A 57,671-nucleotide genomic window follows, 5' to 3' on the forward strand; every position below is an offset into this window, starting at 1 on the left:
CGGAGGTCTTCGTCATCGTCCAGCAGGCACGCCGTCCCTAACGTCCGTGGTCAGTACAGCTAGGGGCGGCATGCTCCGATGAGCAGGGTCAGGTGCTTGCCCGCGACCAGCAACGGCGTCTCGGTCCTGAACACCTGGGCGGTGAGTTCGGCGCCTTCGAGGGTGTTGATGACCGTCATGGCCAACTCGCGCGCGTTGTCACCCAGGCGTCCGGTTTCGCTTGGCCCGGCGTCCACACCGTGAGACGGTGGTGAGGTGACGCTGCACACGGACATCCCGACGCGCGCACAGCTGGAGCGGCTGATCGCGGCGCGCGACGACGCCAGTGTCTCGGTCTACGTGCCGACGAGCCCGGTCACGCAGCAGGCTCAGGCGGGACGGATCGAGCTGAAGAACCTCGCGGGGGAGGCGATCCGGCAGCTGGAGGAGGCCGGCGCCGGCCGCGGCGCCGTCGCCGACGTCCGGGAGTCGCTGGACGATCTCGTCGAGGACGACGACTTCTGGGCCGGGCAGGCGCGCAGCCTGGCCGTGTTCGCGGCGCCGGGCGGCGTGACGGTGTTCCGGCTGCCGAACGAGCTGACCAGCGTCGTCGAGGTCAGCGATCGGTTCTATGTGAAGCCGCTGCTGCGTGCCGTCACGTTCCCGCAGGCCGGGTTCGTGCTCGCGCTCGCGGCCGGGTCGGTGCGGCTGGTCGAGGTCACCCGCGCCGGCCCGCCCTTCACCGTCGACGTGCCGGGGCTGCCCTCCGACGCCGCGTCGGCCGCCGGCAAGTCGTCGATCGCCGACCGCGCGCCGGTCGGGCGCATCCAGGGCTCGGAGGGGCAGAAGGTCCGGCTGCGCCAGTACGCGCGCAAGGTCGACCAAGCGCTGCGCGGTGTGCTCACCGGCCTCGAGCTGCCGCTGATCCTCGCGGCCACCGAGCCGCTCGACGCCATCTACCGCTCGGTGAACAGCTACCCGCACCTGGCCGGCGCCGGCATCGCGGGCAGCCCGGAGGGCAGCACCGACGCCGAGCTGGCCGACGGCGCGCGGACGGTGCTCGACGAGCTCTACGCGGGGCAGCTCGCGGAGCTGCGCGACCTCTTCGGCCGCCGCTTCGACCAGGGCCGCGCGTCGGGGGACGTCGCGACCGTCGCGCGCGCCGCGACCTACGGCGTCGTCGACACGCTGGTGGTCGACATCGACGAGAAGCTGCCCGGCTATGTCGACGACGAGACCGGCGCGGTGACGACGGCCGCCGACGACGCCGCCAGCTACGGCGTCGCCGACGAGATCGCCCGCCGGGTGCTGCTGGCCGGCGGCCGCGTCGTGGCCGTCCGCGCCGACGACGTGCCCGGCGGCGGGCCGGTCGCGGCGGTGTTCCGGTACGCGTTCTGACCGCTGTCGGTTCCGTCCAAGACGGCTGCGGCGCGCCGTCCTACCGTGGGTACCAGCAGTTCGTCCGATCGCGAGGAGACAGCATCATGCGTGACCTGGTCTACACCGGCTTCATGTCGCTCGACGGCGTCGTGGACTCGCCCGGCGGCGGGCCGGGGGAAGAACACCGCAGCATTGGCTGGGTGTTCAAGGACCTCGAGTTCGTCCCGGAGGCGTGGTCGCTCAAGGGCGAGGAGCTCGCCGAGACGTCGGCGCTGATGTTCGGCCGTCGCAGCTACGAGTCGTTCGCCACGGTCTGGCCGTCCTCGGAGGACCACGCCGCGTACAAGGAGCTGCCGAAGTACGTGGTGTCGTCGACGCTGCCCGACGACGCCGTCGTCGACGACTGGGGCCCGATCACGTTCCTGCGCTCGACCGAGGACGTCGCCGCGCTCAAGCAGGGCGACGGCGGCAAGATCTTCATCCACGGCAGCGCCGAGCTGGCCCGGCGGCTGGGCGACGCCGGCCTGATCGACCAGTACAACCTGCTGGTCTTCCCGGTGCTGCTCGGTGCCGGGAAGAGCATGTTCGGCCGGGCCGACCGCGACAAGCAGCTGCTGAGCCTGCGCGAGTCCGACACCTACTCGAACGGGATCATGAAGCTGGTCTACGACGTCAAGCGCTGACCAGGTCGAGCGCGATGGCCCCGCCGCCGCCCGCCCGCAACTGCCCGGCGGTGCGCCCGACGTACGCGCGCAGCGCCCGGGCCAGGTGCGGCTCGTCGAAGTAGTCGAGCTTCGCGACGACGTCGGCGGCGGGCTCGCCGTGGGCCAGCAGCTCGGCCGCCGTCCGGGCCCGCTCGATCTGCCGGACGGCGCCCCGGGTGAGACCGGTGGACGCGCGGAACCGGCGTTCGACGGTGCGTTCGGAGACCGCCGGGTCGCCGCCGCGCAGCACTTCGGCGACCAGCGGGTCACGGACGACGATGCCGGCCCGGACCAGCCGCCCGACCAGCGCCTCGGCGTCGTCCGGGCCCGGCGTCTCCCAGCGGCCGCCGTCGAGGCGGAACGTCCGGTGCGTGGCGTCGGGCAGCAGGATGCCGCCGTCGACGAGGTCGGCCGTGGGCACGGCCCGCAGTGAGGTGCCCACGGCGAACTCGATGCCGACGAAGGCCGCGCCCGCCGGCACCGGCGCGGTGCTCGTGCGGGTCTCGGGGCCGGTGACGCCCGCGTAGGCGCGGCCGTCCTGTTCCCAGAACAGCAGGCCCCAGCGCACGCCCGCGACGGAGGTCATCTGCGCGACCTGCCCGCTGGTGCACGTCCACACGGTGTCGACCCACGGCGAGCCGGACCCGCGGGTCTCGAACCGCAACTCCACGAACGAAGAATACGTCGCTGGTCAGCGCGCCGTCGTGGGCGCCGCCCGCAGCACGAGGGCGCGGGTGACGGCGCCGACGGCCGCCACCGACACCAGGCTGCGCACGAGGTTGGCGGCCACCCACGCGCCCTCCACCCGGTCGCGGACGTCGGCGAGTCCGGCGGCGCTGCCGAGTCCGGCGGCGTCGATCTCCTCGTTCAGGGGGAGGTTCACCGCCGCCGTCACCGCCAGGACGACGGCATAGAGGGCGAGCGTGACGAGGGCCCAGCGCCGGGCCGCCCGGTCGCCGCTGCGCCGGAGCACGATCGGCGCGAGGATCACCAGGATCAGCGCGACAGTGTAGCTCAGCGGGAACACCGGGTTGTCGTTGTACCGCTGCAGGGTCGTCACGAACGTGAGGTCGTCGGCGCCGGCCAGGTTCGGCATGACGGCCACGGCGAAGGTGACGTTCAGCCCGGTGACCAGCACCAGCGCCAGCAGCGTCGCGCCGAGGACCGTGACGTCCCAGCGGCCGCCGGTCCGGGTGCGTTCCCGCGTGATCTCGCTCATGGCACCACTGTGCGGCACGCAGTCTGGCGTCACAATGCCTACAAGTCGCGGTTTCATGCTCGATCGTCCAGCCACCTGATTTCGCCAGGCCGGGCACCGGGTCCGGCCTAGAGTGGCAACGCCGGGCGACACATAGGGGGAGACCATGGCCGACCTGAACGCGCTGCTCGTCACGGACGTCGTCGTGTTCGACAGCGCGGCCGGGCGGCTCACCGCGCCGATGGACGTCACGGTGCGCGACGGCGTCATCGCCCGGGTCGCGCCCGCCGGGGCGCCACGTGACGACCTCCCGGCGATCGACGGGTCCGGCCGCACGCTGCTGCCCGGCCTCATCGACGCGCACTGGCACGCGGCGTTCGCGACCATCCCGATGCAGGCCGCGCTGACCGCGGACCTCGGCTACCTGTACGCGCACGCCGTCGCCGCCGCCCGGCGGACCCTGATGCGCGGGTTCACGACGGTGCGCGACGTCGGCGGGCCCGCGTTCGGCCTCAAACGGGCCATCGACGAAGGCGTCGTGTCCGGGCCGCGCATCCTCCCGTCGGGCGCGTTCATCTCGCAGACCGCGGGGCACGGCGACTTCCGGCTGCCGTACGAGGTGCCGCGCGGCGTGGCGGGGCACCTCAGCCACGGCGAGCTCATGGGCGCGGGCGCGATCGCCGACGGCCCGGCCGAGGTGCTGCGCGCGGTGCGCGAGCAGCTGCGCCACGGCGCGACCCAGATCAAGCTCATGGCCGGCGGCGGCGTCACCTCCAGTTACGACCCGATCGACGTGGCGCAGTACACCGCGGCCGAGCTGCGCGCCGCGGTCGAGGCGGCCGGCGACTGGGGCACCTACGTCACCGTGCACGCGTACACGCCCAAGGCCGTGCGCACCGCCATCGAGGCCGGGGTGGCCTGCATCGAGCACGGGCAGCTGCTCGACGACGCCACCGTCGCGCTCATGGCCGAGCGCGGAGTCTGGTGGTGCCTGCAGCCGTTCCTCGACGACGCCGACCTCAACTCCGTCGCCCCGCCGAACCAGGCCAAGCTGGAGCGCGTCGTCGCCGGCACCGACACCGCCTTCGCGCTGGCGATCAGGCATGGCGTCAAGGTCGCCTTCGGCACCGACGTCCTGTTCGACCCGCGCCTCGCCGAGCGGCAGGGCGCGATGCTGGCCAAGCTCACCCGCTGGTACTCGCCCGCCGAGGTCCTGCAGCTGGCCACCATCCGCAACGCCGAGCTGCTGGCGCTGTCGGGGGAGCGCTACCCGTATCCCGGGCGGCTCGGCGTCGTCGCCGAAGGGGCGCTCGCCGACCTCGTGCTGGTCGACGGCGACCCGGTCGCCGACATCTCGCTGGTCGGCCGCCCCGACGACGCGTTCGTCGCGATCGTCAAGGACGGCCGGGTCGTCAAGGGCGCCGAGCTGGTCCGGACGGAGCCTGGCTGACGGCGCGGGCGGCTCCCACCGCGTCACCGTGCCCCAGCCGCGGCGAGGCACGGTCCACCGCGGAACCCACCGATGACCGTTCGGGCGTGTTGACACCAGGGTCACCTGTTGGCGTTCTCGTCACCCGCTCGGCCAGCGGCCACCAGCGGCCACCAGCGGCCGATGCCGCCGGTGAACACCTCGAACGCGACCGCCGGCGCGGCGGCGACCAGCACCTCGCGGTGCGGTGGCCAGCGCGTCGACCATTGCTATTCCGCCTCGATCAGCGCCGCCAGCCGCTCCCCGGCCATGACGGCGGTCGCGGCCGGCCCGCTGGTCGTGACGGCGGGGAAGATCGACGTGTCGGCGACGCGCAGGCCGGCGACGCCGTGGACGCGGCCGTGCTCGTCCACCACGCCGTCCGGGCCCATCGCGCAGCCGCCGCTCAGGTGCACCGCCGTCCAGACGTGGCCGAGCAGCCACCGGTCCAGCGCCGCGTCGTCGCCCAGCACGTCGTCCGGCGGGCCGCCGCGCGCCGCCACCAGTGGCCGGAACGCCGGCGCCGTCAGCAGTCGCACCGCCACCCGGACACCCTCGCGCAGCCGGGCGCGGTCCTCGGGCGTGGCCAGGTAGCCGTGGTCCAGTCGCGGCGGCACGGCCGGGTCCGCCGACGCCAATTCGACCGTCCCGCGGCTGGTCTCCTGCTGCAGCGCGACCCGCAGCGAGTGGTCGCCGCCGGCGCCGGGGACGACCGCGCCCAGCGGCCGGGTCCAGCAGAGGATCTCCAGGTCACCCGGGTACGACGACCCGGTCGCGGTGAACGCCAGCCGTCCCTGCAGCGGCAGTGCGTCCGACGGCGGCAGCGGCGCGGCGCGGTAGCCGACGGTGATCTCCGGGTGGTCGGACGTGCCGCGGCCGACGCCCGGCTGGTCGGCGACCACGGGCACGCCCAGCGACGTCAGCGCGGCCGCCGGACCGACGCCGGACACCATGAGCAGCTGCGGCGACAGCACCGCACCGGCCGACAGGATCACCTCGCCGGCCCGCACCCGCGTCAGCCGGCTGCCGAGCGAGACGACCACCCCGGTCGCCCGCGTCCCCTCGAACAGCACCTGCCGTACCACCGCGTCGCCCAGCACCGTGAGATTCGGCCGTCCGGCGGCCGGCGCCAGGTACGTCAGCGCCGTGCTCTGCCGCACTCCGCCGGCGACGGCGAGCGGGACCGGGCCGTGGCCGGGCGGCCCGCCGTCGTTCTGGTCCGGCTGCGCCGGGAACCCCAGCTCGGTACAGGCCGCGTAGAACGCCGAGGTCAGCGGGTGCGGCACCGGGTCGCGTCGCACCGGGACCGGCCCGCCGCGCCCGTGCCCCGGCCGGTCGCCGTAGTCGTGGTCCTCCTCGATGGCGGCGAAGAACGGCCGCACCCGCTCCCACGACCACGCCGGATTGCCCAGCGCCGCCCACCGGTCGAAGTCGGCCGGCGCGCCGCGGACGAAGTAGCCGCCGTTCACCGACGTCGACCCGCCGACGATGCGGCCGCGCGGCACCACGGCCGCCATCGACGAGGTCAGCCGGGTCTCGAACGCCCACGCCGCCGGGTGGCCGGGCGCGGCCGCCGGCATCGTGGCGGCGTCGAGCAGTTCCGCCGGCACCGAAGCGGGGCCGGCCTCGAGCAGCAGCACCCGCCGGGACGGGTTCTCGCTGAGCCGCGCGGCCAGCGGGGCGCCGGTCGCGCCCGCGCCGACCACCACGACGTCGTACGACGGCTCGCTCACACCGCGGCGATGGCGTCGAGGGCGTGGTCGACGACGCCCAGGATGCGCGCCGTCGCATGCTCGGGGTCGGGCTGCCCGCCGTCGAGCCAGGCCATGATCGACTCGATGAGGAGCGCCGTCGCGGTCCGCGCGGCCCAGTCCGTCCACGCGGCGTCGGTGGCGCCGTCCTCCAGGGAGGGCCGCACGTGCGCGGCCATCGACGTCTTCAGATCGGCGATCTCATCGCGGAAGTCGGGCTCGACGGCCGCGTAGCGGAACAGCAGGCGGAACCCGTCGGGGTCGGAGCGGGCCCAGTCGATGACCCGCGTGACGCTGTCGTCGTCCATCTCGCCGTCGACGACCGCCGCGGCGTACAGGCGCTCGGCGGCGCGGTCGATGACGGCGGCGTACAGCTCGTTCTTCGACTCGAAGTGCCGGTAGACGATCATCCGGGTGACCCCGGCCGCGGCCGCGACGTCGTCGAGGCCGGTGTGGGCGAACCCGCCGGCCCGGGCGAACGCCGAGGTGGCGGCGTCGAGGATCTGCTCGCGCCGCTCGGCCCGGCCGAGCCGCCGGGCCGGTGCACGGCTGGTGGCGTCCATCGTCGTATTCTCCCGTAGGCCAAGTATATTCTGAAGTATATACTTGCGAATCTACTAAGGAGGAGCGATGGAACCAGCGGTGGTCGCCGAAGGGCTGACCAAGAATTTCGGGAGCACCCGCGCGCTCGACGGGTTCGACCTGACGGTGCCCGCGGGGACGGTCTGCGGGCTGCTCGGACCCAACGGCGCCGGCAAGTCCACGGCCGTGCGCATCCTGTCCACGCTGTCGCGCCCGGACGGCGGCCGGGCGCGGGTGGCCGGGTTCGACGTCGTCCGCGATCCGGTCGAGGTGCGCTACCGCATCGGCCTGGTCGGCCAGCAACCGGCCGTCGACGAGATGCTGACCGGCCGCGAGAACCTGGAGATGTTCGCCCGGCTCTACCGGCTCGGCCCGGCGGAGGCGCGGCGCCGGGCGGCCGAGCTGCTGGAGATCTTCGACCTCGGCGACGCCGCCGACCGCCGGCCCAAGGGCTACTCCGGCGGCATGCGGCGCCGGCTCGACCTCGCGATCAGCTTCGTCATGGCGCCGCCGGTGCTGTTCCTGGACGAGCCGACCACCGGCATGGACCCCGGCCACCGGCTGGGGCTGTGGCACGGCGTCCGGACGCTGGTCGCGCAGGGCACGACGGTGCTGCTCACCACCCACTACCTCGACGAGGCCGACCAGCTGGCCGACGAGATCACCGTCATCGACCACGGCCGGGCGATCGCCCGCGGCACGCCGGACGAGCTGAAGTCGCGGCTGCGCGGCGACCGCATCGACGTGCTGGTCGGCGACGGCGTCGACGTCGGCGCGGTGGGCCGGGTGCTGGCCGGGGTCACCGGCGCCGCGCCCGAGCTGGACCAGCAGGCCGGGCGGGTCAGCGTCGCGGCGCCGGACCGGGTCGCGGCACTGGCCCGGGTGGCCCGCGCGCTGGACGACGAGGGTGTCGCCGTGCGCGACATCGCCCTGCGCCGGCCCACGCTCGACGAGGTGTTCGTCCAGTTCACCCAGGAGGAGGATGCGGCATGAGCACGGTCACCGTCCCACGGACCCGCCCGGAACGGCTGCGGGTCGCGCTCTCCGACGCCCTGACGATGACCCGGCGCAACCTGCGCTACTGGTGGCGCTCGCCGGAGGAGGTCGTCGGGGCGCTGGCGTTCCCGCTGATCTCGGTGCTGCTGTTCGGCTACGTGTTCGGCAGCGCGATGGTCGTGCCCGGCGGCGCGGACTACAAGGAGTACCTGCTGCCTGGGCTGTTCGGCATGACCATGGTGTTCGGGCTGGTCAATACCGTCGCGGCGGTGGTGACGGACCGCGCGCGCGGCGTCACCGACCGGTTCCTGACGATGCCGGTCGCGACGTCGTCGATCCTGGCCGGGCGCGCCGCCGCCGACGTGGTCCGGGCGATGGCCGACCTCGTCGTGCTGATCGGCTGCGGCTACCTCGTCGGCTGGCGCTGGCACGAGGGGATGGCGGGCGCGCTGGCCGCCGTCGGGCTGCTCCTGCTGCTGCGGTTCGCGCTGATCTGGGTCGGCATCTACGTGGGCCTGGTGCTGCGCTCGCCCGACGCCGCCTCGGTGCTGTATCCGCTGGTGCTGCCGTTCGCGATGGTCGCGAACACGTTCGTGCCGCCGGCGCTGATGCCGGGCTGGCTGGGCGCCGTCGCCGAGACGAACCCGATGTCGGCGACGGTGGCGGCGACGCGCGAGCTGTTCGGCAACCCGTCGGCGCCCGACGGGTCGTGGCTGACGGAGCACGCGGTGCCGCTGGCGATCGGCTGGCCCGTGCTGCTGCTCGTGGTGTTCGCGCCGCTGGCGGTCCGGCAGTACCGCCGGGCCCGGCGTTAACTGACGGGTGCGCCGCCGTAGCCGATCTCGTTGCCGTCGGGGTCGTGGTAGGTGAACTTGCGGACGCCGTTGCCGTACGTCTCGCGCACCGCCGGCTCGATGCCGCGCGCCGCGATGCCGTCGGCCAGCGCGTCGAGGTCGTCGACGAAGACGGTGACGTGGGTGTGGCCGGCGTGCTCGGGCGCCTGGTGCACCGCGAGATACCGGTGCTCGGCCAGCTCCCACACCACCTCGGTGTCGTGGGCGCGGAACGCGAACGGCGCGCCGAACAGCCTCTCGTACCAGTCGGTCGCCGCCGCGAAGTCGGTGACCGGGATGACGGGGAAGAGATCCAGAGCCATCCGGCGATGGTAACGATCCGGCCGGCCGTCCGGCGGCGCGTGCGCACACGCACCGCCGGACGGCCCGGAGTCAACCCCGGCCGCTGCTGGCGCGGGCCCGCCGGGCGATCGCGTCGATCGACACCGCGAGCAGCAGGACCGCCCCGGTGACGATGTAGCGGACCGACGAGTCGACGCCGATGCGGTTGAGGCCGCTGGTGATCGCCGTCAGCACCAGCACGCCGAGCAGCGCGGAGTAGGCCGAGCCGCGGCCGCCGAACAGGCTGGTGCCGCCGATGACCGCCGCCGCGATGGCGGTCAGGTTGACGTCGTTGCTGCCGCTGGCCTGCGACACCGACGTCAGCCGGGCGAGGAACATCAGGCCGCCGGTCGCGGCCAGCGCGCCGGTCAGCGAGAACGCCGAGATGTAGATCCAGTTGACGTTGATGCCGGAGCGGCGGGCCGCCTCGACGTTGCCGCCGACGGCGTACAGGTGCCGGCCCCACGTCGACTTGCGCAGCACGAGGTCCAGCAGCACGACCAGCCCGACGAAGAACACCACCGCGTAACCCCAGCCGCGGTCGATGTTCAGGTAGTAGGTCAGGAAGCCCAGCCCGCCGAGCATGATCGCCGACTTCACCAGCACCAGCGTCAGCGACTGTGCCGGCAGCCCGGCCGCTGTCCGGCGCCTGATCCCGATGATGCTGACCAGCGCGTACAGCGCCACGATCACCACCACGGCGACGTAGGAGACCGCCGGGCTGAGGAAGTCCTCGCGGGCGAACTGCGCCAGCGGCGACGTGCGCGGCAGGTTGATGGTGCCCTGGTCGCCCAGCACGAGGTACTGCACGCCGACGAAGCCGAGCAGGCCGGCCAGCGTGATGACGAAGCTCGGCACGCCGATCTTGGTGAAGATCAGCCCGTACGCGATGCCGATGACCGCACCCGTCCCGGCGCCGGCCAGGATGCCCAGCACCAGCGGCTGGTCGTTCTCGACGACCATCACCGCGGTGATCGACGCCGCCAGGCCGCTGACCGAGCCGACCGACAGGTCGATCTCGCCGAGCAGCAGCACCATCACGATGCCGACCGCGATGATGCCGTACGGCACCGCGTTCAGCGTGATGTTGACCAGGTTGCTCGACGACAGGTACGTGACGTCCTGCAGGTAGAAGACCAGGCCGATCACGAACAGCCCGATCACCACCGGCAGCAGCCCGAGGTCGCCGTCGCGGATCCGCCGCCGGAACGCGTCCGCGGCGCCGCGCAGCCCGGTGTCCTGGGCCAGCCGCTCGTCGATCAGGTCGGACCGGGCCGCGGTCTCGTCGGCCTGCGTCCTGCTCATTCCGGCCCTCCTGACGCCTCGCGGCGGGCGTTGCGTTCGGCCACGACGTTGTCCGACGCGCCGGTGATGGCGGCGACGAGCTGCTCGGTCGTGACGTCGACGGCGCGGAACTCGGCCTCGTTGCGGCCCAGCCGCAGCACGACGATGCGGTCGGCGACGGCCTGCACGTCGGCCATGTTGTGGCTGATCAGGACCACACCGAGGCGCTGCTCACGCAGTCGCTCGACGAGGTTGAGCACCTCCGCCGTCTGCGCGACGCCCAGCGCGGCGGTCGGCTCGTCCAGCATGACGACCTTCGGGTTGCCGACCAGGCTGCGGGCGATCGCGACGGTCTGCCGCTGGCCGCCGGAGAGGCTGGCCACCGGGATGCGCACCGTCGGGATCTTCGCGCCCAGCTCGCGCAGCAGCCGCCAGGACTCCTTCTCCATCACGACCTCGTCCATCCACGCCTTCGTCCCCAGCTCGCTGCCGAGGAACAGGTTCGCGACGACGTCGAGGTTGTCGCAGAGCGCGAGGTCCTGGAAGACCGTCGCGATGCCCAGCGACTGGGCGGCGCTCGGGCTGTGGACGTGCACCTCGCGGCCGTCGACCCGCATCGAGCCGGAGTCGGCCTGGTACACACCGGACATGATCTTGACGAGGGTCGACTTGCCCGCGCCGTTGTCGCCGACCAGGGCGACCACCTCGCCGGCGTGGACGTGGAAGTCGGCCCCGGCCAGCGCCTGCACGGCGCCGAAGTGCTTGCCGATCCCGATGAGCTCCAGGATCGGCCCGGTTGTGGCGGCGGACGCACCGCTCTCGTGTGTGGCGACGCTCATCGGCACCATCTCCTCATGTCAAGGGTGGCACCGACCGTGGTCGGTGCCACCCTCGTCGTCGCGACGGATCAGCTGAGACCGGCCGCTGTGCAGGCATCCGCGTAGTCGTCGGTGCAGATGTCGGCGACGGTCCAGAAGTCGTCGGCCACGACGGTGTCGGCGACGTTGTCGACGGTCACCACGATCGGGTCGAGGATCAGCGACGGCACGCCCTGGAAGTCGGTGGTGTCGGCGACGTCCTCGCCGTTGACGATCGAGATGGCCATCTCGGCCGCGCCCTCGGCCTCGCCCTTGATCGGCTTGTAGATCGTCATGTACTGCTCACCAGCGACGATGCGCTGGATGGCGGCCAGCTCGGCGTCCTGCCCGGTGACCGGCGGCAGCTGGTCGGCCGGCAGTCCGGCGCCGGTGAGCGCCGCGATGACGCCGCCGGCTTGGCCGTCGTTGGCGGCGTAGACACCGGCCAGCGACGTGGGATCGATGGTGTCCAGCTGGTCCGTCGTCCACGCCTGCGCGTTGTCCGGGCTCCAGTCCGGGTTGTCGTACTCGCCGAGGATGGCGAGGTCGCTGGCGTCGATGACGCTGTGCGCGCCGGCCTTGAACTGGGCCGCGTTCGGGTCGTCGGGCGAGCCGTTCAGCATGAGGACGTCGCCCGGGCCGCCGACCGCGTCGACCAGCGCCTGACCCTGCAGTTCGCCGACCTTCTCGTTGTCGAACGAGGTGTAGTAGTCGGCGCCCTCGATGAAGCGGTCGTAGGCGATGACCGGGATCTCGGCGGCCTGGGCGTCGGCGACCAGCGACGCCGCGGAGGCGCCGTTGACCGGGTCCAGCACCATGACGTCGACGTTCTGCGAGATGGCGGTGTCGACCTGCTCGGCCTGCTTGGTCTCGTCCTGGTCGGCGTTGAAGTAGTTGATCGTGCAGTCGGGACACAGGTCCGCGACCTTGGCCTCGAACAGTGGGCGGTCGAACGCCTCGTAGCGGGCGGTCGCCGACTCCGGCAGAAGCAGGGCGATGGTGGCGGCGCTGCCGCTACCGGTGCTGTCGCCGCTCGCGGTCCCCCCGCCGCCGTCGTCGCTGTTGTCTTCGTTGGCGCCGCAGGCGGCCAGTGCGCCGGCGGCCAGGGCGAGGACTGCGAAGACGGCAGCCCGTCGATTGGGCTGGTGCACAGTGAAACCCTCCTTTGGGTTCTGCCCCCGCCGACAGCTCGGCCGGGTGAGGTCGAGTGTGGAACGCCGGTAGGTTGCCGTCAAGGCTCAAATACATTACGCGTTTACATCTTGTTTATGCGTTCGTATTTCGATAGCAATGCGGTGTTATTCACCGGCGGAGAGGGACGCGACCAGCGCGCCCACCGCCTCCGTGCCCTCGCCGAGCGGCGAGATCGAGATGCGGGTCCGCTCCGCCACGCCGGGCAGCACCGCCCGCCGGAAGCCCTGGCGGACCGGGCCGAGCCAGGCGTCGCCGGCGGCGAGGAGGGGACCGCCGAGGGCGATGTCGGCGGGGTTGAGGATCATCGCGAGCCAGCCGAGGCCGCGACCGAGCAGCTCGCCGGCGTCCTCGAGCACGTGCACCGCCACCGGGTGACCGTCGCCGATGAGGCCGAGCACCTCCGGCAGGGCGAGATCGCGCCGCAACGCCGAGCTGAGCGCCGTCCGCACCGACTCCGCGGACCCCACGGTCTCGAGGCAGCCGCGCCGCCCGCAGCGGCACACCACCGACAGCGCGGGGTCGAGCGCGAGGTGGCCGATCTCGCCGGCCGCGCCGGAGTCGCCCCGCAGCAGCTCGCCGCCGACAGCGACGCCGGCGCCGATGCCGGAGCCGACCTTGACGAACACCACCGACCGGCCGGCACCCGCGCGGCGGGCCAGCGCGAGCGCGCCGAGGTTCGCGTCGTTCTCGACCACGACCGGCCGGCCGAGCAGCCGCGCCACCTCGTCACGCAGCGGGAACCCGACCAGGGCGGGCAGGATCGCGGTCTCGGTGACGACGCCGGTCGCGGTGTCGATGGGCGCGGGGACCCCGACGGCGACGCCGGCGATCTGGGCGGTGGTGAGCCCGGCCTCCTGGCGCACCGATGCCGCGAGGGCGCCGATCACCTCGAGCACGGTGTCCGGGCGCAGCCCGCCGTCGAGGACGACGGCCGACTCGGCCAGCACCTCGCCGGGCGCGGCGCCGGCGACCACCTTGACGTGCGTGCGCCCGAGGTCGACGCCGATGCCGTAGCGCTGCCGCACCGGTGCCCGCTCGACCAGGCGGCTGCGCCGGCCGTTCGCCACGCCCTGCCGCACGACCAGCTCGCCGTCGTCGACGAGCGTGCGGACCAGCCCGGAGATGGTGGCCGGGGCGAGGCCGGTCAGCCGCGCCAGCTCCGCCTGGCTGACCGCCTGCCCGGCCGGCAGCGCGCCCAGCAGCCGGCGCCGGTTGGCCAGCCGCAGCGACGACAGCGACCCGGGCCCGGTGGCGTCAGGCATGTCGGGCTCACCTCCGTCGGGGGTTACGGAAGCCTCTTGGCGTCACAGCGTGAACGCTACACCCCGGTGCAAGCTGCACTCGGGCACCTAGCGGCCGGGCCGCGAATGCTCGCGGAACGGGGTCACCGGTCCACGTCATGGCTCTGCGTCGCGTCCTGGTCTCCAGTTGCGCTTTTCGGCTGTTCCGGGGCCGGGAACGCGACTGGGAACCAGGACGCGACTGGGAACCAGGACGCGAACTAGCGGCCGGGCCGCGAATGCTCACGGAACGGGGTCACCTCGGCGCGGTGCGCCAGGGTGTCCAGTCCGACGGCGACGGCGAGGACGAGGCCGGTCGCGATCAGCCGGATCGGCGACGACGCGCCCATGAGGTCCAGCCCGTTGGCCAGCGACCCGACGACGAGCGCGCCCAGCAGCGCCGACCACACCGTCCCGCGGCCGCCGAACAGGCTGGTGCCGCCGATCGCCGCGGCCGCCACCGCGGTCAGCATGAGGTCGGTGCTGCCCGACGACTGGTTGACGGCGAGCAGCCGGGACGCCGCGAGGATGCCGCCGGTGACGGCCAGCACGGACGCCAGCATGAACACCGCCAGCCGGATGCGGTCCACGGCGATGCCCGCCCTCCGCGCCCCCGACGCGTTGCTCCCGGTCGCCATCGCGTGCCGGCCGAGCTTCGTGCGCCGGACCATGAGGTCGCCGCCGGCCAGCAGCAGGAGGAACACCACGACGGCGAGCGGCACGCCACGGTCGGCGTTGAACACGACGACCGCCACCGGTGCGCCGGCGCCCGCGACCACCCACGGCCAGACCCGTCGCGCCGGCCGGTCCCGTTCGCGGCGCAGCGACCCGACGATCGCCACGACCGAGCCCGCCGTCACCGCCGCGGCCAGCGCCCACCCGGCGGCCGGCGCGAGGAACGTCCCCGCGATGGCCACCAGTTGCGGGTCGTCGATGTTGACCGTCCCGGTGTCGCCGAGCACCAGCAGCAGCGCGCCCTGCCACGTCAGCAGCCCGGCCAGCGTCACCACGAACGACGGCACGCCGACCCGCGTCACCATGGCGGCGTGCGCCAGCCCGACCAGCGCGCCGGTCGCCAGCCCGGCGAGGATGGCGAGGACGGCCGGCCAGTCCTGCTTGACGCTGAGCACCGCGGTGACGGCCGCGCCGAAGCCGGACACCGCGCCGACGGAGAGGTCGATCTCGCCGATCAGCAGCACGAGCACGACGGCCACCGCGACGGCGCCGACGGCGACGATCTGCAGCATGAGGTTGGTGAGGTTCACCGCGGACAGGAATCGCGGGTTGCTCAGGCTCATCACCAGCCAGATGACGGCGAGCGCGGCCGGCGGCGCCCAGCGGCCGAGCCGGGCCGGCGACACCGAGCCGTTCACGGCGCGCCGTCCCCGGTCAGGCCGGCGGCGGCGCACTCGGCCGCCAGCCCTTCGCAGATCTCGTCCACCGTCCAGAACCCGTCGGCGACCACGGTGTCGGCGATGGTGTCGCGGGTGACGGCGACCGGCGTCAGCATGAGCGCCGGGACGCGGTCGTGCCCGTTGTCGACCCAGCTGGTGCGCAGTTCGTCCGGCGGCTCGCCGGTGCGGGCCAGTTCGACGGCGACGTCGGCGGCCGCCCGGGCCTGCGTGCGTACCGCCTTGTAGACGGTCATGTACTGCTCGCCGGTGAGGATGCGGCGCACGGCCGCCAGCTCGGCGTCCTGCCCGGTGACCGGCGGCAGCGGGTCGAGCCCGGCCGCCTTCATCGCGGCGATGGCGCCGCCGGCCATGCCGTCGTTGGCCGCGTAGACGCCGGCGACGCGGTCGCGGCCGAGCGTCGTCAGGGCCCGCTCCATCGCCTCCTGCGCCTGGTCGGGCGACCAGTCGGGCACGTCGACCTCGGTGCCGACGGCGACCCCGGCGGCGTCGAGGACGCTGTGCGCGCCGCGCCGGAACAGCGCTGAGTTGTCGTCGGTGGGTGAGCCGTTCAGCACCACCAGCTCGCCGTCGGTCGCGCGGACGGCGGCCAGCAGCACCTCGGCCTGCAACCGGCCGACCTGCTCGTTGTCGAACGTGACGTGGAAGTCGACTGGGGCGTCGAGCACCAGCCGGTCGTAGCTGACCACCGGGACGCCGGCCGCGTGTGCCTGGCGGACGATGACCGACGCCGACCGGGAGTCGACGGGGTCGAGGACCAGCACGTCGGCGCCGTTGGTGAGCGCCGCCTCGGCCTGCGCCTGCTGGTGCGCGGCATCCTGGTCGGCGTTGCTGACCAGCGTCTCGCACTCGGCGCAGATCTCGTGCACCCGGTCGACGAAGGCCGGGCGGTCGTGCGACTCGTACCGTGCGGTCTTGTTCTCCGGCAGCAGCAGCGCGATCTGCAGCTCGCCGTCGTCGCCGGCCCCGGACGTGCCGGCCGCGCCGCAGGCCGCGGCGCCCAGCGCCAGGGCGAGCACCGCGGGCAGGGCGGCGGCGAGCAGGCGTCGGCGGCCCATCAGCCGTCCGTCGTGAACCGGTAGCCGGCCCGCGGCTCGGTGACGATCAGCTCGGCGCCGCCGGGCCCCTCCAGCTTGGCCCGCAGCCGCCCGACGTACACGCGGGTGTATTCGGTCTGCGTCTCGTAACCCGGACCCCAGACCCGGCGCAGCAGCTCGGCGTGGGTCAGCAGCCGGCCGGGGTGCATCGCCAGCTCGCGCAGCAGCGCGTACTCGGTTCGGGTGAGGTGGACCCGCTTGCCGCCCTTCGTGACCAGCTGGGCGTCGAAGTCGATGCGGACGTCGCCGACCCGGACCTGCGGCGCCACCAGCCGCGGCTCGGCCGGGCGGGCCCGGCGCAGCATCGCGTTGACGCGGGCCAGCAGCTCCTCGATGCCGAACGGCTTGGTGAGGTAGTCGTCGGCGCCCAGGTTCAGCGCCCGCACCTTGTCGGTCTCGCCGCGCCGCGCCGACAGCACGATGATGCCGACGTCGGAGCGGTCGCGCACCGCCCAGCACAGGTCGAAGCCGTCGCGGCCGGGCAGCATGAGGTCGAGCAGGACGACGTCGGGCGCCGCCTGCTCGAGCAGCCGCAGCACGTCGGAGCCGTCCGTCGACACCACCACCCGGTAGCCGCGGGCGGTGAGGTTGGACCGCAGGACGTCGACGATGATGCGGTCGTCCTCGACGATGAGGACGCCGGGCGCGTCAGCCATCACTCTCCTCGCCCTCGGCCGGCTCGACCGGCAGCGTGACGCGGAAGCCGGACTCCGGCCCGGTGGCCAGCTCGACCCGCCCGCCGTGCGCCTCGGCGATGCCGCGGACGATGGCCAGCCCCAGGCCGGCGCCGGTGCTGCCCTCGCCGCGCACCCGCGGCTCGAAGATCCGCTCCGCGACGTCCGGCGCGATGCCCGGGCCGTCGTCGCTGACCAGCACCTCGACCGACGCGCCATCGTCGACGGCCGCGGCGACGACCCGGACGGCGCCGTCCGGGCCGCCGTGGCGGACCGCGTTCTCCAGCAGGTTGACGAACACCTGCTCCAGGCGGTCGTGGTCGGCCCAGATCGGCGGGAGGCCCGCCGCGACGCCGATCTTGACCCGGCCGGGGTGCGGCACGCAGCTGCGCGCCGCCTCGAGCACCAGCCGCACGTCCGTCCAGTCGGGACGCAGCCGGAGCAGCCCGGACTCGATGGCGGAGGAGTCGAGGAGGTCGCCGACCAGGCGCTCCATGCGGGCCGACTCGGTGGTGATGGCGGCGAGGAACCGCTCGATCGACTCGGGATCCCAGACGAGGTCGGGCTGCTGCAGCGTGGAGGCGTAGCCGTGGATCGCGGTCAGCGGCGTGCGCAGCTCGTGGCTGAGGTGCTGCAGCACCTCGCGCTGCAGCTGCTGCGACCGGCGGGCGGCGGCCGCCTCGCGGCGGGCCCGTTCGAGCATCTCCCGCTCCAGCGCCAGCGCGAGCGACCGGCGGGCGTCGTCGAGCAGCTCGACGGCGTCGCGGCCGGGCTCCGCGGGATCGTCCCAGCGGGCCAGCAGCAGCCCGGTGCCGCCGGGGATCGGCAGCCCCGCGAGCGCCAGGCCGTCGCCGATGCGCCGCGGCCGGTCGGTGCCGGCGGGCGCGGCCTCGGCCAGCTCTCGTAGCCCGGCGTCGGCTGAACCGTCGATGTCGATGTGCACCCAGCGCGGCTCGCCCCCGGTGAGCTCGGTGACGTCGGTGAGCAGCATGCCCGCCGCCCGGGCGCCGAGGCCGCGGCAGAGCGCGAGCAGCGCGGCGGACAGGCCGCCGTCGACGCGGTCGGGCCCGGCCAGCGTCTCGAGCATGGCCCGTAGCGACTCGAGGATCTCGTTGCGGCGGCTCACCTCCTCGATCAGCCGCTCGCGCTCGATGGCGCTGGCGGCATGGCCGGCGTACAGCGAGACCAGCTCGCGGCGGTCGGCGTCGAGGCGGCCGGCGGACGTGCTGAAGCCGGTGATGGTGCCGAGGACGCCGGCCGAGCCGACGATCGGAGCGGACCACGCGCTGCGCACGCCCGCCGCGGCGGCCCGCTCCAGGTACCCCGTCCAGGTCGTGTCGTCGCTGGCGTCGTCGACGACCACCAGCTGCCCGAGCGCCGCGGCCGTGCCGACCAGCCCGCCGGCCGAGCCGACCGGGACCAGCGCGGCGTCGTCGGCCAGCGCCGGCGGCAGCCCGATGGCGGCGGTGCGGCGCAGCAGCGGCCCGCGCGGCGCGTGGTCGAGCAGGTGCACGCAGAGCATGTCCTGGTCGAGAGCGGCGGCCGTGGCCGAGACGACGAGCGGCAGCGACGCGGCGGGGTCGGCGGCGGAGAGCTGCTCGACCAGGCTCTTGAGCCGGTTCAGCTGCCGCCGCGCCGCCGACTCGGTCTCGATGCCCGACATCAGCGCCGCGACGTCGTCGGAGTGCACCTCGGCCGGTGACACCCCGGCGACGATGCGGCCGTGGCGCAGCACGACGATGCGGTCGGCCAGCGCGAACACCTCGTCGAGGTCGTGGCTGACCAGCACGATCGCCCGGCCGTCGTCGCGCAGGTCGCTCAGCACGCGCATGATCTCGGCGCGCCGCAGCACGCTCAGCGAGGCGGTCGGCTCGTCCAGCACCAGCAGGTCGGCGCCGGTGGACAGCGCCCGGGCCAGCGCGACCTCCTGCCGCTGCCCGCGCGAGAGGGTATCGACCCGGGCCCGGACGTCGGTGAGCTGCGAGCCGAACCGCTCCAGCGCCCGCCGGGCGTCGGCGGCCATGCGGCCCTCGGACAGCAGCAGCCGGGAGTGCTCGCGGCCGAGGAAGACGTTCGCGACGACGTCGAGGTCGTCGCAGAGCCCGAGATCCTGCCAGACGACGGCGACCGGCGCCTTGGCGCCGTCGGCGGCCGCCACCGCCACCTGGCCCTCGTCGACGTCGGTGTCGCCGGCGATGCAGCGGACCAGTGTCGACTTGCCGGCGCCGTTCTCACCGACGACGGCGACGATCTCGCCGCCGCGCACGCTCAGCGTGACGCCGTCGAGCGCACGCAGCCGTCCGTAGCGCTTGGTGACGCCGCGCAGCTCGAGGATCGGCGCGGCGCTGCCGCGGTCGGTCATGCCCCCATCTTCGCTGACGACGGCTGCGCATGCCATCAGGCGGGCGGCGCCTCAGCCGTTGTCGTCCTCGTCGTCTTCGTCGTCCTCGGGTGGGACGCCCGGCGACTCCGAGCCGTACCCGGGTGCGGGCACCGGGTTGCCCGGCGACTCCGAACCGTGCTCCGGCGGTGGTACCGGATTGCCCGGCGATTCCGAGCCCTGTCCGGGTGTGGTCGTCGGATCGCCCGGCGACTCCGATCCTTCTCGGTGTGCCATGGGAGTCCCCCTTCTCGATCCCGCCGACTGACCGAGTACCCGGACGGCGCCGGCCGAAACACGCGACGTGCCCCGCCGCGCCGAGTGGGCGCGACGGGGCACGGGCGCTGCCGATCAGCGCAGCGACGGCTGACCCGGTTCGTCCTCCTCCTGGGCCGAGAGGTCGAGGACGGAGACGCCGGTGGCGGCGTTCGCGCCGCGGCCGATCGCCTCGTACACCTCCGGGCGGGTCGCCTTGAGGAACCGTGCCCAGAGGAGCCCGATGAGGGCCGCGACGAGGAACAGGCCGGGCAGGATCCACCGCTCCGGCGCGTCCGGCGCGGACCCGATGAGGATGTCGTAGTTCGCGATCGCCAGGATCACGACGATCGCCAGCAGGATCGTCGCCAGCACCGGCGCGACGACCCGCCGCCAGGGGTTCTCGCCGGACGGATGCCGGGCGAAGAAGGCGAGTACGGCCACCGAGGTGAGGGTCACCAGGGCCAGCACACCGAACCCGCCCGAGGTGCCGAGGTTGAAGAACAGCTGCACCAGCGGGTCGAGGTCGAACACCGCGTAGACCACGATGACGACCAGGCCGATGACGCTCTGCACGATCGACGCGGCCACCGGCGCGCCCGTCGACGCCGACGTGCGGCCGAGCCCGCTGGGCAGCACCCGCTCGCGGCCGAGCGCGAAGACGTACCGGGCGACGGTGTTGTGGAAGGAGATCATCGCGGCGAACACCGAGGTCACGAACAGCGTCTCGCCGATATCCACCCACGTGGCGCCGAGGAACTCGCCGGCTTGGACGAAGATCACGCCGTTCTGGAACTCCTGCGCGAACGGGACGATGTTGTCCGGCCCGGCGGCCACCGTCATCGCCCACGACGCCAGCACGTAGACCACGGCGACGACGGTGATCGAGATGTACGTGGCCAGCGCGATGGTGCGCTTCGGGTTGCGGGACTCCTCGGAGTACACGACCGACGCCTCGAAGCCGACGAAGCCGAGCACCGCCAGCACCAGGATCGCGCCGGCGCCGGACTCGAACAGGTTCCCGACCTGTAGCGCGTCGTACGTGACCTCGCCGTCGGCCGGGTTCCCGAGACTGGCCACCGCGTAGATGAGGATGATGGCCATCTCCGCGAGCAGCAGCACCGCGAGGATCGTGCCGTTGACGTCGATGCGCAGCACGCCGAGGATGCCGACGATCGCCCAGGCGATCAGCGCGACCACCCACCAGTCGACGGTGATGCCGAACCATTGGTCCAGCTGCGGCGCGGCGGCGACGCCGATGATGCCGTAGAGCCCGACCTGGAGCAGGTTGTACGCCAGCAGCGCCATGTACGCCGCGGAGACCCCGGCCGGTCGGCCCAGGCCGTGCGTGACGTAGGTGTAGAACGCGCCGGCGTTGGTGATGTGCCGCGACATCGCGACGTAGCCGACGCTGAACAGCGCCAGCAACGCCGCGATCGCGACGAACGCGATGGGCAGGCCGATGATGCCGGTGACCGCGAAACCGGTGGTCACGACGCCGGCGACGACGGTGAGCGGTGTCGCGGCGCTGAGGACGAAGAACACGACGGCGGGGACGCCGAGCCTGTTGCTGGCGAGCGTCCGCGACACGCGGTCGGCGCCCAGGCGGCTCGAATGGGACACGGGGGACTCTCCTTGATGGGTCTGCGGGATCTCCGTGGTGGGGGTCGGGTCGCCGGAGGTCGCGCTATCGGGGACTGAGGGTGGCGTCACCCACAGCTGCTTCGGTATGGGCCAGGACCTCGCGCATCGACATGGGCATCGATCCGACCGCGGCGGCGATGTGGCGCAACGTGACGGCGTCGCCGTCCCACCACACCCCCTTGGTGAAGCCGGTCACCGCGATCAGGCCGGCCAGCATGGCGTCGTGGAAGTCGAGTGGATCGCCGCGGTTGACCAGCCCGTACAGCCGGTCGCTGGGCCAGGCCGCGACCTTCGGGTCGACCGGCAGGTACCGGACCGAGCTCCCGAACAGCTTGCGGGACTTGATCGGTTCGATCTCGCCCTCGCGGGTCAGCCGGACCGCGACCCGCTCGAGCGCGCTCTGGGAGAGGAACGCCAGCCAGGTACGCAGCGACCGAGTCTGCTGGTCAGCCGTGAGCTGGCGGACGATCCGGTAGCCCAGGTCGTCGGCCGGCGGCTGGGCGCCAGTCAGTGACAGGGTTCCCGACGCGACGTGCAGGTTGTTGTTGAGGATCAGCTCACCGAGCAGCGCACCGGCCAGCCCGAGCCCTGCGGCCCGGGCGTTCAGCCGGAGCTTGCCGCTGCCGACATCGTGAACGATGTGGAAGAAATCATTGGCCAGCAGCACTCCGCCTGCACCTCCACCCCGGATGCGAGGACCGGGATGAGACGGGACGGCCGGGGCCATACGGGACAGGGACAGGCGCGCTCCCACCCTTGAAGCGCGCGTTTCGAACCGACAGCGGTGCTCGCGGTGCCGCGTTCCGATTCACGCCCGGTAGTTTGTCGGCCTTTGTCCGCTGAGACAAGAGGCAATTTCAGCGGTAATGCGCCGGACGCCCGTGACGCCTTACATAGTCGCTTTGCGACCGCTATGTCTTGACGACATCGGTGCCGGGCCGCGAGTCTATGGCGTTGTGACGGTCACGCCCGTGCGCACGCACCCGCTCCAGCGTCTGTCCGCGGACGAGATCCGCGCGGCTCGCGCCCTCCTCGACGACAACGGCCTGCTCACGCCGGCGACCAGGTTCGCGCTGCTCGGCCTGGAAGAACCGGACAAACTGACGGTGCTCGGCCACCGCGACGGCGACCAGGTCGACCGTCGCGTCCGCGCCGTGCTGCTCGACCTCGAGACCGGCGCCGCGCGCACCGTCATCGCGTCGCTCAGCCGCGGCGCCGTCGACTCCGTCGAGGTGATCGACCCGGTCACGGACGGCCAGCCGCCGATCCTGCTCGAGGAACTGATGACCGTCGACGAGATCGTCAAGGCCGACGCCGGCTGGCGCGCGGCCATGGAGCGCCGCGGCATCACCGACCTCGACCTCGTGCGCCCGTGCCCGCTGGCGGCCGGCAACTTCGGCATCCCCGCCGAGAGCGGCCGCCGGGTGCTGCACGTGCTCTCGTTCCTGCAGCACCGGCCCGACGATCACGCCTGGGCGCACCCCATCGACGGCGTCGTCGCCTACGTCGACCTGATCGAGAAGACGGTCATCGAGCTCATCGACGACGCCGTCCTGCCGATCCCGGACGAGGAGGCCAACCACGACGACCCGGCCTACACCGGCCCGCCGCGCACGACGTTGAAGCCGATCGAGATCACCCAGCCCGAGGGGCCGAGTTTCACCGTCGAGGACGACGTCGTCACGTGGGAGAACTGGAGCTTCCGGGTCGGCTTCGACCCGCGCGAGGGCCTGGTGCTGCACCAGCTCGGCTGGCGCGAGGGCGACCGCGTCCGGCCCGTCGTCTACCGCGCCTCCGTGGCGGAGATGGTGGTCCCGTACGCCGACCCCAGCCCGGTGCGGTTCTGGCAGAGCTACTTCGACGTCGGCGAGTACCTGCTCGGTGACCAGGTCAACTCGCTCGAGCTGGGCTGCGACTGCCTCGGCGAGATCCACTACTTCGACGCCGTCCTCGCCGACGGCGACGGCCGGCCGCGCGAGGTCCGCAACGCCGTCTGCCTGCACGAAGAGGACTACGGCGTGCTGTGGAAGCACACCGACATCTTCACCGAGTCGGCCGAGACGCGGCGGCAGCGGCGGCTGGTGATCTCGTTCTTCGTCACCGTCGGCAACTACGACTACGGCTTCTACTGGTACCTCTACCTCGACGGGACGATCCAGCTGGAGGTCAAGGCCACCGGCGTCGTGGCGACGTCGTCGTACCGGCCCGACAGCGCCTACGCCTCGGAGGTGGCTCCGGGTCTCGGCGCGCCGTACCACCAGCACCTCTACTGCGCCCGCCTCGACATGATGGTCGACGGCCTCGACAACTCCGTCGACGAGCTGGAGGTGCAGCAGCTGCCGATCGGCCCGGCCAACCCGAACGGCAACGCGTTCACCCGGCGCGGCACCCGGCTGCGCACCGAGGCGCAGGGTGCGCGGGCGGCCGACCCGCTGGCCGCGCGCACATGGCGGATCTCCAGCTCCGACTCCACCAACCGGCTCGGCCGGCCGGTGGCGTACGAGCTGCGCCCCGAGGGCCGGCCGATGCTGCTGGCCGACCCCGCGTCGGCGACTGCGAACCGGGCGGGGTTCGCGACGAGGTCGCTGTGGGTCACCCGCTACGACCCGGACGAGCGCTACCCCGCGGGCGATCTCATCAACCAGCACCCCGGCGGCGCCGGCCTCCCGGCGTACGCCGCGGCCGACCGCGCCATCGAGGACCAGGACATCGTGCTCTGGCACACCTTCGGCGCCGTGCACTTCCCGCGCCCGGAGGACTGGCCGGTCATGCCGGTGGAGTACAGCGGGTTCACGCTGCGGCCGGTCGGCTTCTTCGACCGCAACCCGACGCTGGACGTGCCGGTGACGCCGTCCCGCCACTGCGGCCACCACGGCGGCGAGCACCACCACGGGTGACACGGCGGGAGGCCATGTCGCCGACCAACGCCGACGCTGACCATCGGCTTCGACGTTGGACGGAGGGTCGGCGCTGAGCTTCCGTCATCTGTCGGGTGCCATGTCACCGTGCGCCCGGTACCGTCGCTGAGCACCATTCTCATCACGGACCGGACCGGCTCCGGCCCGCGATGAGGCACGCGCACGGTGAGACGGAGACCGTATGAAGAAGATCGTCGCCGCGCTCGCGCCGGCGGCACTGTCGGCAGGCCTCCTGACGGTGCCCATGGCGGGCGTCCCGTCGGCCAACGAGGCCCTGCCGCAGTGGCCGGAGGTGGGCAGCGCGCGGGTCGTCCCGCTCCAGGAGACGGGCTCGCCGAACGAGCGCCTCAACCTGATCGTCATCTGCGACGGCTACCAGGCCGACGAGCTGGAGCGATGCGAGCAGGACGTCGACCGCAACCAGGCCATCCAGTGGGGCGTGGAGCCGTTCCGCAGCTACCGCGACTACATCAACGTCTACCTGCTGCAGATCGTGTCGCCGGACTCCGGCGTGCGGCGCGACCCGGAGGAGGACGCGTCCAACGAGGTCAGGGACCGCAAGAACACGCCGATGCGGCTCTGGTACTCCGACGGGCTGACGAACCCGCTGGCCCGCGGCATCACGTACGGCGGTGCGCTGGACCCGGGCGGTTGCCCCGGCCACCCGTCGGGCAACGCGAACCCCACCTACCCGCTGGCGCCCGGCATCCTCGGCGACACCCGGTGCAGCGGCAACCAGCAGCGGGCGATGTACCTGAACTCGTACGTCGCGCCGGTGCTGGGGCTGGAACCGGGCGTGTTCCGGCCCTCCGGCGGCTCGAACTCCGGGCCGCAGAACGTGCAGACGCTGGCCATCTCGAACACCTTCACCTACGGCGGCATCGGCGGCCGTGACGCGACGGCGTCCGGTGGCAGCCCGCAGTCGCCGCTGATCTCGCTGCACGAGCTGGGCCACTCGCTGGGCACACTGGCCGACGAGTACCCGTACTCGGACCGGCCGACCCCCGGCCCGCCGCACGGGCCGAACGAGCCGAGCTCGTTCCACCACACCCGGCAGACGTCGGAGCAGCTGACCGCCAACCAGTCGAAGTGGTACCGCTGGCTGGGCGAGGAGAGCCTGTCCGGCGGCCCGATCCGCGCCGCCGACGAGGACGGCTACGAGAGCGGCACCTACAACGGCTCGAACGTGTGGCGGCCCAGCTCGCACTCGATGATGCGCTGGATCGGCTTCTACTTCGACCAGGTCGGCCTCGAGCACATGGTGGCCCGGATCACCGGCCAGCGCGACAAGGGCCGGCTGAGCCTGCTGCACACGCCGGCCGGCACCGTCGCCCGCGACGACGTGCTCTGGCTGCAGACCACCCACCCGCGCTTCCACGACCTGCAGGTGACGTGGCGCAGCGGCGGCCCGGACGGCCCGGTGCTGGCCACCGGCACCCGCAACCTCGACCTCGGTGAGCTGGGCCTCGCGCCCGGCACGACGGTGCACGTCGAGGTCCGCGACCCGGTCGGCCCGGACGGCATCGACTGGGTGCGCAACCCGTCGACGAACAACACCGCGACCGACTCCGGCTACAACGGCCCGCGGTTCGTGCAGACCCGCACCTGGACGGTGGGCGACACGACGGCCGCGGCGGACACCGTCGCGCCGGAGATCACCGGCTCGACGCCCACGACCCGCCCGGTCGCCGGCGACGAGGTCGTCTTCGTCGAGACCACCCGCCCGTCGGGCCGCGTCCTGGACGTCGCGTGGACGCTGAACGGCGCGGCGGTGGCCGCGACCGGTGACGGCCGGGCGCTCGACCTCGGCGCGCTGGAGCTCCCCGCCGGCACGCACGAACTGACGGCGACGGTGACCGACCCGGCCGCGCCGGGCGGCTCCGACACCGCCACCTGGACCGTCGACAACGCCCTGCCGACGGCGCCGCGCACGCTGTCCGAGCCGCTCACCACGATGACGTCGGACGACGGCCACGGCATCTACTTCGACGGCTGGGACATGTGGCTGGAGCCGCAGGACGACCGCGCCGGCTACGAGGGCGAGCCGTACGTCGTCGGCGAACTGCGGCTCAACGGCGACGGCTGGTTCAACTACTTCGGGTTCCCGGAGCAGCCGATGCCGGAGTCGCCGTTCGAGTTCCGCCACTCCGGCCAGGTCGTCAAGGCGCTGACCTACGGCAACCTGGGCACCGGCGGGCTGTCGAAGGCCGCGTTCGAGCAGAACTACGGCCCGGACGACCCGAACGGCCCGTTCGTGCCCGGCTACGGCACGCACACCGTCGAGCACCGGGCCGTCGACCCGGCCGGCAACATCGGCGCGGCGGAGTCGTACACCGCGACGGTGCTGCCCGGCGCCGAGCTGGAGTGCACCCAGACCATCAAGGGCCCGCGGGCCGGCTCGCTGCTGGTCACCAGCGGTGTGACCTGCCTCGACGGAGCGACGGTGGCCGGCACGGTGACCGTCCGCTCCGGCGCCTCGCTGGTCGTGCGGAACAGCACCGTCAGCGGCAGCCTGCTTGCCGACGGCGCCACCGAGGTCCAGCTGCTCGGCTCGACGCTGGCCGGCCAGGTCCGCGTCACCGGCACCGTGAACGGCGTCACCGCTGCCGGGTCGACGTTCCGTGGCTCGGTCGCGCTGGCGGGCAACGGGCGGGTTCCGGGCAACGCCTCGGAGCAGCGGTTCACGCAGTACGGCGAGGTGTACGGGCCGATCCTGGCGGGCAACTCGTTCGCCGGCCGGCTCAGCTGCTCCGGCAGCAGCGCGCCCGTGCGCGACTTCGGCGCGGCGAACGAGCTGCGCGGCGTCGCTTCAGGGGAGTGCTCGGCGCTCTGACCGACGCCCAGGCGGGGCCGCCGGCCGGCGGCCCCGCCTCACCCTAGTTCCGCTTGGTCTCCGAAACTCCGACACGTGAGCCGAGTTTGTGCAGGGGTAGCGTGCCTAGTGCCCGCTCCACCTTGCAGACGGAATGTCTGACCAGCCACGTTGGGTGGCCCGGCCCGTTTCGGCGACGGGACATCGGCGCGGCCGGTGGCGGCGCCTTGCCGCCCCGGCGCAACGGTGCGGGATCGCTGCGTGATCGATGTGAGAACACTGTCGTGTCCGCGACAGTGATGCCGCGTCGTTTCAGCAGCGATCTCACACAGCGGGGTGGGGATCGTGCAGAGGGGACGCGCTGGTCACGGTTCCGCCCGTCTGCGTACCTCACTCCACCGGTTCGGTGGTCCGAGGCCAGCCTCGCTGGATGAGTGAGTCCGATTGCGGCGGCTTCCTACCGTGAGAACCATGGTCATGGCGCTATTTGTGTTGCCAGAGCAGCATCAGCAGCGCCATGATCATGGTTCTCACCGGCCGGGGCGCGCACCTCATCCAGCCCGACCGCAAGGACGAGCCGATCAGAGTGGGCCAACTGGCCCGGGGTCACCGGACCACCGACGCGCCCGTCAAACGCTCCCCGACCGCCTACGACCACTGACCACAGTGAGGAATCACTCCTAAGCTGCCCGGGTGGGGTTCACGCGGGCGGAGCTGGAGGCGTTCCGCGACGGCACGCTGCCCGACCTGCTCGGGCCGGATCTCAGGCTGCTGTTCGTGGGCATCAACCCGGGCCTCATGACGGTGGCCGTGCAGACGCACTTCGGCCGGCCGGGCAACCGGTTCTATCCGGCGCTGCTGCGGGCCGGCATCATCGACAGCCCGGACGACCTGACCCGCCGCGGCGTCGGCATCACCAACCTGGTCGCGCGGGCGACGGCGCGGGCGGACGAGCTGAGCGCCGCGGAACTGCGCGCCGGCGCCGTCGTCCTGGCGGCCAAGGTGGCCCGGCTGGCCCCGGCGGTGGTGGCGGTGCTCGGCATCACCGCGTACCGGACGGCGTTCGCGCGGCCGCGGGCGGTGGCCGGCCCGCAGCCGGACGGCCTCGGCGGCGCGCAGCTGTGGGTGCTGCCGAATCCGAGCGGCCTGAACGCGCACGAGACGCCGGACAGCCTGGCGGCCGCCTACCGCGCGGCTGCCGTCGCGGCCGGTCTCGACCTCGTCGCGGTCAGCTGACCGCGACGAACGTGCCGAGCCCGATCATCAGCGCCCCGCTGCCGGCCCGCTGGCGCACCTGCCAGCGCTCGCTCCGCTCGAGCCGGCCGTGCAACCGGCCGGCGGCGAGCGCCACCGTCACGTCGGCGGCCAGCACGATCACCACCACGATCAGCCCGAGCACCGCCAGGACCAGCGCCGGGTGCGCCCGCTCGGGGTGCACGAAGTGCGGCAGCAGCGCCATGAAGTACAGCGCCGTCTTCGGGTTCAGCGTCTCGACGACGACGCCCTGCGCCAGCGGGGACCGTGCGTACGGGTCGTCGCCGGCCACGATCCCGCCGCGTCGCCGCTGCCGGATCGCCTGCACGCCGAGCACCGCCAGGTAACCCGCGCCGACGTACTTCACCAGCGCGTACGTCGCGGGGCTGGCGGCCAGCAGCGCGGCCAGCCCGGCCGCCGCCGCGCACACGTGTACGACGGTGCCGATCGCATTGCCCAGCGCCGACTGCAGCCCCGGCCGCCGCCCGCCGTGCAGCGTCCGGGCGAGGACGTAGAGCATCGCCGGCCCCGGTGTCACCGCGAACACCACCGCGGTGCCCAGGAACACCATCCACTGATCCGCTGCCGGCACGATCGTCCTCCCGACGTCCCCCGTCGTGTCGGGTCCGATCCTGTGGTCACCCGGTTACGCCGCTCTTTCTCGCCACTTTCCTGCATCGCGAGATGGCGGCTGCTCAGCGGCAATGCAGTGCGATAAGGTCCCGGTCAATCGGAGGATGGGCGGTTCGTGCGTTTCGAGGTCTTGGGTCCACTGCGGGTGCGGTGCGAGTCCGGCCCCGTCGTCGTCTCCGGTCCGCTGCGCCAGGGCGTGCTGGCCCTGCTCCTCGCCCAGGCCGGCCGTCCGGTGCCCGCCGACGCTCTCGTCGACGCGCTCTGGGGCGACGAGGCCGGCGTCGGCGGCTCGAAGCTGCAACTGCACGTGCACAAGCTGCGCCGCCTGCTCGACACCCCGGACCGCCTGACCCACGACGCGGGGGCGTACCGGCTGCGGGTCGGGGCGGGGGAACTCGACGCCGAGTCGTTCGCGTCGACGGTGGCCGAGGCGGAGGCGGCCGGCCCGGACCGCGCGGCGGACCTGCTCGGCGAGGCTTTGGCCCTCTGGCGGGGCGACCCCTACCAGGGCCTCGACCTGCCCGCGCTGGCCGCGGAGGTCCAGCGGCTGACCGAACTGCGGCTGGTCGCGCAGGAGCGGCTGGCGGCGGCGGAGCTGGCCCGCGGCCGCAGCAGCGCCGCCGTCGCCCAGCTCACCGGCCTCGTCGGCGCACACCCGCTGCGCGAACGGGCGCACGCGCTGCTCATGACCGCTCTCTGGGCCGGCGGACGCCAGGCCGACGCGCTCGCCGTCTACCGTGACGTCCGCCGGGCCCTGGTCGACGAGCTCGGCCTGGAGCCCGGGACCGAGCTGCGCGACCTCGAGCGGCGGATCCTCGCCGGCGAGGCGTGCCCGGCGCCGTCGTCGAAGCGGTCCGAGGCGCGGGCGCCGGCCGAGCTGCCACCCGGCGCCGGCAGGTTCGTGGGCCGCGACGCCGAGTTCGCCGTGCTGTCCCGGCTCGCCGACCGCACGGACGGTGCGGCGCGAGTCGCGGCCATCACCGGCACCGCCGGGGTCGGCAAGACGGCGCTGGCGATCCGCTGGGGGCGGCTGGCCGCCGACCGGTTCCCCGACGGTCAGGTGTACGTCGACCTGCGCGGCTACGGGCCCGGCCCGCCGGTGGCGGTCGACGACGCGCTTGCGCGGCTGCTGCGCGCCCTGGGCGTCGACGGTCCGGGCATCGCGGCCGACCCGGACGAGCGGGCCGCGCAGTTCCGCACCCTCGTCGACGGCAAACGGCTGCTGCTGGTGCTCGACAACGCGCAGGCGGCCGAGCACGTCCGGCCCATCCTGCCCGGATCGGCCTCCTGCTTCGTGCTGGTCACCAGCCGCGACGCGCTCAGCGGGCTGGCCGCTCGGGACGACGCGCACCGCATCGACCTGAATCGCCTGACCGAGACCGAGGCCGCCCGGCTCATGGCCGAGCTGCTGGGCGAGCCGCCCGGCGACGACGTCGGCCGCATCGTCCAGCGCTGCGCCGGGCTGCCGCTGGCCCTGCGGATCGCGGCTGAGCGGATCCGCGAACGCAGGGGCGGTGACCTCGCCGACCTCGCCGCCGGGCTCGCCGACGAGCAGGACCGGCTGGACCTGCTGGAGGTCGGCGACGACCCGCAGGCCTCGGTGCGTTCGGTGTTCTCCTGGTCGTACCGCGCGCTGGCCCCGGACGTCGCCCGCACCTTCCGGCTGAGCGGGCTGCATCCAGGCAGCGACTTCGACGCGCTCACCGCCTGCGCGCTGACCGGCGACGACGACCCGCGTGCCACCCGGCGCCGGCTCGACGCCCTGGTCCGGGCCCGGCTCGTCGACGAGATCGGCGGGCGGTACCAGCTGCACGACCTGCTCCGGGCCTATGCCGCCGAGCTGGCGCAGGCCGAGGACGGTGCGGACGCGTGCGCCGCCGCGTTCGCCCGGCTGGCCGGCTTCTACGTGCACGCCTCGGCACTTGCCATGGCCGCGATGTTCCCGGGCGACGCCGCGTCGCCGGCCCTGCCGGCCGGGCCCGCCGTCCTGCCGCGGGTCGACGACTACGAGGGCGCGATGCGCTGGCTCGACGCCGAGTGGCTGGTGCTGCTGGCGGTCGGCGACCAGGCTCCCGGCCGTGGCCTGCCCCAGTGCACGATCGATCTGTCGGGGGTGCTCTGGCGCTATCTCGACCTCCGCGCGCATTTCCCTGAAGCGCGGTCGCTGCACGGCCGCGCCGTGGCCGCCGCCCGGCGGGCGGCCGATCGCCGCGGCGAGGGCTGGGCGCTGAGCGGACTGGGCCTGACCGCCTTGCGGACCCGCGACCCCGAGGCCGGCCCACTGCTCCGGGCGGCGCTCGCCGTGCACGAGGACCACGGCGACAGCCGCGGCGCGGCCATGACGTTGAACTACCTGGCCGCCGTCGACTTCATCGGCGGTCGCACGGACGACGCGATCGGCCTGCTCAGGCGGGCCATCGCGCTCTACGACGCATTGGGGGACGAGGCGCTCGTCGCCCGGCCGCTGAACAATCTCGGCGGCTTCTACCGCGCCGCGGGCCGGTACGACGAGGCGATCGGGTGTCTCGAACGAGCCCTCGACATCGCGGAGCGCTGCGGCGACCGGCCCTCCGTCCCGCACATCCTGCTCGAGCTGGTCACGCTGTCGCGGGTGACGGAACGCCTCGACGAGGCGCTGGAATATGCGCACCGGGCGCTGCGAGCGACCCGCGAGACCGGCGTCGCCCGGCTGGAGGGCGTCGCGCTGGCCGACGTCGGCCTGGCCTACGGCGGGCTCGGCGATCGTGATCGCGCCTTCGAGTTCCACCGCCAGGCGCTGCGGGTCGCCGAACGGGTGGGGGTGCCCGAGCTCTGGGCCGAGATCCTGATCGCGGTGGGCCGGACCCACCGGTTGTTCGGCGAGCACGACGCCTCGGCCGGCCCCTTCGAGGAGGCCCTCGCCCGATTCGACCACCCCTCCGCCTCCATCACGGGCGCGGCGCTGCAGGAGCTCGGGGAGGTCCACGCAATCCGCGGTGACGAGTCCCGGGCGCTCGACCACTGGCGCCGCGCCGCCGAGGTCTTCGAGCGGCTGAACCGGCCGGAGGCGCGGGAGGTGCGCGCGCGGATCGCCGAGCTGGGCGGCGGATCACCTGGTGAGAACGTACTTGAGGAGCAAACGGGTAGTTGACTACTGTCGCCGGATGAGTCGTCCGAACCCGGCACGCGGCGTCACCTACGTCGTCCTCGCCGCGGTGTTCTTCTCCGTCAACGCGTCGATGTCGAAGGTCGCGCTGGAGGCGGGGCTGGACCCGTCGGTGCTGGCGGCGTTGCGCTCGACCGGCGCCGCGCTGATCCTGCTGGTGGCGGTTGTCGCCATCGCGCCCGGGCGGCTGCGCATCGGGCTGCGTGAGCTGCCGTTCCTGGTGGTGCTCGGGGTGGCCGGCGGGGCACTGGTGCAGTGGCTGTACTTCACCGCGATCGACCGGCTGCCGGTGGGCATCGCGCTGCTGCTGGAGTTCACCGCCCCGGCGATGGTCGCGCTGTTCAGCTGGGCGGTGCTGCGGCAGCGGATCCGGCGGCAGACCTGGCTGGGCATCGGCGTCGCGCTGATCGGGCTGGCGCTGGTCGCGCAGGTGTGGACCGACATCGGGCTGGACGCCGTCGGCGTGCTGGCCGGGTTCGGCGCGGCGGCCTGCCTGGCCAGCTACTACCTGGTCGGCTCACGGATGTCCGGGAACCGTGACTCGCTGTCGCTGACGTTCTGGATGTTCGCGTTCGCGGCGCTGTTCTGGGCGGTCGCGCAGCCGTGGTGGACGGTCGACCTCGCGCCGCTGGGCCGCGAGACGTCGCTGCTGGGCACGTTCGACACGGTGTCGGTGCCGGCGTGGTCGACGGTGCTGTGGATCGTCCTGTTCGGGACGATCGTCGCGTACGGGCTGAACCTCGCGGCGCTGCGGCACATCTCGCCGACCGCGTGCGGCGTCATCGGCATGTCCGAGCCGGTCGGCTCCGCCGTCGTGGCGTGGGTGTGGCTCGAGCAGAGCCTGTCCGCCGCCCAGGTCGTCGGGGGACTGGTGGTGCTGGCCGGCATCGGCCTGGCCGAGTTCGGCGGGCCGGGGACGCCGCCGGATGCGTCGCCGGAGGCCGGGACGGCGGACGGCCTCGCGCCGATGTCGCCCGAGGCCGCCGCGGCGCCGCACTGATGGCGGCCGGGGCCACCGAGGAGCGGGTCGACGCGGCCCGCCCGGCGCGCGGCGCGGCCGTCTCGGCGGGCGTGATGGCGCTGCTCGTCCCGGTGCACGCCTTCCTGGTGGCGGTCGCGACGCTGGCGGCCGGGCGGTACGACTCCAGCGGGCAGGGTGGGCCGTTCCGCAGCTGCACGGCCGACTCCGTCGCGTGCGACGGCCCGCACTACGGGATGATCGCGGTCGCCGCCGCCGTGCTCGTCGGCATCGCGTGGGTGATCGCCGGGCTCGGCGTGCGGACCGGCCGCTACCCGCGCCGGCGGCGGGCCCGGGCCTGGCTGACGGCGCTCAACGTGGCGGTCGCGGTCGCGGCGTCGGCGGCGTTCTGGCTGCTGCAGCGGGGCTGACGGACGGTACGGTGGGGCCGTGCTCTCGCCTCACTTCGTCGTCGCGGCGGTGTGCTTCCTCGACGCGGAGTCGCGGGTGCTGACCGTCCGCAAGCGCGACACCCACGCCTTCATGCTGCCCGGCGGCAAGCTCGAGCCCGGCGAGGACGCCGCGGCGGCCGCCCTGCGCGAGGTCGACGAGGAGATCGGCGTCGCGCTGCGGCCGGCCGACCTCACCGAACTGGGCGTCTGGACCGCACCCGCCGCCAACGAGCCCGGCGCGTCGGTCACCGCGACGGTGTACACCGCCACGCTGCCGGCCCCGCCCGTCGCGGCCCGCGAGATCGCCGAGCTGCGCTGGCTGCACCCGGCCGGCGGAGCCGCGGTGGCGCCACTACTCCGCGACCACGTCTTCCCGGCGCTGCTCACCGGCTGACCGGCGGTTCAGACCCGATCGTCACGGTCGAGCAGGTCGGTGCTCGTGACACCTGGCGGCAGGACGAGGCGGGCGGCCGGGCGCCTGTACGGCAGCCGTGGCCCGTGGAGGGCATCGACCTCGTCGGGCGGTTCCGTGGTCATGCCGGCATGATCGCACGGGCGGCCGGTCGTCGTCAGTTCGTGCCGGCCGCCCACGCGCCGATCGTCAGAACCAGGTCTCGACGACGTCGGTGACGATGGCGTCGGAGCTGGTCAAGGCGATATCCCGCCACTTGTCGAAGGTCGTGCAGGGGTGCGAGATGCCGAGCTGGACGCGGTCGCCGACGGCGAGGGTGGTACCGGCTGGTACCGCCACGAACGCGTGCTGGTCGTTCAGCGCGGTGACTTCGGCGCCGTCCAGCGGCCGGGTCTCGCGCGCGCCCCGCGGCAGGACGGCCAGCGGGATCGGCAGCCCCTGGTCGAACGAGGCGTCGCGGCGGCCGACGTCGAGGAAGGCGCGGCCGGGCTCGGGCGCCGACACGACCGTGCCCCAGACGGTGAGCGCGGCCCGCAGCCGGACCGGCGCGTCCGGGCCGTCCAGCGGCGAGTTGCGGTGGAACATGCCGGAGTCGTGCGTGACGTAACAGCCGCTGCGCAGGATCACCCGCCCGCCGCCGCCCAGCACGTCCGTCACGACGTCGTAGAACATGCTGCCGCCCGCCGACAGGACCACCTCGCCGTCCACATCGGAGGCGACCGAGGCGCCGGCGGCCCGCAGTGTCTCCAGGTACCCGCGCACGGCGGCCATCGACGGCGGCGTGCGGTCGCCCGCCACCGATCCCTCGTATCCCGCGACGCCGGTGAGCCGGACGTTCGGCGACCGCCCGATCGCGGACCGGACGGCGTCGCGGTCACCCGTACCGCGAGTGCCGGTGCGCCCGCCCGCCGACCCGACCTCCAGCAGCACGTCCGCGACGGCGCCCGCCGGGGCGAACGCCTCCTGCAGGACCTCCACCCCGTCCACCGAGTCGACCCAGCAGCGGAACCCGAACCCACCCGCCACCTCGCGCGCCACCCAGGCCGCCTCGCCGGGCTGCACCAGCTCGTTGGCCAGCTGCACCGCGGGCACGCCGTGCGCCCGCATGACCCGCACCTGGGCCGGCGTCGCCGCGGTGATGCCGGTCGCGCCGGCCGCCAGCTGGCGGGCGAACAGCGCCGGCGCCATGGTCGTCTTGCCGTGCGGCTGCAGCTCGGCGCCGCGCTCGCGGCACCACGCCGCCATGGTGGTGAGGTTGTGCTCCAGTGCGGCGTCGTCGAGGACGGCGAGCGGGGTGGGCAGGTCGTGGACGGACCGGCCGATGATCGAAGGCGTCACGGGCGTCACCGTACCGGGTAGGTGCCCCGCAGGTTCACCGAGGAGTAGGCGATGTGCCTGGTCAGCGGGTCGGTCGCCAGCGCGGCCGCGGTGACCGGCAGGTGCTGGTGGGTCTCGTTGTAGAGGCGGACGAACGCCTCGGCGAAGTTCACCCCGGCGGCCCGGCCGGCCTCGCCGTTGTAGGACTCCACCAGCTTGCGGGCGAACACGCCGTGGTAGCCCTGGCTGACGAACTGGTCCATCGCCGCCAGCTTCGTCCCGACGACGTCGGTGATGTCGACGTAGCAGTCGTTGCGCACCCCGTTCAGGCTGAGCGCGTCCAGGTTGTACACCGGCAGCCCGGTGAGGAACACCTGCCGCACCGGCACCTCGTCGCGGCCGTCGAGGTTGCGCAGGTAGGTGCCGGCGCGGGCGAGCGCGGCCAGCGCCATGCCGGTCGCGACCGAGTGCGCGTCGAAGTACGCCGGGCTGCGCGGGTGGTCGGCGATGACGATCTCCGGCTGCTCGGCGGCGAGGTGCTGGGCGATCTCCTCGACGACGTCCTCGTGGACGGTCGCGTAGGTGTCCTCGTGGTCAAGCGTGATCACCCGGTCGATGCCGATGATCTTGGCCGCGCGGTCCAGCTCGTCCTTCTTGTTCGCGACGATGGCGTCGAGGTCCGCGGCCGCGACGGCGTCGTCCGGGGCGTCCTTGCGCCACTCCTCGGCGTACTTGTTCGCGTGGATGCGCCCGCCGTGGCTGAGGATCAGCGCGACCACCTCGTCACCGCGCTGCGCGTGCTGGGCCAGGGTGCCGCCGCAGTTGGTGATGGTGTCGGCGGGGTGGGCATAGATCGTCATGATCTTCATGGGTGTCTCCGGGTTCCGGGAGGGCGAGCGCCTGTCACGGAGCACACCCGGAACCGCATTCCATGTCAAGTGTCGAGGAGCTCGGCCAGGTGGACGCCGCGCCGGCCGGCCAGCTGCTCGGCCTGGGTGCGGCAGGAGAACCCGTCCGCGAGCAGCACGGCGCCGGGCGCGGCCCGCAGCGCCGGCAGCAGCCCGTTCTCGGCGACCGCGACCGAGACGTCGTAGTGCCCGGCCTCCATGCCGAAGTTGCCGGCCAGGCCGCAGCAGCCGGCGATCGTGGTGACGTCGGCACCGGCCCGGCGCAGCACGCGCAGGTCGGCGTCGTAGCCCGCGGTGGCGTGCTGGTGGCAGTGCGGCTGAGCGACGACGGCAGTGCCGGCCAGGTCCGGTGGAGCCCAGTCGCCGGCGTCGTCGAGCAACTCGGCCAGCGTGCGGGTGGCGGCGGCGACGGTGCGCGCGCGGGGGTCGTCGCCGAGCAGTTCGACCAGGTCCGACCGCAGCACGGCGGTGCACGACGGCTCCAGCCCGACGATCGGCGTACCGGCCCGGGCGTGCGGCTCGAACGCCGCCAGCAGCCGGCGCAGCCGCGCCTTCGCGTGGTCCAGCTGGCCGGTGCTGATCCAGGTGAGCGCGCAGCACACCTCGCCCGCGGAGACGGTGACGGCGTACCCGGCCGCGGTGAGCAGGCGGACGGCGGCCCGGGCGGCGCCGGGGGAGTACGCGTCGGTGAACGAGTCGACCCAGAGCAGCACGGGCCCGCGTCGCGCCGACTGCGCCGGTGCGAGCCGGTTCCGGCGCCACCACCGGCGGAACGGTTCTCGCGCGAACCGGGGCACGTCGCGGCGCGGGTCCAGGCCGCCCAGCCGCAGCAGTGCACGTCGCAGCGGCCGGATCGCCAGCACCGCGTTGACCGCACGCGGCGCCAGCCCGGCCAGCCGCGCCCACGACGGCAGCCGGCCGAGCAGGTAGTGCCGTGCCGGCCGGAGCCGGCCGCGGTAGGCGCGGTACAGCAGCTCGGACTTGTAGGTCGCCATGTCGACGCCGGTGGGGCAGTCCGAGCCGCAGGCCTTGCAGGACAGGCACAGGTCCAGCGCGTCGTGCACCTCCGCCGCCCGCCAGCCGCCGTCCACCAGCGTGCCGTTGGCCAGCTCCTGCAGGACCCGGGCCCGGCCCCGCGTGGAGTCCTTCTCGTCGCGGGTGGCGAGGTAGGACGGGCACATGAAGCCGCCCGCCGCCGACGTGTCCGCCCGGCACTTCCCGACGCCGACGCAACGGTGCACGGCGGTGGTGAGGTCGCCGTCGTCCGCGGCGAACCGGAACCCGCCGTCGGCGGGCAGCGGCCGGGCCGCGGGGCGGCGCAGCTGCGCGTCCACCGGCGCGGGCCGCACCACGACACCGGGGTTCAGCAGGTCGTGCGGGTCGAACAGGCCCTTGAACCGCTCGAACAGCGCGATCGCGGCCGGCGAGTACATCAGCGGCAGCAGCTCGCCGCGGGCCCGGCCGTCGCCGTGCTCACCCGACAACGAGCCGCCGTGCGACGCGACCAGCCGGGCCGCGTCGACGAGGAACGGCCGCAACCGCCCCGGCGCGCCGGCCAGCGGGAGGTCCAGCCGCACGTGCACGCAGCCGTCGCCGAAGTGCCCGAACAGCAGGCCGTCCAGCCCGTGCTGCGCGAGCAGGTCGTCGAAGTCGCGCAGGTAGGCGCCGAGCCGCTCCGGCGGGACGGCGGCGTCCTCCCAGCCCGGCCAGGCCGGGGCGCCGGCCGGCGTGCGCCCGGCCAGCCCGGCGCCGTCCTCGCGGATCCGCCACAGCGCGGCCGCCTCCGGTCCCGCGCCCACGACGCGGCTCGCGAGCGCCCCCGCACCGGCCGCGACGCTGCGGGCGGCGGCCAGCGCCGCGGCCTGGTCCTCGCCGCCGACCTCGACCAGCAGCCAGCCGGCCCCGGCCGGCAGCTCCGGCACCCGGCCGCGGTGCCGCCGCACGACGTCGACCAGCCGCCGGTCCAGGCCCTCGACGGCGAGCGGCCGGTGCGCCAGCAGCGACGGGACGGCGTCGGCGGCGGCCGCCATGGTGGGGTACCCGAGCACCGCCAGCGCCCGTGCCGGCGCGACCGGCACCAGCCGCACCCGCGCGCCCAGCAGCAGCCCGCAGGTCCCCTCGGTCCCGGTCAGCGCCTTGGCGAGGTCGCCGCCGCGCTCGGGCAGCAGGTGCTGCAGGCCGTACCCGGAGACCTGGCGGCCGAACCGGCCCAGCTCGGTGCGCAGCACGGCGAGCTCCGAGCCGACCAGGTCGGCCAGCCCCGGCACCGGGTCCAGGCCGCGACCGGCGGTGAACCGCCGCCCGGCGCCGTCCAGCCAGTCCAGCTCCACGACGTTGTCAGCGGTGCTGCCGTGGGCGACGGCGCGCGGCCCGCACGCGTTGTTCCCGATCATCCCGCCGACCGTGCAGCGCGCCTGGGTGGACGGGTCGGGCCCGAACCGCAGGCCGTACGGCGCGGCCGTCGCCTGCAGGTGCGCCAGGACGACGCCCGGCTGCACCTGCGCCGTCGCGCCGTCCGGGTCGACCTCCAGCACCCGGTTCAGGTGCCGGGAGAAGTCCACGACGATGCCCGCCCCGATCGCGTTGCCGGCCACCGACGTGCCACCGCCACGCGCCGTCAGCGCGACCCCGGTCTGCCGGGCCACCTCCGCCGCGGCGAGGACGTCGTCGACGTGGCGCGGGAACACCACGGCGCGCGGCACCACCCGGTAGTTCGAGGCGTCCGACGAGTACTCCGCGCGGCGCCGGTTCGACGCGTCGACACCGCCCGGCACGGCGCGTTCCAGGAGGTGGACGAGGTCGGTCACCGCCGTCCCAGTTCGAGGTCCGCCGGGTCGATCAGGTTGAGCAGCGGCTCGCCCGCGAGGTGACGGGCCAGGTTGCGGTGGAACAGCTCCCACAGCCGGGGCAGGAAGTACGTGCTGCCGGTGGAGCCGGAGACGTGCGGGGTGACGACGGTGTTGTCGAGGTCCCACGTCGGGTCGTCCGGCTGCAGTGGCGAACGGTAGTGGGTGTCGAGGGCCGCACCGGCGATCCCGCCCGATGCCAGCGCGTCGCGCAGCGCCCGCTCGTCCACCACGTGCGCCCGGGCCGGGTTGAGCAGCACCGCGTGCGACGGCAGCGCCGCCAGCGCCGCGGCGTCGACCAGCCCGCGGGTCGACGACGTCGACGGCGTCGCGACGACCAGGTAGTCGAGGCCGGCGTAGAAGTCGGCGCTGTGGTCGAAGCCGAACGCGCGGTCCGGCTCCGGCCAGTCCGACGCCGCCCGGTCCAGCGGGTCGAACCGGCCCGTGCGCGGTCCCGGTGCGGAGCGGGTCAGCGTCCAGATCTCCAGCCCGGCCGCCCGCGCCAGCCGGGCCGCCTCCTGGCCGACGTTGCCGTACCCGACGAAGCCCACCCGCCCGCCGCGCAGCTCCGCCTGGAACGCGGCCGCCCGGTTCCAGCGCCGGGCCCGCTGGTCGGCCAGCATGGCCGGGAGCCGCCGCCGGAGGGTGAGCATCATCAGCAGGCACCACTCGGCGATCGGGATGTCGTTGACCCCGCTGGCGTTGGTGACGGCGACGTCCGGGCTCAGCGGCGTGCCGGCCAGCTGGGCGTAGCCGGCCGACCCGAGCTGCAGCCAGCGCAGCGCCGCCAGGTCCTCGACGCCGGCGGGGACGTGGTCGGCGAACAGGACGGTCGCGGTGCGGGCCAGCGGGCCGGGCAGCCGGTCGCCCGGGCCGTACGGTGCGATGACGTCGACGCGCGCCGCGCCCACGAGGTCGCGCACCCGGCGCAGGCCGTCGTCGTCGACCGGCTGGGCCACCACGAGGTGCTCGGTCACCGGCTCAGCTCCGCAGCTGCTTGCCGGGGACGCTGGAGAACTCCTCCATGCCGGGCCGGAACGGGAAGCGCGCCTTGACGTCGTCGCTGAGGTCGACGCCCAGCCCGGGCGCCTGCGGCGGCAGCACGTGGCCGTCCTCGATGACCAGGTTGTCGCCCCAGAGCAGCGTGTGCAGCTCACCGGCGTCCGGCGGGATCTCGACGATCAGGGCCGACGGCGACGCGAACGCCGCGTGCACGTTCTGCATGACGCCCACACCGGCGCTCCAGGCGTGCGAGGCGACGCTCGCCCCGCGCTCGGCGGCGAGCCGGCCGACGTCGACGAACTCGGACAGCCCGAGCCAGGACGCGTCCGGCTGCGCCACCGCGAACGCATCGCGGACCAGCCAGAGCCGGAACTCGTCGTAGCTGCTCAGCTGCTCGCCGCCGGCCACCGGGATGGGCGACACCCGGGTCAGCTCGGCGTACTCGTCCGGGTCGCGGTACGCGAGTGGCTCCTCGAAGAACGTCAGGTCGTAGGGTTCGAGCGCGGTGAGCACGGCCGTCGCGGTCGCGAGGTCCCAGCGGGCGGTGCCGTCGCGGTGGCCCATGTGACCGTCGAGCATGATGGCGACGTCCTTGCCGGCGTGGGCGCGCAGCAGCTCCAGCTTCTCCACCTCGACCTGCGCCGCGCCCTCGGGGCCGCCCGGCGCCGGGACGGGGCGCCGCTCGGCCATGTCGAGGTAGCCGGAGGCGACCTTCACCGCGGTGAAGCCGAGCTCGAGGTACCGGTCGACCTTGCGGGTGAGCTGGTCGGGCGGCCACGGCGACGGCCCGCCGGTGGCGTAGGCGGGCAGCCGGTCGTAGCGGGCGCCGCCGAGCAGCTGGTGCACCGGGACGCCCTCGGCCTTCCCGGCGAGGTCCCACAGCGCCGCCTCGACGCCGGAGATGACCGCCGCGCCGACGCCCACCCGGGCGAAGTAGGCCAGGCTCTGCCGCATGCGGGCGGTGAGCGCGCGCGGATCGAGGGTCTCGGCGGCGAGCAGGATCGGGCGGACGTAGTCGACCACCGGGCCGATCAGCTCGGGCGCGAAGTAGCCCGCGTACGTCTCGCCCACGCCCGTCAGCCCGGCATCGGTGCGCAGCTCGACGAACCCGGCCGTGCGGGTGCGCTTGGCGAAGGTGATCCACGGATCGTTGCTCGACGGCCCGGTGAGCAGGACCGGGCTGACCTCGGTGATGCGCATGCCGCCATCAGATATGGAATCCGGTGCCATGTCAAGGTCGGAATCAGCCGCCCGCTGACCGCCGTCGGCGCTGTCGAGCGGCACGGCCACCCTTGACATGGAATCAGCTTCCATGAATTCTCATGCCCACCTTTCCGCGATGTCCGGTTCGACGAACAGGAGACAGTCGATGGACGAGATCAGGTTCTCCCGGCGCGCAGGGCTGGCCGGGGCGGTGGCGGGCGGTCTCACCCTGGCCGGCGCCGGGACCCTCACCGGTACGGCCGCGTCGGCGACAGAGGTGCACTGGACCGACGACCTGGACGAACTGACGCTCTTCGCGTTCGACCAGGTGTCCATCCCGTCGGTGCAGAACCTCAAGCTGGAGATGCGCGACCCCGTCAAGCATCCGGCCAACCCGGTCGTCCCGCGCGGCGAGGCCGGTGCGCCGGACTCCTGGGCGGTGCAGTTCTACGGCTCGGTCATCAAGGTCGGCGACGTGTACCGCATGTGGTACTGCGCCGTCAGCGCGGAGGAGCGCGCGGAGCACACCGGCGGCAGCACGTCCGCGCTGTGGCGGGTGGCGTACGCCGAGAGCACCGACGGCGTCACCTGGACCAAGCCCGACCTCGGCCTGGTCGAGTTCCGCGGCAGCACGCACAACAACCTGGTCCGGATGGACCCGCCGATCGGCGTGCTCAACCTCAAGGTCCTGTACGAGCCCGACGACGACCCGAGCCGCCGCTACAAGATGGGCTGCCACGTCTACTGGCAGAACAAGGGCAACCGGCACGGGACGCTCGCGGTCTACGCCAGCCCGGACGGCCTGACGTGGACGTCGCTCACCGACATCGCGCCGGTCGAGGCCGAGATGGTGCCCGACGAGCTGCTGCTGCCGGCCTTCCACGCCGAGCCGGTCGGCGGGCTCTACAACTGGAAGGGCACCTACTACGCCAGCGGCCAGAACGGCATCGGCGCGGTGCGGCCGATCCACGGCCGGGCCGGGCGCACCTGGGAGTCCGGCGACTTCACGACCTGGCAGCAGACCAGCACGCTGACCTGGATCCGGCACCAGCAGCACACGCTCCTCGGTCCCGGCCGCAGCCTCGACGGCGAGCAGCAGCACGAGGGCGTCAGCGTGTGGAACCGCGGCAACGTCCTGCTCGGCGTGGTCGGCCGCTGGCACGGCGACATGAGCTGGCAGAACGTCACCATCGACCTCGGCTTCCTGGTCAGCAACGACGGCATGGCATTCCGCGAGCCGGCGCACGAGTGGACGTTCATCCCGCGTGGCGGCGACGGCGCACCGGCCGAGCTCGTCGCGAACGCGTCATTCGAGACGCTCGACGGCGACGGCTGGCCGACACCGTGGACGCTCGACGCCAACCGCGGCCAGACCGCGGCCGCGAGCACCGGCCGGGCCCGCACCGGCAGCACCAGCCTGCGGGTCGAGAACGTCGCCGGGACGTCCATCGGCGTGCGTACGCCCAAGCTGCCGGCCGCCGAGGGCGTCGAGTACACCGCGTCGATGTGGGCGCTCACCGAGTCCGGCACCCCCGCCCAGCTGTACGTGGACTTCTACGACGACGGCGGCCGGCGGCTGGCGAACCACTTCGTCCAGCCCGAGCCGTCCGCCGACTGGGCCGAGGTGACGCTGAGCGCCACCGCGCCGGCCGGCACCGCCACCCTCGACGTCATGATCTACGGCTCCACGGCGGCGGTCGGGGTCTCCTTCCACGACGACGTCGCCGTCAGCCGGCCCGGCGCCGGCGAGGGCGAGCCCGAGTGGGACCGCGGCGGCGTCATCCAGGGCCAGGGCTTCGAGAACGTTGGCGACGAGACGTTCGTCTACTACGGCGCCTGGGACCCGCGGGTGAACATCCCCGGCGTCCCGCTGCCGCCGCGCGGCGGCGTCGGCATCGCCGTGCTGCCGAAGGACCGGTTCGGCGACCTCACGGTCGACCTGCGCGGCGAGGGATCCGGCGACTACCAGATTCCCGAGGTCACCAGCGAGTTCATCACCGCGACGATCGTGCTGGGCGCGCGGCACCGGCGGCCGAAGTTCCACGTCAACGCCGAGGGCCTGGGCGACGGCGCGACGCTGCGGTTCGAGCTGCTGGAGCACGACTTCACCCCGATCCCCGGCTACTCCGGCGCCGACGCGGCGGTCGTGGCCACCGACGGGTTCCGCGCGCCGCTCTCCTGGGGACGCGGCCGGCTCCCGGAGAAGGTCCGCATCCGCGGCTTCTTCGACGGCGAGCAGAACACCTCCATCAAGCTCAGCGCGATCTACGTCGACTGAGGGGGCCGGGATGGAGTCCGTGCGATTCACCCGGCGGGCCGGGCTCGCCGGTGCCGCGGCCGGCGGCCTCGCGCTGGCCGGCGTCCGGTCCGCCGGCGCCGCCGAGGTGGCGGCCACGTCCGTGCCGAGCGGCGAGATCACGATCTTCGCGTTCGACCAGGTGTCCATTCCGTTCGTGCAGAACCTGAAGGTGGAGCTGCGCACGCCGTCGAAGCACCCGGCCAACCCGGTCGTCCCGCGCGGCGGGCCGGGCGAGCCCGACTCGTGGGCCGCGCAGTTCTACGGCTCGGTGATCAAGATCGGCAGCACCTACCGCATGTGGTACACGGCGGTGGGCGACGAGCGGGACGAGTTCGGCGGCCGGCCCGAGTGGTGGAAGGTCGCCTACGCCGAGAGCACCGACGGCGTCACCTGGACGAAGCCGGACCTCGGGCTGGTGACCTACCGCGGCAGCACCGCCAACAACCTGGTGCGCATGACCCCCGGCGTCGGGGTGCAGAACGTCAAGGTCCTCTACGAGCCCGACGACCCCGATCCGGACCTGCGCTACAAGCTGGCGGCGCACGTCTACTGGGACAACCGGGGCAACAACCACGGCACGCTGGCGCTGTTCGGCAGCCCGGACGGCCTCGACTGGACGTCGCTGACCGGCATCACCCCGGTGGACTTCACGCTCGAGCCGGGCGACCTGGTGCTGCCGGCGCTGCACGCCGAACCGGTCGGCGGCCTGTACACGTGGGAGGGGAACTACCACCTGTCCGGGCAGAACGGGAACCCGTCGGTGCGGCCGTACCACGGGCGCGTGGGCCGCGGCTGGATCTCCGGCGACTTCGTCACCTGGTCGCAGACGAACGTCATGAGCTTCGCCCGCACCGAGCAGCACACGCTGCTCGGCGCCGGGCGGAGCCTCGAGGGTGAGCAGCAGCACGAGGGCATCAGCGTCTGGAACCGGGGCAACGTGCTGATCGGCACCGTCGGCCGCTGGCACGGCGCCGCCGACTGGGACGACGTCAGCATCGACCTCGGCTTCGTCATCAGCAACGACGGCGTGAACTTCCGCGAGCCGGCGCACGAGGTCACCTTCCTGGAGCGCGGCGGGCTGGCCCCGCCGGTCACGGTCGGCAACCCGTCGTTCGAGGACCTCGCCGGTGGCTGGCCGGTGGGGTGGACCCTGGACCCGCCGCCGCGTGGCCAGACCGCGTCGAGCAGCACCGCGCAGACGCACACCGGCGCCCGGAGCCTGCGGGTGCAGAACGTCGCCGGGACGCCCATCGGCGTGCGCTCGGCGCGGCTGCCGGCCCAGCCCGGCGTGCCGTACACGGCGTCGATGTGGGTGCTGACCGAGAGCGGCACCCCGTCGCAGCTGTACCTGGAGTTCTTCAACGCCGCCGGCACCCGGATCGGCTCGCAGTTCGTCCAGCCGGCCGCGGGCGGGACCTGGCAGCAGGTCTCGGTGACCGCGACGGCGCCGCCCGGGACGCAGACCCTCGACGTCATGGTCTGGGGCACGACGGCCGCGGCCGGGGTGTCCTACCACGACGACATCACCGTGGTGCCGGTCGACTGGGACGCCGGCGGCCTGCTGCAGGGCCAGGGGTTCGAGCACGTCGGCGACGAGACGTTCGTCTACTACGGCGCCTGGGACCCGCGCACCAGCGACGACCCGGAGCCGCGCGCCGGGCGGGGCGGCGTCGGCATCGCCGTGCTGCCGAAGGACCGGTTCGGCGACCTCGTGGTCGACCTGCGCGCCAAGGGGTCCGGGGACTACCAGCTGCCCGAGATCACCAGCGAGTTCCTGACCGCGCCGATCGACATCGGCAGCCAGGCCGCGGCGCCGGACGCGTTCGTCAACGTCGAGGGGCTCGGCCCGGACGCGACCCTGCGGCTGGAGGTGCTCGACGACAATCTCACGCCGTTGGCCGGCTACTCGGGGACGGACACCGCGGTGGTCGCGACCGACGGGTTCCGCACGCCGGTCACGTGGCCGGGGACGGCGGCGCCGCCGGAGCGGATCCGGATCCGCGGCGTCTTCGCCGGCACCGCGAACACGACCATCAAGCTCAGCGCGATCTACCTCGTCCTGCCGTGACCAGTGAAGGAGAACCGACGATGACCAGTTTCTCCCGGCGCACGGTGCTCAAAGGCACGGCGGCGTCGTTCGTGACAGTCGGTGCGGCCGGAGCCCTGGCCGCACCCGCCCGGGCGGCGGCGCCGTCGTCATACTCGATCGTCCACGGGACCACGCCGGGCGGCGTGCCGTACGGCCTGTGGGGCACCATCCCGTCGTCGCCCGCGCCCACGCTGGTCATCCTGTCCCTGACGATCGAGCAGGCGCTCACCACCAGCCACCTGCAGGCCGGGGCGATCCTGGTCGAGCCGCCGGCGAACTATCTCTGCGTGTCCATCGACCCGCCCTGTCACGGCACCCACCTGTATCCGGGCCGGTCGGAAGGGCTGCCGGGCTGGGCTGAGTTGGCGGCGGACGAGCACGACTTCGTCGCCGACTTCAACGCCAGGATGTCCGAGGTGCTCGACCACCTCATCGACGAGGACCTGGTCGACCCGGACCGCATCGCCGTCGCCGGGACCTCCCGCGGCGGCTTCCTGGCGCTGCGGTACGCCGCCTTCGACCCGCGGGTGGCCTGCGGCGTGGGGTACGCCCCGGTGACGGACCTGCGCCAGCTGCGGGAGTTCGAGATCGCCGCGTCGGTGCCGTTCGTCGACGAGCTGAGCCTGGGCGCGCACGTCGCACCGCTCACCGGGCGGCCGGTCTTCATCGTCATCGGCGACCGGGACGTCCGGGTCGGCACCGACGCCGCGATCGACGTCGCCCGGGCGCTGAGCGCGGCCGCGGTGACCGGGCTCCCCGTGGCCGACGTCGTGAACCCGTCGTTCGAGGACCTCGTCGGCGGCTGGCCGCAGCCGTGGACTCTGGACCCGCTGCCCAAGACGCAGACCGCCGGTCCCAGCACGGCGCAGGCGCACACCGGGACCCGCAGCCTGCGGGTCGAGAACGCGAGCGGCACCGCGGTCGGGGTGCGCACGCCACGGCTGCCGGCCGAGCCCGGCTCGCAGTACACCGCGACCAGCTGGGTGTACACCGAGTCCGGCGCGCCCGCCACGATGTTCCTGGAGTTCTTCAACGCGGCCGGCTCCCGCATCGCCAACCAGTTCGTCGCGCCGGCGGCCAGCAGTACCTGGGAAGAGACCTCCGTCAGCGCGGTCGCGCCGACCGGCACGGCCACGATGGACGTGCTGATCTACGGCGCCGTCGCCGCGGCGGGCGTCTCGTACCACGACGACGTCACCCTGGCGCGCAGCGTGCCGAGCGAGGTGGCGCTGCACGTGCTCTCCGAGCCGCGCGGGCACACGACGCCCGTCGGTGCCGCCGAACTGTCCGCCACCTGGATCGACGGGATCGTGACCGCCTGATGACCGACCCCGCGCGCGGCCCGCGCACCGTCCTCGCCGCCTGCTGCGTGCCGTGGGACGCCACCGGCGCCCTGGTGGAGCCGCTGTTCCGCGACAGCATCGCCGACCTGGCGGCGCACGGGCTGCGCGACCTGTACGTCTTCGGCACGGCCGGCGAGGGCTACGCGGTCGACGAGCAGCGGTTCGACCGGGTCGTGGACGTGTTCGCCGACGAGGCGCGGCGGCACGGCGTCGACCCGATGGTCGGGCTGATCAGCCCGTCGCTGCCGACGGTGATCGGCCGGATCGAGCGGTGCGTCGCCCGCGGGATCCGGTCGTTCCAGCTGTCGCTGCCGTCCTGGGGCGCGCTCAACGACGCCGAGCTGGCCGCGTTCTTCGCCGCGACCTGCGGACGCTTCCCGGAGGCGGCGTTCCTGCACTACAACCTGGGCCGGTCCGGCCGGATGCTCACCCCCGACGACTACGCGACGCTGGCCGCCGAGCACCCGAACCTGGTGGCCGTCAAGCACACCCGGGCCGACTACGCGACCGTGCACGGCCTGTTCGCCCGGGCGCCGCAGCTGCGGCACTTCTTCACCGAGGCCACGTACAGCTACGCGAGCCTGGTGGGCCCGGCCGGCTTCCTGGTGTCGATCGCGTCGGTGCGTCCCAGTCTGGCCCGCGCCTACTTCGACGCCGGCGTCGCCCGCGACGCCACAGCGCTGATGGCGACCTGCGCCGAACTGCTCGACCTGAGCGCCGAGCTGCGCCGGGCGGTCGGGCCGGGCCCGCACATGGACGGCGCGTTCGACAAGATCTTCGCCAAGGTGCGCGACCCGCGGTTCCCGCTCGCGCTGCTGCCGCCCTACCAGGGCGCCTCCGACGACGCCTACGAGGCGTTCCTGGCCGCGCTGCGTGACCGCCACCCCGGCTGGCTGGAGGCGGCATGACGGCGCCGGCGACCATCGCGGTGTGGGCGGCGGCCTCGCCATTCCTGCCCGCCACCACCCGCACCCTCGACGAGGAGGCGGCGCCGTACCTGCTGCTGCCCGAGGCACTCGACGCCGCCGCCCTCGCCCGCGCCGCCGCGGCCGAGGCGCTGGTCGTCGGCGGCGACTGGGTCACGGCCGAGCTGCTCGGGTCGCTACCGCGGTTGCGCCTGGTCGTCCGAGGCGGCGTGGGGTTCGACAAGATCGACCTGCCGGCCGCGACCCGGCTCGGGATCATGGTCACCAACGTCGTCGACTACGGGACGAACGAGGTGGCCGACCACACGATGCTGCTGATGCTGGCCGCCATCCGCAGGCTCGGCCACTTCACCGCCGAGGCGCATGGGGGCTGGCGGGCCGTCCGGCACATCCCGGTCCCCCGGGTGCACGGCCGGCGGCTCGGCATCATCGGGCTCGGCCGCATCGGCACCGCCGTGGCGCAGCGGGCCCGGGGGTTCGGCCTGGAGGTCGTCGCCCACGACCCGCTGATCGGCCCGGACGCCGTCGCCCGGCGCGGCGCGACCGCGGTCACCCTGGACGAGCTGCTGGCGACCAGCGACGTGATCAGCCTGCACACGCCGCTCACGCCGGAGACCTACCACCTCCTCGACCGCGCGGCCTTCGCCCGCATGCGACGGACGCCGGTGATCGTCAACACCGCCCGCGGCGGCCTGGTGGACACCCGGGCGCTGGTCGACGCGCTGGCCGCCGGGCTGGCCGGCGCCGCCGGGCTGGACGTCCTCGAGGGCGAGCCCGACGTCGCGGCGCACCGGTCGCTGCTCGGCCGCGACGACGTCGTCGTCACCCCCCATGTCGCCTGGTACTCCCAGGGCTCCGAGGAACAGCTCGGTCGCACCGCGGCGCGGCTGGCCCTCGACTTCGTCCGCCACGGCAGCCGGCCGCGGCTGCTCAACCCGGACGTCGCCGTCCGATCGATCGATGAGGTGACACCGTGACCGACCTGTCCGACGCACTGCCCGCCTTTCCGATGACGCGGCCGACGCCGTTCGACCCTCCACCCGGCTACGCCGCCGTGCGCGACGCCGGCGGGCTGGCCCGGGTGCGGCTGTGGGACGGCCGCACCGCGTGGCTGGTCACGAACTACGAGCAGGTGCGCTCGCTGCTCGGCGACCCGCGGATCAGCGTGGACCGCCGTCGTGAGGGGTTCCCGTTCCCGACGCCCGGACGGGAGGCGCTGGAGCGATCCGGCAAGACGACGTTCGTCGGCATGGACCCGCCCGACCACACCCGGCTGCGCCGCGTCTTCACCAAGTACTTCGCGGTCAAGCGGATCGAGGCGCTCCGTCCCGTGGTCCAGCGGATCGTCGACGATCTCGTCACCGACCTCCTCGCCGCCGGGCCGCCGGCCGACTTCGTCGCCGCGCTGGCCGGCGAGGTGCCGGCCCGGACCATCTGCCACGTCCTGGGCATGCCGCTGGCCGACCGGGCGCGGTTCCAGGCTCTCGACCACGAACGGAACACCCTCACCACGTCGCCCGAGAACGTGATCCGGGCGACGAACGAGATGCTCGCCTACGCCGACGAGCTGATCACCCGGAAGCAGCGGGAGCCGGCCGACGACCTGGTCAGCAGGCTGGTGGCCGACCAGCTCGGCGGCGACACGATCAGCCGGGAGGAGCTGGTCGCGGCGGTGCGGCTGCTCATCACCGCGGGCCACGAGACGACGACGAACATGATCGGGCTCGGCATCGCGACGCTGCTGCGCCATCCCGAGCAGCTGCGCGAGCTGCGGGCCGACCCGTCGCTGGTGCCGGCGGCCGTGGAGGAGCTGCTGCGCTACATCAGCATCTTCCACATCTCGCCCACCCGTGTGGTCGTCGAGCCGATCGACATCGCCGGACAGCGGCTCGAGGCCGGCGATGGGGGGATCGCCGCGGTCGCCGGCGCCAACCGCGACGACGCCGCGTTCCCGGACGCCGCGACGTTCGACCTCCATCGCGAGGCCCGGCACCACGTCGCCTTCGGCTACGGGGTGCACCAGTGCCTCGGCCAGCCGCTGGCCCGGGTCGAGCTGCAGACCGTCGTCGAGACGCTGGGCCGGCGCATCCCGTCGCTGCGGTTCGCCGGCGACCCGGATGCGCTGGAGATCAGGGAATACGCCTTCCTGAGCCTGGCGGCACTGCCGCTCACCTGGGACGCGGCCGAAGGGGAGGGCCGATGAGGATCGTCGTGGAGATCGACCAGTGCGTCGGCGGCGGGCAGTGCGTCATGGCCGCACCGGACGTGTTCGACCAGGACGACGACGGGCTGGTGGTCGTGCTGGACGGCGACCCGGCGCCCGGGCTGGCCGACGACATCCGGCTGGCGGCCCGGCTCTGCCCCGCCCGGGCGATCGTCGTGGATGACACGTGACCACCGCGGTCCGCCGCGTGGTCGTCGTCGGCGCCGGCGCCGCCGGGCTGACCGCCGCGGAGTCGCTGCGGGCCGACGGGTTCGACGGCGACCTCACGCTGGTCGGCGCGGAAGCGCACCCACCCTACGACCGGCCGCCGCTGTCGAAGCAGCTCCTGGCCGGCACGTGGGAGCCGGCCCGGCTCGAGCTGCTGGCCGGGCACCGGTACGACGAGCTGCGGATCACTCGCCGGCTGGGCGCGCCGGCGACCGCGGCCGACCTGGCCCGCCGGACGGTGCGGGTGAACGGCGACGAACTGCCGTACGACGCGCTGCTGATCGCCACCGGCGTCCGGCCCCGGACGCTGCCGGGCGCCGCCCGGCTGCGCGGCGTCCACGTCCTGCGGACCATCGACGACGCCGCCGCGTTCCAGGCCGCCGCGCTGGCGGCCGGCCGGGTGGTCGTCGTCGGGGCCGGTTTCCTCGGCGCCGAGGTGGCGGCGACGCTGCGCGGGCTGGGCGTCGCGGTCACGCTGGTCGACCCGCGGCCCGGCCCGCTGGTGCGCCAGCTCGGCCCGGCCGTGTCGGGGCTCGTCGCGGACCTGCACGCCGAGCACGGCGTGGACCTGCGGACGGGCATCACGGTCGAGGGTCTGACCAGCGACGACGGCCGCGTCACCGGTGTCAGGCTGGGCGACGGGACCGTGCTGGCCACGAGCTGCGTGCTGGTGGCCGTCGGCTGCCTGCCGGTGACCGACTGGCTGGCCGGCAGCGGGCTGGACCTCGCCGACGGCGTGAGCTGCGACGCGTCGTGCCGGGCGGCCCCCGGCGTGTTCGCCGCCGGCGACGTCGCCCGGTGGTTCCACCCGGAACTGGGCGAGAGCATCCGGGTCGAGCACCGCACCAACGCCACCGAGCAGGCGATGGCAGCGGCGCGGGGAGTGCTCGGCGGCGACGAGCCGTACCGGCCGGTCCCGTACTTCTGGAGCGACCAGTACGACACCAAGATCCAGGCGTACGGGCGCTTGGCCGGGGCGGACCGGTTCGCCGTGGCCAGCGGCTCGCCGGAGGAGCGGCGGTTCGTCGCCCTCTACGGGCGTGGCGAGCGCGTGACCGGCGTGCTCGGCTGGCGCTCGCCGCGCGAGCTGCTGCGGGCCAGGGCGCTGGTGGCCGAGGCCGTGCCCTGGCGTGACGCGGCCCCGGCCTGAGGTCGTCAGGGCGCCTCGAGCCCCAGCAGCGCCAGGCTGTCGCGGTGGAGGATGCTCTCGATCGTCTCGGGCTCGATCTGCGGGAACGGCGACCAGTCGCGCGCCGCCATCGCCCGCAGCCCGTCGATGCCCTGCCGCGGGGTCCAGATGGGGTAGTCCGAGCCGAACACCAGCTTGTCGAGGACGCCCCACTCCTGGGCCCGGACGATCGCCTGGTAGCCCTCCATCGTGCGCAGCCACATCGCCGACACGTCCGCGTACACGTGGGCGTGCTTGCGCAGCACGATGACGCACTCGCGCTGCCACGGATGCGACATGTGCGCCAGCACCATCCGCACGTCCGGGTGCCGGCGGGCCAGCCCGTCGTAGACTAGCGGGTGGCTCAGCTCCAGGATCGCGTCGGGCGACGCGCTGGTGCCGGTGTGGATGAGCAACGGCACGCCGAGCCGGGCCACCTCGCGGAAGAACGGGTCGTGCTTCGGCTCGCGCACGTCGAAGCCGGCCAGGATCGGGTAGAGCTTCACCCCTTTGAGGCCGCGCGCCAGGCCGTCCTCCAGCTGGTCCATGACGTCGTCGTCGGACAGGTCCAGCGCCATGTAGCCGATCGTGGGGACCGTCGTCTGCCGGACGAAATCCTCGATGTACGCGTTCGGCGTGGCGACGCCGAGCCGGGTGGCGCGCAGGCCGACGACGATCGAGACGTCGACGTCCTTCATCGCCTCGTCGTACGTGTCCGGCGGGTTCTCCGGCCGGCCGCCGTAGATCCGCGCCCGGTCCTTCTCGTATCGGCCGTGGTGGGCCGAGGTGTTGCAGTGGGTGTGCACGTCGACGATCAACGGGTCTCCTCGGAGTGGGTACGGCCGACGTCGGAACGGGCGGCGGCGACGCGGACCGACCGCGCCTCGTCGCGGGTGAGCAGGCCGGTGGCGCGCCAGCGCTCGGCGACCTCGTGGACGGTGCGGACGAACTGGCCGTGGTCGCGGAACGGAGCGTGCGACCACACCTCCTCGACCAGCGTCCGGTCGCCGGCTCCGGCCCGGTTCTCCACGCCGGAGTCGCTGCCGCCGAAGGCGATCGTCGCGCCGTCGGCGACGGTGAACGAGTACAGGTCGCCGCCGGTGAGGTGGAACCGGATCCTGACCGGCTGGTCGCCGATCGCGGCGAAGTCGGCGCCGTCCCAGGTCAGCTCGGCGGCCAGCTGGTCGCCGGTGACGGGGTTCGACGCGGCCAGGCCGAAGCCGGGCAGCGGGTCGCCGGCGGCGTCGAGCAGCTCCGCCCGCAGCGACCCGCCGGTGCCGAGGACGGCGTTGACGACCAGCGAGTCGCCGGAGACCTCCAGCTCTCTTGTCGTCAGCGTGCCGGTCTCGGCGCCGGCGCGCATCGAGACCCAGCCGTCCTTGCGCCAGGTGACCTTGCCGATGGCGGCCTTGCGCTCGCCGCCCGGGATCGCGTGGGTGCCGTCCCAGCCGCCGTAGTACGTCGACACCTCAGTGTCGGTGACGATCAGGTCGCTGCTGGTGATGACCATGCTGTCGTCCCAGCTGCCGTCAGGGCCGCGGAGGAACACGTTGGACCGGTCCGGACGGTGCCAGTGTCGAAGGTCACGGGATGCGGCGATCTGGACGTCGGTGGTGCCGTCGGCGCCGCCGCCGGTGCCGCCGGGGTCGTCGTGGGCGGTGATCTCGAACATCCACGGGAACCCGATGTAGTCGTTGCCGTACGGCAACGCCGGCACCGCGTAGGTCTGGGCTTCCAGCGCCCCGTGGGAGACGGCGATGGTCTGGTCTAGCTCATCCGCTGCCAGCGCGTACTCCGGGTAGGTCCAGTGCACGAAATCGGTGCTGGTGGACAGGAAGAAGGCGCGCACGCCGTAGATCTGCTTGGTCAGGGCGATGAAGTGGCCCTTCTCCTGGTCGTAGCTGACGGTGACGACGTCGGCTCCGGGGATGGCGGGGGCGACCGGCGACGGGGTCCAGACAAAGCCATCCGGGGAGAAGAACGCTCGGTAGGTGCGCGTCGAGCCCGACCACACCAGGGTGAGCATCTTGTAGCGGCGATTCGGGTCGGCGTCGTCCGGGTCGTAGACCACCCCTCCACCGCCCGCGGGCGCGAGCACGATGTTGTTGGCCTTGGAGCCCTGGTAGTCGACCAGGCCGAGGTCCGGCTTCTCCCACGTGGTGCCGTCGTCGCTCTCGGCGTAGAGAATCCGCCAGCCAGCGTTGATTCCGACGTAGTACATCCGGTACTTGCCGTACGACGGGTCCCAGAACACCGACCCCATGATCTGCGTCATGACACCCTCCCACGGCTCGGTGGGGGTCAGCACCGGACCCGTCTTGGTGCCGGGGTGCACGACGCGCTCCAGGTCGGTCGACTCGATCCGGTAGTCGTCGATGAACAGCTCCTGCTGCACGCCGAGCACCGGATCGTACGATTCGGGCTCCTCCTCGACCAGGTGCATGTCATCGACCAGCGTCGTGCCGCCGGCGGCGGAGTTCGCCCGGACCATGATGACCACGTCGGTGGCGTACGGCGGCGCGGCGAGCGGCAGGCGCAGGTCCTGCCAACCCGTCCCGGTGACCTGGATCTGCCGGTCGGTCATCCGGGTGCCGTCGGCCTTGCGGTAGTAGATCATCAGCGACGCCGAGGTGCCGGCCTCGAGCTCGAGCCGGCCGGTGATGTAGAGCCGCTGCTCCTGCACGACCGGCGTCGCGCTGCTGACCGCCGTCACCGTGCTGCCGGCCGGTTGGACGACCCGCAGGCTCTGCTCGCCGGTCGAGGCGTCGGCGTCGGTGACGAGGGCGGAGCCGCCGGTCCCGGTGGTGCTGACGGTCCAGCCGGCCGGCGCGGTGCCGGGGGCGGAGTCCTCGAAGGACGGGTTGACGATCGGATGCTGCGTCTCGCCGGCCGGGGCGGCCTGGGCAGCCGGGGCGGCCGGGGCGGCCGGCTGGGCGGAGCCGCCGGGCACGACTCCCAGGAGCAGCGGGGCGGCCGCGAACAGCGCGATGCCTCGTCGACGGTGTCGAAGTCTCATCGGTCTCCACCTCACGATCGTGCGGGCTGGGGACTGCGTGACCCATGACTATATGGAATCTGATGCCATGTCAACGGCCGCCGCTTGCCCGCCGTGCTCGCCCCGGAATAGTCGGCCGTACCGCCCTTGTCCAGCGGTGATCGGTTGCGGTGTTAGTCTGCGCTCAAGGTTCGGGAGTGGTGTCGGTGCCGCTCGTGAACGTCGATACGTGAAAAGAGCTTCCACAAGGAGGTGCGCATGGAGACGCCCATGGACGGTGCGGCCGGTGCCGACCGCGCCCACTACCACTCGCACGCGCTCACGCGGGGGTTGCGCGTCCTGGTGCACGTCGCGTCGGCCGGCGCGCCCGTCACGCTCACCGACCTGCACGAGGTGACGGAGCAGCCGAAGAGCACCCTGGTCCGGTTGCTGGCGGTGCTCGAGGAGCAGGACTTCGTGCTCCGGGTCGACGACCGGCCGGCCTTCGTGCTCGGTCACGGCGTGCTGCCGATCGTCACCGCCTACCTCGACAGCGGCACGCCGGTCGACCTGCTCCGGCCGCACGTGCGCGCACTCGCCCACGAGGTCGGCTGGACGGCGAAGTACGCGGCCCTCGACGGCGTGCACGCCGCCGACCTGTGCGTCGAGTTCCCGGAGCGGCCGCTGCACTTCACCGGCAAGGAGGGCGGCAGGTCGCCGGCCCACGCGTCCGGCGTCGGCAAGGCGATGCTGGCCGGCCTCACCCTCGACGAGGCGCGCGAGCATCTGCCGTCGCAGCCGTTCCAGCAACTCACCGAGCGCACCATCGTCACCGAGCGGGCGCTGGAGGCCGAACTGCGGCGCGTCCGCGACCGCGGCTACGCCGTCGACGACGAGGAGTGCGCCCGCGGCCTGCGCTGCGTCGCCGTCGCCGTGCGCGTCGACGGCGAACTGCTCGGCGCGCTCGGCGTCTCGGGGCCGGCCGCCGAGCTGACGCCGGAGCGCGAGTCGCACATCGTCGCGACCCTCCGCGACGTCGCCGGCGAGCTCGCTGCCGACGCCCGGGTCGGGCCGGTGCTGGCGATGTTCGCCAGGGGAGCTCTCGCCCGGCGCTGATGAGTTGGCCGTGGCCCTGATGGAACGGCGGCGGTCCGGTCGGCCGGTCCAGGCCCGGCTGGTCCACGCCCGGCTGGTCCACGCCCGGCTGGTCCACGCCCGGCGGGTCGGGGGCCGGCATCTCCTTCCCGGCGCGGTGACATCGGCGCCAACTGTTGGCGCTCAGGTCAACCCGCCGCAGCAGCTACCACCGTCCCCGTCCCCCTCCCGGGTCGCCGAGCAGCGGGCGGGGCGTCGTCCACAGGCCGGTTCGTGGACGCGGGTTGTCCACATTCGGCCGGAACGGCGGTACCGCCGGACGGCCGGCGCGCCACGATGGCGGCATGGATGTGGGTGCGCTGATCAGCCGGGCCAGACACGAAGCGGGGCTCACGCAGCTGGAGCTGGCCCAGCGAGCAGGGGTGAGCCGGTTCGCCATCTCGCACTACGAGAAGGGTCGCCGGCTTCCCACCCTGGGGGCGCTGCGTGCGGTTCTAGCGGCTGCCGGCAAGCAACTGCACGCCGAGCTCGAGCCGCTCGACGCCGACGTGCGGCGGGCGATGGCGCGGGTCGCGGCCAGCCCGATCGAGGACCGGCCGGCGGTCCAGTACGGGAACTCGCTGCACGAGTACGTCGCCCCGGACCACCGCGTCGAAGGCGTGGCCGCGGCGCAGTTGCTCGGAGCGCCGGTACCGGTGGACCACCTCGACATCGCGGTCGCCGATCTGCCGGCGGCCTGCGAAGCCCTGGCGCGCCGGGTCCAGATGCTCGGGCCGAAGATCTCGGTCAAGCGCAACACCTGGCCCTTCTACTCGTGTCCGGGGGCGTGGCCGGGCGTCACCGACCACGATGTCGCCGATGCTGGAGCACGGCTGCGCGACCTGTTGCGGCAGCAGTGCCCCGACGACTCGTTCTGGATGGTGTCGGCCAGGCACTGGGCGCGGGTGCGACTGGTCCCACCCGCCGACGTCGCGCGGTACGTCGAGGTGGTGCTTCCGGCGGGCGTGGTTCGGGTGGCGCCGCTGCACGAGATCGAGAGCACCGACCCGCGGGTGTCGCGGGTACCGCGGGTCCTGCGCGACGACGCGGGCGCCACCCGGCCCGGCTAGTGCGCCGTGCCGTCGGCCTTCATGGCGGCGAGGACGTCGCTGGCGGCCTCCAGCGTGCGGTCGACGTCATCGTCGGTGTGCGAGCCGGAGACGTGGTTGCGCTTGAGCGACATCGGGATCATCAGGAAGCCCTTGTCGGTCATGCGGCGGTGGAACGCGGCGTAGGCCTGGTTGTCGTTGCGCATGAGGTCGCGGTAGCCCCTGATCGGGGCGGCGGCGAAGTAGAGCGAGAACACGCCGCCGAAGCCGGCCACCGTCGCCTCCAAGCCCAGCTCGGCCACGATCGCCGCCAGGCCGTCGCGGATCCGCGCCCCCAGCGCATGCGTCCGGGTGTAGAAGTCCGGGTTGGCACGCAGGTGGTCGATGGTGGCGATGGCGGCCGTCGCACCGAGGGCGTAGCCGTTGAACGTGCCGGCCAGCAGCACGTCGCCCTTCTGGCCGTCGAACCGCTCCATCAGCGAGCGGGGCCCGGCCAGGCCGCCGATCGGGTAGCCGTTGGCCATGCCCTTGCCGAACGTGGTGAGGTCGGGCCGGACGCCGCAGATCTCCTGGTAGCCGCCGAGGGCGTGCCGGAAGCCGGTGATGACCTCGTCGAAGATCAGCACGGCGCCCTCGGCCGACGTGAGATCCCGCAGCCCGGTGACGAACTCCTGGGTGGGGACGAGCGCGCCGACGTTGTGCGGGATCGGCTCCATGATGACGGCCGCGATGCGCTCCGGGTGCTGCTCGAACAGCGCCTTCACGGAGTCGAGGTCGTTGAACTCGGCGATCAGCGTCGACTCGAGCGCGGTGTCGAGGATGCCCGCCGACAGCGGGTCGCGGCCGTAGGCCAGCTCCGGGCGGGAGATGACGTTGCGGGCGACGGCGTCGTGCCAGCCGTGGAAGCCGCCCTGGAACTTCACCAGCAGCTTGCGGCTGGTCGCGGCGCGGGCCAGCCGGACCGCCTGCGCGGTGGCCTCCGACCCGCTCATCGTCGCGATCATCATCTCCGCGGACGGGATCACCTCGGTGACCCGGGTGGCCAGCTCGACCTCCAGTTCGGTGACGCCGAGGCCGAACAGGTCGAG

General features: G+C 73.5%; 50 protein-coding genes (1 of these 50 running past the window's edge). 23 read left to right on the forward strand and 27 right to left on the reverse strand.

What is annotated here, in order from left to right:
• Positions 1–59 precede the first annotated feature (59 nt).
• Complete coding sequence (locus ACW62_RS34405; protein WP_157575029.1) at positions 60–236, reverse strand: LmrA/YxaF family transcription factor; 177 nt, start codon at positions 234–236, stop codon at positions 60–62.
• Positions 237–255: 19 nt separating this feature from the next.
• On the opposite strand from ACW62_RS34405, the gene ACW62_RS27750 reads away from it, so the two are divergent.
• Together ACW62_RS27750 and ACW62_RS27755 are read left to right on the forward strand one after the other, a co-directional pair.
• Positions 256–1,377, forward strand: a complete 1,122-nt coding sequence (locus tag ACW62_RS27750) for a baeRF11 domain-containing protein (RefSeq protein WP_205629653.1) — start codon at positions 256–258, stop codon at positions 1,375–1,377.
• 86 nt (positions 1,378–1,463) lie between these two features.
• Positions 1,464–2,042, forward strand: a complete 579-nt coding sequence (locus tag ACW62_RS27755) for a dihydrofolate reductase family protein (RefSeq protein ID WP_053207373.1) — start codon at positions 1,464–1,466, stop codon at positions 2,040–2,042.
• On the opposite strand, the gene ACW62_RS27760 is transcribed toward ACW62_RS27755, so the two are convergent.
• Positions 2,032–2,733 (reverse strand): helix-turn-helix domain-containing protein, encoded by a 702-nt coding sequence (locus ACW62_RS27760; RefSeq protein ID WP_053207374.1) that lies wholly within the window; start codon positions 2,731–2,733, stop codon positions 2,032–2,034. The genes ACW62_RS27755 and ACW62_RS27760 overlap by 11 nt on opposite strands.
• A 21-nt stretch (positions 2,734–2,754) precedes the next feature.
• Positions 2,755–3,282 carry an anthrone oxygenase family protein gene (locus tag ACW62_RS27765; protein WP_053207375.1) on the reverse strand — a complete coding sequence of 176 codons (528 nt, stop codon included), beginning with the start codon at positions 3,280–3,282 and terminating at the stop codon, positions 2,755–2,757.
• A 145-nt stretch (positions 3,283–3,427) separates the two neighbouring features.
• On the opposite strand from ACW62_RS27765, the gene ACW62_RS27770 reads away from it, so the two are divergent.
• Positions 3,428–4,711, forward strand: a complete 1,284-nt coding sequence (locus ACW62_RS27770; RefSeq protein WP_053207376.1) for a metal-dependent hydrolase family protein — start codon at positions 3,428–3,430, stop codon at positions 4,709–4,711.
• A 248-nt stretch (positions 4,712–4,959) separates the two neighbouring features.
• Here the strand turns inward: ACW62_RS27770 and mftG are convergent, their stop codons facing one another.
• Positions 4,960–6,462, reverse strand: a complete 1,503-nt coding sequence (gene mftG / locus ACW62_RS27775) for a mycofactocin dehydrogenase MftG (RefSeq protein WP_053207377.1) — start codon at positions 6,460–6,462, stop codon at positions 4,960–4,962.
• Entirely contained in the window at positions 6,459–7,043 is a 585-nt protein-coding gene (locus ACW62_RS27780; RefSeq protein WP_053207378.1) for a TetR/AcrR family transcriptional regulator, read from the reverse strand. The genes mftG and ACW62_RS27780 overlap by 4 nt, the downstream gene beginning before the upstream one ends.
• 67 nt (positions 7,044–7,110) lie before the next feature.
• Between ACW62_RS27780 and ACW62_RS27785 the strand changes: the two genes are divergently transcribed.
• Together ACW62_RS27785 and ACW62_RS27790 are read left to right on the forward strand one after the other, a co-directional pair.
• Positions 7,111–8,055: an ATP-binding cassette domain-containing protein gene (locus ACW62_RS27785; RefSeq protein ID WP_053207379.1), complete on the forward strand. Its 945-nt coding sequence runs from the start codon at positions 7,111–7,113 to the stop codon at positions 8,053–8,055.
• Positions 8,052–8,873, forward strand: a complete 822-nt coding sequence (locus tag ACW62_RS27790; RefSeq protein ID WP_053207380.1) for an ABC transporter permease — start codon at positions 8,052–8,054, stop codon at positions 8,871–8,873. Before ACW62_RS27785 ends, ACW62_RS27790 begins: the two co-directional genes overlap by 4 nt.
• On the opposite strand, the gene ACW62_RS27795 is transcribed toward ACW62_RS27790, so the two are convergent.
• The 12 genes from ACW62_RS27795 to ACW62_RS27845 form a co-directional block, all read right to left on the reverse strand.
• Complete coding sequence (locus ACW62_RS27795; RefSeq protein ID WP_053207381.1) at positions 8,870–9,214, reverse strand: VOC family protein; 345 nt, start codon at positions 9,212–9,214, stop codon at positions 8,870–8,872. The genes ACW62_RS27790 and ACW62_RS27795 overlap by 4 nt on opposite strands.
• A gap of 70 nt (positions 9,215–9,284) precedes the next feature.
• Positions 9,285–10,538, reverse strand: coding sequence for a sugar ABC transporter permease (locus tag ACW62_RS27800; protein WP_053207382.1), 1,254 nt, complete (start codon positions 10,536–10,538; stop codon positions 9,285–9,287).
• Positions 10,535–11,356 (reverse strand): ATP-binding cassette domain-containing protein, encoded by an 822-nt coding sequence (locus tag ACW62_RS27805; RefSeq protein ID WP_053207435.1) that lies wholly within the window; start codon positions 11,354–11,356, stop codon positions 10,535–10,537. The genes ACW62_RS27800 and ACW62_RS27805 overlap by 4 nt, the downstream gene beginning before the upstream one ends.
• A gap of 68 nt (positions 11,357–11,424) precedes the next feature.
• The gene (locus tag ACW62_RS27810; RefSeq protein ID WP_053207383.1) at positions 11,425–12,525 is read right to left on the reverse strand and encodes a sugar ABC transporter substrate-binding protein; all 1,101 of its coding nucleotides are present in this window, start codon (positions 12,523–12,525) and stop codon (positions 11,425–11,427) included.
• A gap of 147 nt (positions 12,526–12,672) precedes the next feature.
• Positions 12,673–13,830, reverse strand: coding sequence for an ROK family transcriptional regulator (locus ACW62_RS27815; protein WP_053207384.1), 1,158 nt, complete (start codon positions 13,828–13,830; stop codon positions 12,673–12,675).
• A 239-nt stretch (positions 13,831–14,069) separates the two neighbouring features.
• A complete protein-coding gene (locus ACW62_RS27820; RefSeq protein WP_157575030.1) occupies positions 14,070–15,221 on the reverse strand; it encodes a sugar ABC transporter permease in 1,152 nt (383 codons plus the stop codon).
• A complete protein-coding gene (locus tag ACW62_RS27825) occupies positions 15,218–16,318 on the reverse strand; it encodes a sugar ABC transporter substrate-binding protein (protein ID WP_053207386.1) in 1,101 nt (366 codons plus the stop codon). The genes ACW62_RS27820 and ACW62_RS27825 overlap by 4 nt, the downstream gene beginning before the upstream one ends.
• On the reverse strand, positions 16,318–17,013 hold the full coding sequence (locus ACW62_RS27830) for a response regulator transcription factor (protein WP_053207387.1): 696 nt from the start codon (positions 17,011–17,013) through the stop codon (positions 16,318–16,320). Before ACW62_RS27830 ends, ACW62_RS27825 begins: the two co-directional genes overlap by 1 nt.
• Positions 17,006–19,393, reverse strand: a complete 2,388-nt coding sequence (locus tag ACW62_RS27835) for an ATP-binding cassette domain-containing protein (RefSeq protein WP_053207388.1) — start codon at positions 19,391–19,393, stop codon at positions 17,006–17,008. Before ACW62_RS27835 ends, ACW62_RS27830 begins: the two co-directional genes overlap by 8 nt.
• A 51-nt stretch (positions 19,394–19,444) precedes the next feature.
• Entirely contained in the window at positions 19,445–19,648 is a 204-nt protein-coding gene (locus ACW62_RS34410; RefSeq protein ID WP_157575031.1) for a hypothetical protein, read from the reverse strand.
• Between the two features lie 114 nt (positions 19,649–19,762).
• A complete protein-coding gene (locus ACW62_RS27840) occupies positions 19,763–21,256 on the reverse strand; it encodes an APC family permease (RefSeq protein ID WP_053207436.1) in 1,494 nt (497 codons plus the stop codon).
• 97 nt (positions 21,257–21,353) lie between these two features.
• Complete coding sequence (locus ACW62_RS27845) at positions 21,354–21,977, reverse strand: GOLPH3/VPS74 family protein (RefSeq protein WP_053207389.1); 624 nt, start codon at positions 21,975–21,977, stop codon at positions 21,354–21,356.
• Between the two features lie 304 nt (positions 21,978–22,281).
• Here ACW62_RS27845 and ACW62_RS27850 point away from each other — a divergent pair, with 304 nt between their 5' ends.
• The 4 genes from ACW62_RS27850 (at position 22,282) to ACW62_RS27860 (ending at position 28,276) form a co-directional block, all read left to right on the forward strand.
• Positions 22,282–24,207: a primary-amine oxidase gene (locus ACW62_RS27850; protein WP_240477439.1), complete on the forward strand. Its 1,926-nt coding sequence runs from the start codon at positions 22,282–22,284 to the stop codon at positions 24,205–24,207.
• 202 nt (positions 24,208–24,409) lie between these two features.
• Positions 24,410–27,061, forward strand: a complete 2,652-nt coding sequence (locus tag ACW62_RS27855; protein ID WP_053207391.1) for a M64 family metallopeptidase — start codon at positions 24,410–24,412, stop codon at positions 27,059–27,061.
• 496 nt (positions 27,062–27,557) lie between these two features.
• Entirely contained in the window at positions 27,558–27,701 is a 144-nt protein-coding gene (locus ACW62_RS34415; protein WP_157575033.1) for a hypothetical protein, read from the forward strand.
• Positions 27,702–27,733: 32 nt separating this feature from the next.
• On the forward strand, positions 27,734–28,276 hold the full coding sequence (locus ACW62_RS27860; RefSeq protein ID WP_053207392.1) for a mismatch-specific DNA-glycosylase: 543 nt from the start codon (positions 27,734–27,736) through the stop codon (positions 28,274–28,276).
• Here the strand turns inward: ACW62_RS27860 and ACW62_RS27865 are convergent.
• Positions 28,269–28,886 carry a LysE family translocator gene (locus tag ACW62_RS27865; RefSeq protein ID WP_053207393.1) on the reverse strand — a complete coding sequence of 206 codons (618 nt, stop codon included), beginning with the start codon at positions 28,884–28,886 and terminating at the stop codon, positions 28,269–28,271. The two genes, ACW62_RS27860 and ACW62_RS27865, sit on opposite strands and share 8 nt — an antisense overlap.
• Positions 28,887–29,042: 156 nt before the next feature.
• Here ACW62_RS27865 and ACW62_RS27870 point away from each other — a divergent pair, with 156 nt between their 5' ends.
• From ACW62_RS27870 to ACW62_RS27885, 4 genes are read left to right on the forward strand one after another with little or no spacing between them, the layout of a single operon-like run.
• A complete protein-coding gene (locus tag ACW62_RS27870) occupies positions 29,043–32,057 on the forward strand; it encodes an AfsR/SARP family transcriptional regulator (RefSeq protein ID WP_083460243.1) in 3,015 nt (1,004 codons plus the stop codon).
• A gap of 13 nt (positions 32,058–32,070) precedes the next feature.
• Positions 32,071–33,072, forward strand: a complete 1,002-nt coding sequence (locus ACW62_RS27875) for an EamA family transporter (protein ID WP_083460244.1) — start codon at positions 32,071–32,073, stop codon at positions 33,070–33,072.
• The gene (locus ACW62_RS35450) at positions 33,072–33,461 is read left to right on the forward strand and encodes a hypothetical protein (protein ID WP_053207395.1); all 390 of its coding nucleotides are present in this window, start codon (positions 33,072–33,074) and stop codon (positions 33,459–33,461) included. Before ACW62_RS27875 ends, ACW62_RS35450 begins: the two co-directional genes overlap by 1 nt.
• A gap of 19 nt (positions 33,462–33,480) precedes the next feature.
• Positions 33,481–33,876, forward strand: a complete 396-nt coding sequence (locus tag ACW62_RS27885; RefSeq protein ID WP_053207396.1) for an NUDIX hydrolase — start codon at positions 33,481–33,483, stop codon at positions 33,874–33,876.
• Positions 33,877–33,884: 8 nt separating this feature from the next.
• Here the strand turns inward: ACW62_RS27885 and ACW62_RS36305 are convergent, their stop codons facing one another.
• From ACW62_RS36305 to ACW62_RS27915, 6 genes are all read right to left on the reverse strand, one after another.
• The gene (locus ACW62_RS36305) at positions 33,885–34,019 is read right to left on the reverse strand and encodes a hypothetical protein (protein ID WP_276202979.1); all 135 of its coding nucleotides are present in this window, start codon (positions 34,017–34,019) and stop codon (positions 33,885–33,887) included.
• Positions 34,020–34,083: 64 nt separating this feature from the next.
• Entirely contained in the window at positions 34,084–35,232 is a 1,149-nt protein-coding gene (locus ACW62_RS27895; RefSeq protein ID WP_205629654.1) for an alanine racemase, read from the reverse strand.
• 5 nt (positions 35,233–35,237) lie between these two features.
• A complete protein-coding gene (locus ACW62_RS27900) occupies positions 35,238–36,080 on the reverse strand; it encodes a PIG-L deacetylase family protein (RefSeq protein WP_053207399.1) in 843 nt (280 codons plus the stop codon).
• 65 nt (positions 36,081–36,145) lie between these two features.
• Complete coding sequence (locus ACW62_RS27905) at positions 36,146–38,926, reverse strand: FAD-binding and (Fe-S)-binding domain-containing protein (RefSeq protein ID WP_053207400.1); 2,781 nt, start codon at positions 38,924–38,926, stop codon at positions 36,146–36,148.
• On the reverse strand, positions 38,923–39,942 hold the full coding sequence (locus ACW62_RS27910) for an NAD(P)-dependent oxidoreductase (RefSeq protein WP_053207401.1): 1,020 nt from the start codon (positions 39,940–39,942) through the stop codon (positions 38,923–38,925). The genes ACW62_RS27905 and ACW62_RS27910 overlap by 4 nt, the downstream gene beginning before the upstream one ends.
• A gap of 4 nt (positions 39,943–39,946) precedes the next feature.
• A complete protein-coding gene (locus tag ACW62_RS27915; RefSeq protein WP_053207402.1) occupies positions 39,947–41,167 on the reverse strand; it encodes a mandelate racemase/muconate lactonizing enzyme family protein in 1,221 nt (406 codons plus the stop codon).
• A 169-nt stretch (positions 41,168–41,336) separates the two neighbouring features.
• On the opposite strand from ACW62_RS27915, the gene ACW62_RS27920 reads away from it, so the two are divergent.
• Genes ACW62_RS27920 through ACW62_RS27955 form a run of 8 tightly spaced genes read left to right on the forward strand, consistent with a single transcriptional unit; the run spans position 41,337 to position 51,408 of the window.
• Entirely contained in the window at positions 41,337–43,448 is a 2,112-nt protein-coding gene (locus ACW62_RS27920) for a carbohydrate binding domain-containing protein (protein WP_053207403.1), read from the forward strand.
• Positions 43,449–43,458: 10 nt separating this feature from the next.
• The gene (locus tag ACW62_RS27925) at positions 43,459–45,537 is read left to right on the forward strand and encodes a carbohydrate binding domain-containing protein (RefSeq protein WP_053207404.1); all 2,079 of its coding nucleotides are present in this window, start codon (positions 43,459–43,461) and stop codon (positions 45,535–45,537) included.
• 20 nt (positions 45,538–45,557) lie between these two features.
• Positions 45,558–46,880 (forward strand): prolyl oligopeptidase family serine peptidase, encoded by a 1,323-nt coding sequence (locus ACW62_RS27930; protein WP_053207405.1) that lies wholly within the window; start codon positions 45,558–45,560, stop codon positions 46,878–46,880.
• A complete protein-coding gene (locus ACW62_RS27935; protein ID WP_053207406.1) occupies positions 46,880–47,809 on the forward strand; it encodes a dihydrodipicolinate synthase family protein in 930 nt (309 codons plus the stop codon). Before ACW62_RS27930 ends, ACW62_RS27935 begins: the two co-directional genes overlap by 1 nt.
• Complete coding sequence (locus ACW62_RS27940) at positions 47,806–48,804, forward strand: C-terminal binding protein (protein WP_053207407.1); 999 nt, start codon at positions 47,806–47,808, stop codon at positions 48,802–48,804. Before ACW62_RS27935 ends, ACW62_RS27940 begins: the two co-directional genes overlap by 4 nt.
• Positions 48,801–50,030 carry a cytochrome P450 gene (locus ACW62_RS27945; protein WP_053207408.1) on the forward strand — a complete coding sequence of 410 codons (1,230 nt, stop codon included), beginning with the start codon at positions 48,801–48,803 and terminating at the stop codon, positions 50,028–50,030. Before ACW62_RS27940 ends, ACW62_RS27945 begins: the two co-directional genes overlap by 4 nt.
• The gene (locus ACW62_RS27950) at positions 50,027–50,221 is read left to right on the forward strand and encodes a ferredoxin (protein ID WP_053207409.1); all 195 of its coding nucleotides are present in this window, start codon (positions 50,027–50,029) and stop codon (positions 50,219–50,221) included. Before ACW62_RS27945 ends, ACW62_RS27950 begins: the two co-directional genes overlap by 4 nt.
• Entirely contained in the window at positions 50,218–51,408 is a 1,191-nt protein-coding gene (locus ACW62_RS27955; protein ID WP_157575034.1) for an NAD(P)/FAD-dependent oxidoreductase, read from the forward strand. The genes ACW62_RS27950 and ACW62_RS27955 overlap by 4 nt, the downstream gene beginning before the upstream one ends.
• A 5-nt stretch (positions 51,409–51,413) precedes the next feature.
• Here the strand turns inward: ACW62_RS27955 and ACW62_RS27960 are convergent, their stop codons facing one another.
• Together ACW62_RS27960 and ACW62_RS34880 are read right to left on the reverse strand one after the other, a co-directional pair.
• Positions 51,414–52,244, reverse strand: coding sequence for an amidohydrolase family protein (locus ACW62_RS27960; RefSeq protein ID WP_053207410.1), 831 nt, complete (start codon positions 52,242–52,244; stop codon positions 51,414–51,416).
• On the reverse strand, positions 52,241–54,442 hold the full coding sequence (locus ACW62_RS34880) for a hypothetical protein (RefSeq protein ID WP_053207411.1): 2,202 nt from the start codon (positions 54,440–54,442) through the stop codon (positions 52,241–52,243). Before ACW62_RS34880 ends, ACW62_RS27960 begins: the two co-directional genes overlap by 4 nt.
• Positions 54,443–54,679: 237 nt before the next feature.
• Here ACW62_RS34880 and ACW62_RS27970 point away from each other — a divergent pair, with 237 nt between their 5' ends.
• Positions 54,680–55,516, forward strand: coding sequence for an IclR family transcriptional regulator (locus ACW62_RS27970; protein WP_053207412.1), 837 nt, complete (start codon positions 54,680–54,682; stop codon positions 55,514–55,516).
• Positions 55,517–55,839: 323 nt separating this feature from the next.
• Positions 55,840–56,604 carry a helix-turn-helix transcriptional regulator gene (locus ACW62_RS27975; protein ID WP_053207413.1) on the forward strand — a complete coding sequence of 255 codons (765 nt, stop codon included), beginning with the start codon at positions 55,840–55,842 and terminating at the stop codon, positions 56,602–56,604.
• Here the strand turns inward: ACW62_RS27975 and ACW62_RS27980 are convergent.
• Positions 56,601–57,671 carry the 3' portion of an aspartate aminotransferase family protein gene (locus tag ACW62_RS27980; RefSeq protein WP_083460248.1) on the reverse strand. The gene runs 282 nt beyond the window's last position, so 1,071 of the gene's 1,353 nt are visible here — the last part of the coding sequence; the start codon falls outside the window, past its right edge — the gene reads right to left on this strand; it ends in the stop codon at positions 56,601–56,603. The two genes, ACW62_RS27975 and ACW62_RS27980, sit on opposite strands and share 4 nt — an antisense overlap.

The organism is Jiangella muralis (genome assembly GCF_001270745.1).
Classification (GTDB): Bacteria; Actinomycetota; Actinomycetes; order Jiangellales; family Jiangellaceae; genus Jiangella; species Jiangella muralis.

Bases quoted from the DNA above. Each gene is read 5' to 3' on its own strand.
- ACW62_RS27755 (WP_053207373.1), top strand. From the start codon at position 1,464: ATGCGTGACCTGGTCTACACCGGCTTCATGTCGCTCGACGGCGTCGTG.
- ACW62_RS27765 (WP_053207375.1), bottom strand. From the start codon at position 3,282: ATGAGCGAGATCACGCGGGAACGCACCCGGACCGGCGGCCGCTGGGAC.
- ACW62_RS27770 (WP_053207376.1), top strand. From the start codon at position 3,428: ATGGCCGACCTGAACGCGCTGCTCGTCACGGACGTCGTCGTGTTCGAC.
- ACW62_RS27780 (WP_053207378.1), bottom strand. From the start codon at position 7,043: ATGGACGCCACCAGCCGTGCACCGGCCCGGCGGCTCGGCCGGGCCGAG.
- ACW62_RS27785 (WP_053207379.1), top strand. From the start codon at position 7,111: ATGGAACCAGCGGTGGTCGCCGAAGGGCTGACCAAGAATTTCGGGAGC.
- ACW62_RS27790 (WP_053207380.1), top strand. From the start codon at position 8,052: ATGAGCACGGTCACCGTCCCACGGACCCGCCCGGAACGGCTGCGGGTC.
- ACW62_RS27795 (WP_053207381.1), bottom strand. From the start codon at position 9,214: ATGGCTCTGGATCTCTTCCCCGTCATCCCGGTCACCGACTTCGCGGCG.
- ACW62_RS27800 (WP_053207382.1), bottom strand. From the start codon at position 10,538: ATGAGCAGGACGCAGGCCGACGAGACCGCGGCCCGGTCCGACCTGATC.
- ACW62_RS27805 (WP_053207435.1), bottom strand. From the start codon at position 11,356: ATGAGCGTCGCCACACACGAGAGCGGTGCGTCCGCCGCCACAACCGGG.
- ACW62_RS27815 (WP_053207384.1), bottom strand. From the start codon at position 13,830: ATGCCTGACGCCACCGGGCCCGGGTCGCTGTCGTCGCTGCGGCTGGCC.
- ACW62_RS27825 (WP_053207386.1), bottom strand. From the start codon at position 16,318: ATGGGCCGCCGACGCCTGCTCGCCGCCGCCCTGCCCGCGGTGCTCGCC.
- ACW62_RS27830 (WP_053207387.1), bottom strand. From the start codon at position 17,013: ATGGCTGACGCGCCCGGCGTCCTCATCGTCGAGGACGACCGCATCATC.
- ACW62_RS27835 (WP_053207388.1), bottom strand. From the start codon at position 19,393: ATGACCGACCGCGGCAGCGCCGCGCCGATCCTCGAGCTGCGCGGCGTC.
- ACW62_RS34410 (WP_157575031.1), bottom strand. From the start codon at position 19,648: ATGGCACACCGAGAAGGATCGGAGTCGCCGGGCGATCCGACGACCACA.
- ACW62_RS27855 (WP_053207391.1), top strand. From the start codon at position 24,410: ATGAAGAAGATCGTCGCCGCGCTCGCGCCGGCGGCACTGTCGGCAGGC.
- ACW62_RS34415 (WP_157575033.1), top strand. From the start codon at position 27,558: ATGATCATGGTTCTCACCGGCCGGGGCGCGCACCTCATCCAGCCCGAC.
- ACW62_RS27875 (WP_083460244.1), top strand. From the start codon at position 32,071: ATGAGTCGTCCGAACCCGGCACGCGGCGTCACCTACGTCGTCCTCGCC.
- ACW62_RS35450 (WP_053207395.1), top strand. From the start codon at position 33,072: ATGGCGGCCGGGGCCACCGAGGAGCGGGTCGACGCGGCCCGCCCGGCG.
- ACW62_RS36305 (WP_276202979.1), bottom strand. From the start codon at position 34,019: ATGACCACGGAACCGCCCGACGAGGTCGATGCCCTCCACGGGCCACGG.
- ACW62_RS27900 (WP_053207399.1), bottom strand. From the start codon at position 36,080: ATGAAGATCATGACGATCTATGCCCACCCCGCCGACACCATCACCAAC.
- ACW62_RS27915 (WP_053207402.1), bottom strand. From the start codon at position 41,167: ATGCGCATCACCGAGGTCAGCCCGGTCCTGCTCACCGGGCCGTCGAGC.
- ACW62_RS27920 (WP_053207403.1), top strand. From the start codon at position 41,337: ATGGACGAGATCAGGTTCTCCCGGCGCGCAGGGCTGGCCGGGGCGGTG.
- ACW62_RS27925 (WP_053207404.1), top strand. From the start codon at position 43,459: ATGGAGTCCGTGCGATTCACCCGGCGGGCCGGGCTCGCCGGTGCCGCG.
- ACW62_RS27930 (WP_053207405.1), top strand. From the start codon at position 45,558: ATGACCAGTTTCTCCCGGCGCACGGTGCTCAAAGGCACGGCGGCGTCG.
- ACW62_RS27935 (WP_053207406.1), top strand. From the start codon at position 46,880: ATGACCGACCCCGCGCGCGGCCCGCGCACCGTCCTCGCCGCCTGCTGC.
- ACW62_RS27940 (WP_053207407.1), top strand. From the start codon at position 47,806: ATGACGGCGCCGGCGACCATCGCGGTGTGGGCGGCGGCCTCGCCATTC.
- ACW62_RS27950 (WP_053207409.1), top strand. From the start codon at position 50,027: ATGAGGATCGTCGTGGAGATCGACCAGTGCGTCGGCGGCGGGCAGTGC.
- ACW62_RS34880 (WP_053207411.1), bottom strand. From the start codon at position 54,442: ATGAGACTTCGACACCGTCGACGAGGCATCGCGCTGTTCGCGGCCGCC.
- ACW62_RS27970 (WP_053207412.1), top strand. From the start codon at position 54,680: ATGGAGACGCCCATGGACGGTGCGGCCGGTGCCGACCGCGCCCACTAC.
- ACW62_RS27975 (WP_053207413.1), top strand. From the start codon at position 55,840: ATGGATGTGGGTGCGCTGATCAGCCGGGCCAGACACGAAGCGGGGCTC.